We start from the raw sequence: 43,194 nt of genomic DNA on the forward strand, positions 1-43,194 counted from the left end.
GGCCCGTCGTGCGGGCACGGGCGGTGGCGCGGCGGGCGCCGGCCGGGCGGCGTGGGCGGGGTTGGCCAGGACCGGGTCGGCCGGCCCGTACTGCAGGGACAGCGTCCGCGCCGAGCTTCCGACGGCGAGCGCCTGACGGTGCACCGGCGCGGGGTCCAGGACCGGGCCCGCGCCGGCGTCGCCCACGCGCAGCAGGTCGAGGAACGCGGAGGTGTACGGGCCCGCTTCCCGCGACGGCGCGGCGGGGAGGGGGTTGACCACGCCGAAGAGCGGGATCCCCTCGGCGAGCTGTCCGCTGTTCGCGGCGGCCGTCACGTGCGGCCAGGCGGCGGCGTCCGCCTCGACGTCGGCCAGGAGCAGCAGCGGTCCGGTGTGGGCACGCAGCGTGCGCGTCAGCCAGGCCCACGGCAGGCCGGTGTAGCGGAGGGTCCCCGGGGTGCTGCCCGAGAGGGCCAGGTGCAGCTCCTTGCCCCGGCGCGAGGGCACCATCAGCCGTCCGGTCACCCACACGAGCAGGGGGCCGGGTCCGGTGGCGGCGTGCTGGAGGTAGGCCAGCACGCTCTGCGGGCCCTCGACACCGGGAAGCCGGATCACGTCCACCGACGGGGCGGCGAGGAAGCGCCGCGGATCCGCCCCGGCGAGGGCGTGCGCCGTCGGATTCGGCACCGCGCCGCGGGACCGGTCGGGGGTCCCGTCCAGTAACAGCACACAGCCCCGCAGAGGGTCAGTCACAACGCAACATCCTTCCGGCCGGTGCCACCACCCCTCCCGGGCGGCGGCAACGGCCCGCGGCCGGGGCGGAAATGGCAGAGCAAGGGCAACTGTAGAGGCCACGGCCCCGACACGGGTCCGGACGGCCCCTCTTCCCCTCTTGCCCCTGTTTCCCCCATTCGGCCGGACGGCCCGGACATGGCGTCCTGACGCGCGGCGCCGCCGCTATGCGGGCAGCCCGGCCAGGAAGTCCAGGAGCGCGGCGTTGACCTCTTCGGGCCGTTCCTGCTGGGTCCAGTGACCGCAGCCGGGGAGGGTCACGCTGTCCACCAGCCCGGGGGCCGTCGTCCGCAGGGCGGCCGTTGCCCGGTCCATGCCGGGGAAGGCCCGTACGAGGTCCCGGTCGCCCGCCATGTACAGCGCGGGGACGCCGATGCCGCGGTCGTGGAAGGGTGCGAGCAACTCCCAGTTCCGGTCGATGTTGCGGTACCAGTTCAGGCCGCCGGTGAAGGCGCGGTCGCCGTGCCCGGCGTACTCACGGACGAAGACGTCGATGTCCTCCTCCGTGAGCCAGTCGGGCAGTTCCTTCGGTGCGGGCATCGTGTCCAGGAGTCTGCGGCCCTCGGGAATGACCCAGGGGCGCGGCGGGTCGGTGTGCGGGCTGTCGCCCGAGCTGTTGGACAGGATGCTGCGGAAGGTCGCCGCGAGGTCGAGCGCCAACTCCGCGTCGGCCACGCCAGGTTCCTGGAAGTACGCCTGGTAGAAGCCCTCGCCGAGCAGCGACCGCATACTCGCGAGCGGCGGGACGAGGCCACGGGGTACGGGCGGGACGCTCAGGCCGGCCACCCCGCGGACGACGTCCGGGCGCAGCGTCGCGGTCGTCCAGGCGACCGGCGCGCCCCAGTCGTGGCCGACGACGACCGCGCCGGTCTCGCCGAGGGCGTGGATCAGTCCGATCACGTCGCCGGTGAGGTGCAGCATGCTGTAGGCGGCGATGTCCTCGGGCTGCCCGCTGCGGGCGTAGCCGCGCTGGTCCGGTGCCACGACCCGGTAGCCGGCCTCGGCCAGCGGCGCGAACTGGTGCCGCCAGGAGTACCAGCACTCCGGAAAGCCGTGCAGCAGCAGGACCAGTGGTCCCTGCCCCTGCTCGGCGATGTGCAGGGTGACGCCGTTCACCTCGACGAAGCGGTGCTCGACCGTGCTGGTCATGGGCCCTCCCGCAGCAGATGTCCTATGCGTACCGACGCGCTCCACACTACGTCAACGGCCGTCGGGCGGGTCGTGGTTGGCGGACCGACGGAACGGTGCCGGGCGTCACGCGCCGTCGGACAGCAGCCGCCGCACGACCCGCCCGAACAGCAGCCGGGCGCACCGGTCCGTCGCGGTGTCGAGCAGCCGGGGCAGCCCCGCGACACGGAGGTCCTCGCGCCAGACGGTCCGCGATCCCGGCCCGTACGGGCGGACGTCGATCTCCGCCCAGCCGGTGACCACGGTGCCCCGCTTCTCCAGGCGGCAGTGGCCCGGAGCGCCGTCCTCGGAGGGCGGTTCCCAGCGGACGATCTCCATGACGTCGTCGAAGGCGGCGCGCCCGAGGCCGGTGCGGGCCACGATCCGGGTGCCCACGCCGCTCGGGGGCGCCGGCGTCACCGTGATCCGGGTGAGCGGGACGTGTGCGGCGTGGCGCTCCCAGTCGGTGAGCCGCCGCCACGCCTCGCCGACGGGCAGGCGGGAGGGGCGTTCGAGCGTGAAGGGAGCCATGGCGGCAGCCTAATCGGGCCTGGGCGGAGGCGGGCCCCGCGCCGGGCGCCGGGCCGCCGCGGGTTAGTGTCGGCTGCCGCCCCGGCGGCGACCGGATACCGAGACAGGGAGAGAGCGGCGACATGAGCAACGCAGAGGACAACACCCGTGGCGTGGTCCAGGAGTTCCTGGTGCGACTGGGGCAGGGCGATCCGGACCGTACGGCGGCCCTGTTCGCGGAGACGGTCGACTGGCTGATCGCCGAGAACCCCGTCGTGCCGTGGATTCGGCCGCGTTCCTCACGCGCGGACGTGGCCGCGCACTTCCGTGAGCTGGCCGAGGGCATGACCCCGCTGCCGGGGGGCCAAGCCGTCGACGTGATGGTGGTGAACGGCGGCGAGGCGATGCTGTCGGGGCGCCTGGCGGGCACGGCGCGGATCACCGGCAAGACCTTCCACTCGCCCTTCGCGGCCCGGCTGACGGTCGAGGACGGGCTGATAACGCGGTATCACCTCTTCGAGGACAGTCTCGCGATCGCCGAGGCGTGCACGCCCGACGCGTAGGCCGTGTCCGGCGGATCATGTGAGAGGGCGCCGCGGGCCGTGTCGGCCGCACCACCGCTGCGCGGTGGTGTCCTCAAGCTCCCCCGGCCACCGCTGGGGGAGCTTGAGGACGCGCCCGCAGGGCGCTCGCCGCCGCAGGCGGCGAAGAGAGCCTGCAGCCGAAGTCCCGCCGGACACAGCCTAGGGAGGCCGCCCGGGAGACGTTCAGGCCCTTATCTCGTCCATGAGCATCTGGAGCGTGCCGCAGTGCTTGTCGGAGGGCAGTGCTTCCAGGGCGGCCTCGGCATGGGCCAGGCCGCCGGCCCGGTCACCCGAGCGGGTCAGCACCAGCCCCTGGTGCAGCTCCAGGTGCGCCGTGAAGCGCGGCAGATGGCCCGGCAGCTCGCGGCGGGCCTCCGCCTGGGCGCGGCTCGCGCGCTTCTCGTCGCCGAGCCGTGCCGACAGCAGGGACAGGAAGCCGTTCATGCGCCAGGCGGGGAGGGCGTAGTCGCTGAGCTGCTCCGAGGGGGTGGCGGCCGCGTCGAACACCGTACGGCCGCGGTCGGCCAGCCGCAGGGCCGCGGCCCTGTCGCCGCGCAGGGCCGCGGTGTACGCCTTCCCCATCGTGGCGTGCAGGAGCCCGGCGGACGGCCTGCCGCCGATGGCCACGGCCTGGTCGGCCAGCACGTCGGCGAGCCCGGGTGACATGCCTCCGTAGCCGAGGGTGAGCGCGGCCCGGCCGCGCACCCACACGCGTGTCCCGCGGTCCTCCGACCGGTCCGCCGCGTCGGCGGCCATCCGGAACCAGCCGATGGCCTTCGGTCCCTCCGAGCGGGGAAGCGTCGTGGCGTAGAGGGTCATGAGGCGGGCGGTCACCGACCACATGCGGGGGTCGTCGAGCTGCTGTTGCGCCACGAACAGGTCCTCGACGACGCGGCGCTGCAGGTCGGCGGCGCCGACGGACATGTAGTCGGTGCCGTAGACGGCCAGCCGGTCCTCCCAGTCGTCCACCGCCGGCCCGCCGCGCAGACGGGCGGCGAACCCGACCCTCAGGAGATCGGCGGCCACGGTGGGGGCGACGGCGGTCGCGCTGAGGCCGGTCAGCGGCTCGTCCGGCGCGCGGCCGCCCTCCAGCACGGCCAGGGGCACCTCCAGGACCGTGGCCAGGCACCGCAGGTAGAACGGGCCGGGCCTGACCTTGCCCCGTTCCCAGCCGCTCACGTACTCCCGTACGAGCGAGGTACCGAAGGTCTCGTTGATCTCCGAAGCCAGCCGCCCCTGGCTCCATCCGCGCGAGGCGCGCAATTCCCTGACGAGTTCTCCGATCGGCACGGACCCCATCTTGCCCCTAGGAATGCCACTACCGGTCATCCGGGGGCGGGGAGAGGCTGAAGGCCGAGGGATCTTCCGGTCCGGACGTGCCACGGGGGTGCGCGTCCGGGCCGGGTTCGTTCGGTGGGCCGGACCGTTGCGTCACCCCTGGGACCGGGCCCATCGCGTGGTGAGGTCGGTGAAGACCCGGGCGGCGGCGCTCCGGTAGGCGGTGTCCCGGCGGAGCAGCGTGACGGTACGCGCGGGCAGGGCGGGGACGAGCGGGACCGGGTGGAGGTCCGGGTGTTCGCGGGCGATGGCGTCGGGCAGGACGGTGGCGAGCGCGGTGCGCCGGACGATCTCGACGAGCGCGCCGACCGAGTTGGCCTCGATGTCGACGCGCGGGCGGACCCGGTGCGCGGCGCAGTACTCGTCGATGTGACGACGCGTCACGAAGTCGCTGCTGAGGAGCGCCGTCCGGCTGTCGTGGAGGTCGCCGACCGGCAGCGGGTCACGGCGCCCGGCGTGCGGGTGGGCGTCGCCGACGACCAGGCCGAGGGTCTCGGTGAACAACGTGTCGCCGGTGATCCCCGGCCGGTGCGGGCCGCTGAAGGCGATGCCGAGGTCCAGGGTGTCGTCGAGGAGCGCGGACTCCATCCGGTCCTGGGTCATCTCCCGGACCTCCAGGGTGATGCCGGGGTGCCCGGTGTGGAAGTCCGCGACGAGCGGCCCGATCAGGTAGGCGGTGAAGGTCGGGGTCGCGGCCAGCCGCAGGGTGCCGCGCGAGAGGTCCTGCACGTCGAGCACGGCGCGTTCGCCCGCCGCCAGGTCCCGCAGGGCGCGGCGGGCGTGGTGGACGTACGCCTCCCCGGCGTCCGTCAGCCGTACGGTGCGCCCCGACCGGTCGAGCAGCTGTACGCGAAGTGCCCGCTCCAGTTGTTTGACCTGCTGCGACAGGGTGGGCTGCGAGATGTGGAGGGCTTCGGCGGCCCGGGTGAAGTTGGCGTGCTCGGCCACGGCGAGCAGATAGCGGAGGTGACGCAGTTCCAGAGCCATGGAAACAACTATAGATGCGAGCAATAGCTTCTATGGTTTGTGCGCCTTGGACACTATAGGAGCAGGTCATGCATGGTGGATCTCGTCAGCCCCACGGGGCCGACAGCCACCGAAGGAGTGACCATGCGAGACCTCACCGAAGGCGTCGCGCGTTTCCGCCGCGATGTCTACCCGGCCAAGGCGGACCTCTTCGCCCACCTGGCCGCGACCCACCGGCCGACGACGCTGTTCATCAGCTGCTCCGACGCCCGGGTGGTACCGGAACTGATCACCCAGAGCGAGCCGGGCGAGCTGTTCGTCATCCGCACCGCCGGCAACCTCGTCCCCGCCCACACCCCCGGCCCGGACGGGGTGGCGGCCAGCATCGAGTACGCCGTCGCCGTACTCGGCGTGCGCGACATCGTGGTGTGCGGGCACTCCGCCTGCGGTGCGATGACCGCCCTCGCCGAGCACCACGATCTGAGCGCCGTGCCCGCGATCGCCGACTGGCTGCGCCACGCGGACGCCTCCCGGGCCCGTGCCGCCGGCGTGACCGGCGCGCGGCAGGTCGACGCCCTGGTGCGCGAGAACGTCCTCGCCCAGCTGGCGAACCTCGCCACGCACCCCTCGGTGGCCCGCGCCCTGGCCACCGGTTCGGTCGCCCTGCACGGCTGGGTCTACGACATCCCCACCGGCGCCGTCGAGGAACTCGACGACGCGGGCCGGCCGGCCGCCCTCGCGGCCTGACCCGCCCACCGGATCCCACGCCGTCCCCCTCCTGGGGGCACGGCACACCCGAAAGGAAGCCCTCTCATGGTGCACGCCCAGTTCGACCCCACCGCCCGTCAGGCCCTGGCCGCCGCCGCTGTCGACGCCAAGGTGCGCAAGGACCTGTCCTGGCAGCAGATCGCCGACGCCGCCGGTCTCTCGGTCGCCTTCGTCACCGCCGCCGTGCTCGGCCAGCACCCGCTGCCCGAGGACTCGGCCCGGGCCGTCGCCGGCCTGCTGGGCCTGGACGACGACGCCGCGATGCTGCTGCAGACCATCCCGACCCGCGGCTCCCTCCCCGGCGGCATCCCCACCGACCCGACCATCTACCGCTTCCACGAGATGCTCCAGGTCTACGGCACCACCCTCAAGGCCCTGGTCCACGAGCAGTTCGGTGACGGCATCATCAGCGCGATCAACTTCAAGCTGGACGTGAAGAAGGTCGAGGACCCCGAGGGCGGTCACCGCGCGGTGATCACGCTCGACGGCAAGTACCTGCCGACGAAGCCCTTCTGACGCCGAGGTCCGTTCCGAAGCCGGCGGCCGGGGAACCGAACCGGTTCCCCGGCCCCCTTCCCCTCCCGCACCTCCGGAAGAAGGAGCCCCCGTGGACTTCGCACAGCGCACCATCGACATCGCCCGGGCCAACGTGGCCGAGGGCGGCCGGCCGTTCGCCACGGTCATCGTCAAGGACGGCGAGATCATCGCTGAGAGTCCGAACCTGGTCGCTCGGACCGGTGACCCGACGGCGCACGCCGAGATCCTCGCCATCCGCGACGCCTGCACCCGGCTGGGCACCGAGCACCTGACCGGCTGCACGATCTACGTGCTCGCCCACCCGTGCCCGATGTGCCTGGGCTCCCTGTACTACTGCAGCCCCGACGAGGTCGTCTTCCTCACTCTGCGCGAGGACTACGAGCCGCACTACGTGGACGACCGCAAGTACTTCGAGCTGGGGACCTTCTACGCGGAGTTCGCGACCGACTGGGACAGGCGCCGGCTGCCCATGCGGTACGCGCCGCGCGACGCCGCCGTGGAGGTCTACCGGGTCTGGCAGGAGCGCAACGGCGGCGAGCGCCGGGGTGCCCGGCGTGCCCGCCGCCTGACGCGACCCCTGCCGGCCCGCGACCGCCCCGCCGCCGGGAGTCCGTGCTCCTGTCGCGGCGGGGCGTGCGGAACCGGTGGGAGCGAGCGGCCTCAGAGCCGCGTCGCCGCCGTCTGCTCGTAGAGGCTCTTCACCTCGGCGCCGAAGTAGGGCCCGAACATCGTGTTCGGCAGGAAGGTGTAGCCGAAGCTGTTCACCGACGCCTGGACGCCGGCGCCCGTGGCCTCGTCGAAGGAGGCGAACCACGGGCCGCCGCTGGAACCGCCCGTCATGTTGCAGGCGAGGCCGTGATCCTTGGTGATCAGGAAGTCCTTCGTCGTCTTCCCGCTGCAGTAGATGAGCTTCTTGCCGTCGTACGGTGCGGCGGCGGGGAAGCCGAAGGCGTACATGGACTGGTTGTAGGCGCCGTTGAACTGCAGGCCCTGGGCCCCGACGACCTCGGCGAGACGCTTGCCGTCGAGCGGGGCGACGACCGCCATGCCGACGTCGAAGTTCATGTCCTCGCTCGCGACCCACTGGGGCGTGGAGGCGGTCTTGGCCGCGGTCCACGTCCCGTAGGGCGTCTGGCCGTCCTGGTAGCCGGGGACGAACGTCCAGTTGGTGTGCCAGGCTCCCTGGTACTTGACGCAGTGGCCGGCGGTGATCACCGTGCTGCGGTTCTGGCTGGTGATCGCGTCCCCGGAGCACGACGCGTTGCGGCCCTGGAAGGTGAAGAACACCCGGCCCGAGGTCTTGACGACGGCACCGCCTCCGGACCACGCCCCGCCGGCCTGCGGGAACGACCTGGTGCCGGCGGACGGGGCGGTGGGCGCGACGACGGATGGCGCACCGGCGTGCCGCGGTGCCGGAGTGGCGGGGGCGGTGACACGGACGTCGAGCGGCGTGGCCGCGCGCATCCTCTCGGGTGTCCAGAAATCGCGGATCTTCTGCTGGGCCGCGGTCGAGGCGGCGGCGGTGTGGACGGTGTCGGAGGCGTTGGTGGTGGCGACCGGCGCCGCGTCGGCGGTGGCGGTCTGGAGCCCTGCGACCAGCAGGGTCCCGGCGGCCAGGACGACGCCGGCGGCGGTACGGCGGGGACGTCTCACGCGTACTCCTTCTGCCCAGGCCGCGCGATCCCTCGCGCGGCGGTGTGGGGGCCGGACCGCGGACAGGTGCGGTCCGGGCAGACGAGCGGTGCGGATACGAGGTGTGTGAGGGAGAGTCCCACGGACACCGTGAATTGTCAGGGGCGCATCAAATACATGGCCGGATCGGCACTGTCGCCCAGTTCCGTGACGAACCGTCATGCTCAAGCCCGAGCAGGAGGAGGCGCCCCCGTTCGGCGCATCAGAACAGGTTCTGACGGTCCGACAGCTGCCAGCCTGAGAGGGAACAGTTCGAGCCAGACGGCAATCTGGGGGACGCGTGAGAAACAGACCCGGTATCCGGCACAGGACCGCCGCACGACTCCGCAGGACTCTCTACGGTGTCGGTGCCACCTTCGTGGTGTGCGCCGGCGCGGTATGCCTGCCCGGCATGGCCGGCCAGGCCCTCGCACACGACGACGACAACGACTATGACCCGACGGCACCCTTCTGGGTGGAACCGTCGAGCCCCGCCATCCACCAGGAACGGGTGTGGCGGGAACGGGGCAGGGACGAGGACGCGACAGCGCTGCAGCGCATCTCCGAGCGCTCCACAGCCGTATGGCTGACCGGCGACGACCCGAAGGCACAGGCCGAGCAGGTCACCCGGCGTGCCGAAGCCGAAGGCCGGATCCCCGTCCTCGTCGCCTACAACATCCCGCACCGCGACTGCGGGCAGTACTCCTCCGGTGGCGCCGCCGACGCGGCCCACTACCGCACCTGGACCGCGCGGGCGGCAACCGGCATCGGCGCCCGCCAGGCGTGGATCGTCCTCGAACCCGACGCGCTCGCCCAATGGGCATCGGGGTGCGTCCCGGCGGAGCCCGCGAAGGAGCGTCTGGAGCTCCTGGCCGAGGCGGTCAAGACCTTCAAGGCCCAGCCCGGCACCTCCGTCTACCTCGACGCCGGCAACCCCGGCTGGATCTCCGACCAGGGACACCTGGCCTCGGCGCTGCGGCAGGCGGGCATCGCCGACGCCGACGGGTTCGCGCTCAACGTCTCCAACTTCCACACCAACCCCGTCACCCGGACGTACGGCGACCGCCTCTCCGCGCTGCTCGACGGCACCCACTACGTCATCGACACCAGCCGCAACGGGAACGGCCCGCTCCTCGCCGCCGCTCATGGTGAGGATCCCGGGCCCGCCCCCGGCACGAGCGACGCCGCCGCCTCCAACGACCCCGGCGACGCACCGGCGGACGACGGCAAGGGGCCGGAACCGGCGAAGGCGGAACCCTGGTGCAACCCGCCCGGCCGCGCCCTGGGTACGCCGCCCACCACGGACACCGGCGACCCGCTCGTCGACGCCTACCTGTGGATCAAGCGGCCCGGCGAGTCCGACGGCGCGTGCCGGGGAGCCCCGGCCGCGGGCCGCTGGTGGGCCGAGTACGCCCTGCGGCTCGCCAACACCGTGCCGACGGCACCCCGGGTGGTACCGCCGCCCGCACCGGCCGGGGAGAGGTAGGCGGTACGAAGCCGGGCGCGCCCCTACACCCGGTTCCGGCCCGGGGCGCGCCCTCCCCGTCGAAATCACGCGATCAAGTCAAAACAGCCGACGCCATCGGCGTTTCGGATACCCGTCCACGCCCCGTCCTGTTGTATCTCTCGCCGTATATGGCAACCGTCGAGAGAAAGATGAAAACCTACGGATGTTCACCAATCGCACAGCATCCCGGTTCGCGGCGGCTGCCGCCCTGGCCGTCGCCCTCAGCGTCGCCTCGATCCCCGGCGCGACCGCCGACGGCGCGGCCGGGCCGTACCCGGCGTCCGCCGGCAAGCGTGTCGCGGCGGAGCGGCCCGGAGACGGTGAGGGGGGATGGCAAGGGGACGGTCTGTCCCTCAATCCCGCGGACAACAAGAAAGTCGACGAGTTCGCCGCGCGCGCCAAGGAGGCCGAGGAGTCGATCAGCCCGCAGCTGAAGGCGGTGGCCCTCATCAGCCATGCCACGCTGGTCGGTTTCGATCACCGGCTGAAGTCCGCCGACTCGCTCAAGCGCAAAGTGGCCACGTCCATGAAGGAGGAGCCCGGCCAGACCGTGGACGCGGCCCTCGCCAGGATCAATGACTCCGTCCGCTACACCCTGCAGTGGACGGACGGCAGATACACCACGGGGGTCGCCACCGCGTCGGCCACTCTGTCGGGCTGGGGCAACGACAACGTCAAGTGGTCGAACACCTGGGGCCGGAAGAACGGCTACAAGGGCATCAACTCGGGCTGGCGCGGCTTCGGTTCCGGTCACCCCTTCGAGGTCCAGTTCCACACGCCGTCGAGCAAGTGGGCCCAGGAGGCGACGCACAAGCTGTACGAGGAGCAGCGCCTGCCCGGCACGCCCAAGGACCGCGTCCAGGAGCTGCAGCGTCAGCAGGACGCGATCTTCGCGTCGGTGCCGGTCCCCGAGGGTGCGGAGGGGCTGGCCGCTCCCGCGCCGCCCAAGCCGGCCGAGGCCGAGGGCGCGCCGGCCGCCGCCCATGCCCCTCCGGCCACCGTCGTCCCGGCTCCCCAGACCGGCGCGGTCCGGGCTCCTTCCGCCGCTTAGCGGCGACCTCGGCCACCGGGACCGTTCGATTTTCCGGCAGGGCCGGAATCGGCCCTTACCCGTTTCACCGGGTGCCCTCGCCTCCTCCACCGTGGAATCCGACCAGGGCGCACCGCCCACCACGAACCGGCGCCGTGTCCACGGCCCTGCCGCCCCGAACCGCAGGAGACATCGATGATCTTCATCGTCGCCAAGATGACCGTACGTCCCGAGCGCGCCAAGGACTGGCTCCAGCTCGTCGACGGCTTCACCCGGGCCACGCGCAGCGAGCCCGGCAACCTCTTCTTCGAGTGGTCCACGAGCGTCGACAACCCGAACCAGTTCGTGCTGGTCGAGGGCTTCGCCTCGCGCGAGGCGGGCGACGCCCACGTCAATTCCGCGCATTTCAAGGCCGCCATGGACACGATGGCCGACGCCATCGCGACCACGCCCCAGATCGTCAGCACCGAGGCGCCGGGCAGCGGCTGGTCGGCCATGACGGAGCTCACCCCTCGCCACCTCTCGTAGGCCGTGTCCGGCGGGCCTTCGGCTGCGGGCCGTCTTCGCCGCCTGCGGCGGCGGGTGCCCTGCGGGCGCGTCCTCAATCTCCCCCAGCTACCGCTGGGGGTGCCCCAACGGGCTTGATTGTGGCTGAGCTCAGCCACAATCAAGCCCGTCTGGGGGCACCTCCCAGCGGTAGCTGGGGGAGATTGAGGGCACCGCCGCGCAGCGGTGGGGTGGCGGAGAATCGCCGAGGGCCCGCCGCGGGGACCTCGCGAGGCATTGACAATCATGCTCGGCGCCGGAAATGTGAAGCCTCCGTAAAGGGGTGGGGATCACCGTGAGTAGAGGATCTCCACCACCTCTCGATTTCGCGGAGGAACCGTGAACAGACGCTCGTGGTTCGCTGCCCTTGCCCTGACCCTCGCGTCCTTGGCCGGAGCCACGGTGGCACCCGCCGCCCAGGCCGCGGGAACCGGGGCCGAAGTGACATCCGCGCACGCATCGGACGCGCGTCCCTCCAGGACGCATCCGGAATTGAACGGCCAGCGCCTCAAGGGCGTGAACAGCCCGGCCATCTATCTCGTCCTGGACGGCAGGCGCCGCTGGATCCCCAACCCGGCCACGTACAACAACCTGTTCCGCGACTGGAACGGCATCCAGACGGTCATCGACATCGGCAGCATCGACGACGGCGGCCAGCTGTCCGACGGCGCCTTCCTCGGCAAGGCCGCCAACGACCCCGCGGTCTATCTCATCAGCAACGGCGTCAAGCGCTGGATCACCAGCCCCGCCGCGATGGACAAGTACCACTTCGCCTGGAACAAGATCGCCAGCGTGAACCCCCTGGCGCTGTCCTCCATCCCGACCGGCGCGTCCATCTCCTGACCCCGGCCTGCCCCCGGCCCTCGGGTGGCGCGAAGGGTCCGTCCGGCACCACGGGCGGGCCCTTTCGCACGGCTGCCCCTGCAACCCTCCAGCCGCCCGCACAGTCATAGTTCATATGAGAAGACCGAAGCAGGGAACGGCCACGACAACGGCACGCCGCCTGGGCGTGCTCCTCGGCGCGGTGGGGCTCGCGGCCCCGCTCACGGTCGCGATCGGCGGCACCGCCCACGCCACGCCCGCGTGTACGACCCGGACCGGGCCGCACCAGGAGGACGTGGAGAAGTTCCTGGGCAGGCCGGCCGACGGCCGGCAGTCACCGGCGGACTGCCGGGCGATCCAGGGCTTCCAGACCCAGCACGGCATCACCCCGAACATCGGCTACGCGGGCCCGGTGACCTGGGGTGTGATGCAGCAGGAGATCACCAAGCGCGACCCCAACGCGGCGGGGAAGTGCCCGGTGAACAAGGGGCGCATAGCCTGTGTCGACCTGACGCGGCAGATCAGCTGGATCCAGGACGGCAAGTCCCTGAAGTTCGGACCGGTGCCGGTACGGACCGGGCGGGACGGCTATGAGACGCGGACGGGCGCGAAGAAGGTCTACTGGCGTTCGATCGACCACTGGTCGACCCTCTACAAGGTCCGGATGCCCTACGCCCAGTTCTTCGACGGCGGGCAGGCGTTCCACGCCATCGAGGGCAGCGTCTGGTCACCGCCCGGCTCGCACGGCTGCGTCAACATGCGGACCGGCGACGCCAAGAAGTACTGGTCCATGCTCGGCAACGGTGACGACGTCTTCGTCTACGGGCGCAAGCCCGGCACCTGACCCGGAGCCGGCCGCGCGGCCGACCCGGCCGACGACCGGGCGGGCCGCCGTCACAACGACCGGACGCATCGCGCGAGTTCCTCGGCTTCCGCCGCCCGTTACCGGGCGGCGGCGCCCATGAGAAGAGCGGAGGAATTCCCTCCATCAAAAGGGAATCGATTCTGCGAACACTCTTACGAGTGAAGGGAGTTCATTCCCCCTTCTCCCGTCGCCGAACGGTCCGGTAGAAAGGCGCCAGGTCCCCACAGATGGGTGGTCACGCATGGCGCCGGAACGCACCGCTTCCCCGCAGGATTCCGTGCGGGATCCCGTCGGAATTCCCACGCCCGAGGAAGAGTTCGTCGACCTCTCCGTACGGCTGACCGGATTCGACGCCTTCGAGCTGCACGCCACCGGACTGGCCGGCCAGTACCGCACCACGGCGCTGGAGCAGGTCGGCCGGCAGGCGTTCGACCGCTTCCTCGCCGACCTGCAAACGGCCGGGGGCGACCCGGACCTGATCGTCGACGAGATCTCGCGCGACATCGCCCGGGCGATCACTCACCTGTGGTACCTCGGCGTCTGGCCCCAGCTCGCCAGGACGGTGCATTCCGCCCTCGGCAGGGAATCGGCCAACACCGCCTTCACCGTCTCGCCCGAGGCCCATACCGAGAGCCTGGTGTGGCGGACCTTCCACGGCCATCCGCCGGGCGCCAAACCGCCGGGCTTCGGTACGTGGGCCGACCCACCGCCCGGCGCCCCACCGGCCGGCCGGACCGTGCCGACGTCCCCCAGCGTGCGAGGGGAGCCCGCGTGAGCCCCTCGCGGCGAGGTGAGGAAGCGCGGCACGGCTCGCACCGGTACGACGTGATCGTCGTGGGCGCCGGCCTGTCCGGGTCGCTGGTGGCCAAGCGACTGGGCGACCAGGGCTGGCGCGTGCTCGCCCTGGAGGCCGGCACCAGCACCCTCGACACCTGGCCCGGCCATCTCGACGCCCTCGACAGGTACTACACGGCGTCGGCGAAGGTTCCCAATTCCCCCTACCGACCGAACGCCGCCGCGCCCTCCCCCGATGTCCTCGACCTCGAAGGACTGCCGGACGGCGGCTATCGGGCGCACGGCTATTTCGTACAGAACGGCGCCCTGCCCTACGGCACCGACTATCTGCGCGCCAACGGCGGCACCGCCCTGCACTGGATGGGCCTCACCCCGCGCATGCTCCCCGAGGACTTCGCGGTCCGGCGGACCTTCGGCTACGGCCGGGACTGGCCCATCGGCTACGCCGATCTGGAGAGCCATTACCGCGCGGCCGAGCGGGAACTGGGCGTCGCGGGGGACGCCCAGGAGCAGGCCGCGGCCATCGGGCTGCCGTTCCCCGGGGACTACGTCTATCCGATGCGCCCGATTCCCCGGACCTACCTCGACGACGTCGTCGCCGCCCGGCTCGACGGGGCGACCGTCCAGGAATCGGGGGACTCCCCGGACATCCCCCTGCGGGTGGTCACCACCCCGCACGCCCGCAACAGCACCCCCGACCCGCGCTACGACCACGGCCGCGGCTACCGCCCGGCCGGTGCGGCCGGTCTGCCCAACTACGGCGAGCGCTGCGTCGGCAACGCCTCCTGCGTGCCGATCTGCCCCGTGCAGGCCAAATACACGCCGCTCAAGACTCAGGCCACCTGGAACAACCGGGTCAGGCTCCTCCCCCACGCCGTGGCCGGCCGCGTCCTGGCCGACGGGAACGGCCGGATCCTCGGCGTCGAGTACCAGACGTACGACGACCCGGCCGCCCCCGTACCCACCACCCGCACCGCCGAGGCCGACATCGTCGTCCTCGCCGCGCACGCGATCGAGAACGCCCGACTGCTCCTCGTCTCCCGGCTCGCCAACCACAGCGACCAGGTCGGCCGCAATCTCATGGACCACCCGACCCTGCTCACCTGGGGACTGATGGGCCACCCGGTGGGTCCCTTCCGCGGCCCCGGCTCGACGGCCGGGCTGGAGAGCTTCCGCTCGGGTCCGGGACGGCGGACCCGCGCCCCCTTCCGCATCGAGATCGGCAACTGGGGCTGGGGCTGGCCCGCGGGTTCACCGGCCAGTGATGTGGCCCGGCTGCTGGGCATCCCCGGCGACTCCGGGCAACCGCGCGAAAGGGGAACGTTCGGGAGCGAGCTGCGCGCCACCCTCGGCAGGGAGATCGGCCGGCAGTTCAGCCTGCAGTTCGCGATCGAGCAGGACGCCGAGGAACGCAACCGGGTGACCCTCGACCCGCGCCGGCGCGACCGGCTCGGCAATCCCCGGCCCGTCATCACCTACGACCTCTCGGACCGGGTGAAGCGCGGCATGGCGGCGGCGAAGTCGGTCTCCGACGAGATCTTCGGCCTGCTGGACGCCGACGACCGCACGGTGTACGGCCCCGGCCCGTTCACCCCCGGCTGGTTCCGCTTCGGCGACCGGGACTACGTCTTCAACGGAGCCGGCCACGGAGCCGGGACACACGTCATGGGCGACTCGCGCGACACCTCCGTCGTCGACCACTGGCAGCGCTGCTGGGACCATCCCCACCTCTACGCCGTCGGCTGCGGCAGCATGCCGTCCATCGGCACCTCCAACCCCTCGCTGACCATGGCCGCCCTCGCCCTGCGCAGCAGTGAGCGAATCCACCGCGATCTGACCGAGCTGCACCGGCCGGTGACCGTCCAGCCGGTGCCGGCCCCCGACGCCGTGCCCCCGCCCCCGCCGGACGCCGGGTCCGCTCCGGGCCGTGTCCCCGCTCCCGTCACCCACCAGGACACCCGCCGGGACACCCACCAGGAGGGACGACCGTGACGACCACCGACGCGCCGACCGCACGGACCGACCTCACCGCCGCGTTGGCCACGGTCGAGGAACCACCGTTCCGGGTGCCGCGCGACCGCGCCGACCTGCATGTCTTCCTCCAGGCCGCGCTGACGCTCGAACATCTCACCATCCCGCCCTATCTGACGGCGATGTACACCCTGCGCCCCGGCACGAACCGTCCCGCCTTCTACGCCGTCCGGGCCGTCGTCCTGGAAGAGATGCTCCATCTGACGCTCGTCGCCAATCTCCTCAACGCCGTCGGCGGCACTCCCCTGGTGGCTCACTCCGCGTTCGTCACCGGCTACCCCGCCCGGCTGCCCTACAGCCGGGACAAGATCCCCGTCGCCCTGCGCCACTTCGGCACGGAGGCGCTGGAGACGTTCCTCCACATCGAGCGTCCGGAGTACGTGGCCGAGCCGCCCGGCCATCCCTCGGTCGCGGACGACGACGGCTGGACCTCCATCGGGCAGTTCTACAACACCATCCGCCAAAGCCTGGTCCGGCTGACGGAGGAGCTGGGCGAGGCGGAGCTCTTCAGCGGCGATCCCCGGCGCCAGGTCGGCCCGGAGGACTTCTACAACTCCGGCGGCGAGGTCCTGAGGATCACGGACCTGGCGTCCGCCCTCATCGCCCTCCGGGTCGTCACCGAGCAGGGCGAGGGGGTGAGCAGGACGGTCTACGACACCGATGACGAGCTCTTCGGAGAAGCCCGGGAGCCCGCGCACTACTTCCGCTTCGACGAACTCCGCCGGCAGCGCCGCTACGGCCCGCACGACACCCCGGACTCCGGCCCCACCGGCCCCGCGATCGACATCGGCTGGGACGACGTCCATCCCATCGACCCCGAGGCCAAGGCCGCGCACTATCCCCCCGGCAGCGCGGTGCGGCGTGCCGCCGACCACTTCAACGAGGTGTACGCACGCCTGCTGTGCATCCTCGAACACGCCTTCACCGAGGACCCGGTGATGATGCGGGCGGCCGTGCCCACGATGCTGGAACTGCGCGACCTCGCCGGGCGCCTGTACCGCAACCCGCACCCCGACCCCGCCAAACGGGCCCAGGGGCTGCACGCCAGTGCCACCTACGAGATCACCGAACGGCTCCTCACCCACGCACGCGGCACTCTCGCGGACGCTCCGGGGATGACGGCGCTGCCGGACGGCGTGCGGCCGGCGGGGCCTGTCTGACGGGCCGGTCGAGCCGGGCCGCCGGAGGCCCCGGGCGCGTCACATGCCCGGGGGCCGGTACGCGTCGCGCGCGCCCGTCCAGGGGTCGATGCCCGCGTCCCAGATGCGCTGTTCCTCGCGGCAGTGGAGGAACTTCGGGGCGGCCTCGCCCCACAGCTGCGTGCCGCTCAGCGGGCACTCGTCGAACGCGGCCAGGAAGAGGCGGCCGAGGAACTCCGTCATCCCGCAGTCGTGGACCACCACCGGCGCCGTGGTGTGGCGCCCCAGGACGACGACGGGCCAGCGGTCCGGGTCGGCGTCCGCGGTCAGCCAGCACAGGATGTCGGGGCCGGAGGTGACACCCCAGGCGATCACCGGGCCCGGGCCGGGGCCCGCCCCGGCGGGCCCGGGCAGATCCGGCTCCGCCGTCAGGAGCCGACGGGCGCTGTCCGTCTCGGAGCGCATGCCGCTGTCGGGGTCCGTCCAGTACGGGGACGGCAGCGGCTGGAGCACGTAGAGGAAGTCGCCGATGGTGCCCTCGCCGTACTCCGCCATGAAGGCGACGTAATCACGGGGGAACCGCGTATCCCAGAACCGTTCGGCGACCGCCCAGTCGACGCTCTCCCCCGCGTTCTGGTGCGCCGGCATCAGACGGCGGACGGCGGTGAACCCCGCCGGTTCCGACGGTTCGACCTGTCCCTCGTGCACGGTTCCAGCAGCCATGTGGATCCCCTCCCGCCGGCGCCGGCTCGGCGCCGTGCACCGCTCCCCTCCACCATGTCACATATGTCCGCCCGAATTACCCCAAGAGTGGGCGTCTTTGTCCGAACGTCCCTCCCTTCAGGGACGCCCCGCCGGCTCACCCCGCGGTGAGACCTCCTGGCCTGGCACGGTCGCGTCCTCACCCTCCACGGCACCGCTCGGGTGCGGGGCGGTGATGACGCTCGGGGGGTACAGGACGCGGCCGACCGAGTGCGGCTCGGCGTAGGAGGCGATCAGCCGGCGGACCGTCGCGGGATCCGCGGTGACGGTCACGGGCGCCTGATAGAGGTCGTGGTCGCTGTCGTCCGCGCCCTCGTCGGGCTCGGAGAGGGTGGTCCACATGTCCTCGGCGGCGCTGATGAGCTGGTCGAGCTCGTCGCGCACGGCGCTCCAGGCGCCGTCGCGCACGGCCTGGTCGATGCGGGAGACGGTGCCGAGGACACTGGCGTAGTCCTCGGCCAGTTGATCCTCCTGGGGGGACGGTTGGAGCGTCGGGGCAACTGGCTCGGTGGTGTACACGGCACCTCCACGCAAGAAGAAACGGTTCGGGCTGGGGCCGATGCATACGAACCCCCACCCCGGCATCGTCGCGCGCCGGGACCCGGCGACCGCCGTTCGCCGTCACCGCGCGGCCATATATCACTCGCACGGGCGAGCACGCGACGCCGGGGCGGCCGCCACCGCCCCGGCGCGCACGGGCGGGAGCGGTTACATCCAGATGGTGGCGGTGGCGACGGTGAGGGCGCGCTTCGGCCGGTCCGGGTTGCCGTAGCGGACCTCCACGCGGGGGTGCGACCGCATGAAGCCGCTGTCCGCGATGACGACCCCGGCCGGGTTCCGGACGCTCCGGACCGCGATGTCCGTGTCGAGGAAGGAGCCGAACTCCCCGGTGGCGGGCGCATAGAGGAAGAACCGGCCGCCCGAGTAGTGCCGCGCGGCCACCTCGTCGGTGAGGACGAGCGCCCAGTAGCTCACCGGGCGGCCGGCCGGGTACATCACGCGGCGTTCAGCCTTGAGCCCTTGCAGGTCGATCCACTCGAAGGGGTTCTCGTCACCGGGGGCGACGGAGGGCGCGGTGGACACGGTGGCCGCCTCCGTCGCGGCCCGGGCCCGCGCCGGAGCGGCGGCCTGGGCCCCCGACACCAGGCCGGCACCGAGCGTCGCGGCCGCGACAGCCACGGTGACGGTGCGGAACACAGTACGAGAGGACATCTTTGTCTCCCTTTCCGGCGAAACGTTTCGAGTGACCATGGGGCGGACGCCGGGACGAGCGCGCCCGCGCGCGGCGGGGGCACGTCCGTTCACGTGATCCCGTCGACACGAGTGGTGATCATCCAGGCGGCCGCGGCTCCTGACAACGGCGCGGCACTCGATCCGGCCACCCCTCCGGCGCCTCTCCCATCGACCCTCCGGTCGGCCCCCGGCCGCGTGCGGGTGGCCGGGAGCGCGGTGAGACTGGGGGTGCCGCCGCGCCCGTGGCCCGAAGTGCGAGGCTCCAGACCGAAGGGGAACCGGTTCATGTCCCGCGACGTCGATCCGCCGGCCGGTCGTCCGGGCCCGAGCCGTCGGACCGTGCTGTTCGGCACGGCCGGGCTCGCCCTCGGCGCGTCCGCGTCCGCGTGCTCGTCCTCAGGGAGGCACGGGAGCGGTGGTGCGGGTTCCGCGTCGTCGGCCGCCGCGCTCCCCCGTGCCACGGTGTGGCGGCCGAACGGCTCGGACGTCCGACCCGATGTCAAACTGCGCGCCGTACAGCTCGTCGAGGCGCTCGGCACCTGGCGGCCCGGTGGCCGGGGCCCGGCGAAGGCCCGGGAGCGGACCGCCGCGCTGGGGCTGCCGCCCGGCCTCGCCGAGCAGGCGGGGCCGCTGCTGGCGGAGGCGGACGAATCCGTGGTGCAGGTCGTCGACGCGCAGTACGGCGGGATCCTGGACGACACGGCGAGCGTGCTCGTGGTCTGCCGCCGGTGGACGCGGACGGGAGACGGTCGCGTCACGCCGGGCGGTACGACCGTGGACGTACGGCTCGGCCGTGCCCGGCCGCGCTGGTCGGTCACGGCGCTCCACCCGGCCGCTCCCGGACCGGCCGCGGCCTCGCTGCCCGATCCGGCGCGGCGCGTGCTCGCCGACAGCCGCATCCGGTTGCCGCCGGCCGCCGAGGCGGACGTGCGCGGTGGCGGCGTCCACGACAGCGTGCTGCGGGCGTTGCTCGAACTCGCGGGCACCTACCGCATGGACGTCAGCGTCCTGCGCTCGGGCCACCCGATCGATGTCTTCGGCACCGACCGGCCCAGCGACCATCCGCCGGGCCGGGCTGTCGACGTCTGGCGGATCGACGACAAGGCCGTGGTGGACGGGGCGACGCCGCGCGGCCTGATCGAGTCCTTCATGCGTGACGCCGCGGCGGCCGGTGCGTACAACGTGGGCGGGCCGGTGCTGCCGGCGGGCGGGGCGCCCGGGCGCCCGTACTTCTCGGACGACACGCACCACGATCACGTGCACATCGGCTTCGACCGGTGAGCTTGCGCTGGAGCGCGCTCCAGCTCCTAGCGTCTGCCGCAGGACCTGACCGATTCGACCGGAGGGGGAACCCCCGTGCGGTACACACTGTTCGGCAAGACCGGACTGCGGGTGAGCGAGCTGAGCCTCGGCGCCATGGCCATCGGTGACGACTGGGGGTGGGGCGCCGCGAAGGACACCAGTGGCCGCATCGTCGACGCCTACGCCGAGGCGGGCGGCAATTTCATCGACACGGCCGACAACTACACCGACGGCAGCTCGGAGACGATCCTGGGCGAGCTGCTGGAGGGTCGCCGGGAGGAATTCGTCCTGGCCACGAAGTACAGCTGCGCGACGCGTAAGGGCGATGTGAACGCGGCGGGCAACCACCGCAAGAACCTCGTGCAGTCGGTGGAGGCGAGCCTCGGCCGGCTGCGGACGGACCGCGTCGACGTGCTCTGGGTGCACGCCCGGGACAACTTCACCCCGGTCGAGGAGGTCATGCGGGCTCTGGACGACCTCGTGCGGGCCGGGAAGGTGCTCTACATCGGCGTGTCCGACTGGCCGGCGTGGGAGATCGCGCAGGCGAACACGGTCGCGGAGCTGCGGGGGTGGACGTCGTTCGCGGGTTCGCAGATGCGGTACAACCTGCTGGAGCGGACCCCGGAGCGCGAACTGCTGCCGCAGGCGCGCGCCTTCGACCAGGCCGTACTGGCCTGGGCGCCGCTGGCGGCCGGCAAGCTGACGGGCAAGTACCGTCGCGGCGAGACGGGCCGGCTGGACACGGTCGGGGAGAACACGACCGGTGCCGGTGAGGAGGCGGTCGTCACCGCGGTGCTGGAGATCGCCGAGCAGGGCGGCTGGAGTCCGGCCCAAGTGGCCCTGGCGTGGCTCCGCGGCCGGCCCGGCAACGTGATCCCGATCGTCGCCGCCACGAAGGAGAGCCAGCTCGCCGACAATCTCGCGAGCGTGCGCGTCGCACTGGACGCCGACGCGGTCCGCCGGCTCGACGAGGTGAGCGCGGTGCCGCTGGGCTTCCCCCACGACTTCCTGCGCGAACCGGCCATCACGCAGAACGTCTACGGCGACCGCTGGCAGGCGATCGAGGACCGGCGCTCGACGTACCGCCGCACGACGACGGAGATCCGGTAACGGCGGGTTTCCCTCAGGGCGGGCGGAGTCTCCCGCACGCGCCCGGTGCCGCGAAACGGCTCGCGACGCGTGGGCGCCACGATGCATGATCGGACGATGACGCTCCGGCTCGTCTGCGTGCACATGATCGCGGAGTACGCGCGGCACAGCGGTCACGCCGATCTGGTGCGCGAGCGCGTCGACGGGCTCACAGGAGCGTGAGGGCGGATGGGGCCGCTGGGACGGGGCGCGGCATGATGGGGGCATGCGGACTCGACCTGTGCTCGTCTACGACGGTGACTGTGCTTTCTGCTCCACCTCGGTGGCGTTCGCCGAGCGGCGGGTGCGGCCCGATTGCGATGCCGTGCCCTGGCAGTTCGCGGATCTGGACGCACTCGGCACCACCCGGGAGCGCGCCGACCACGAGTTGTTGTGGATCACTCCGGTGGGCGCGGTGCACGGTGGTGCTCAGGCGGTCGCCAAGATGCTGCTGAGTGCCGGGCGGGGGTGGGCCGTCCTGGGGGCTTCGCTCACTCTGCCGCCGCTGCGCTGGATCGCCCACGGCGCGTACCGGCTCGTCGCCGACAACCGGGACCGCATGCCCGGCGGCACGCCGGCGTGTGCCCTGCCCGCCGAGCACCGGTCGCGTGCGCAGGGCGGCCCGCCGTCGGCCACCGCCTGATGCGCGCGGGGACGTCCGGTCGGATCGAGGCCGGGGCCGGCCTGGTGTTGCGTCGCTGGGCACCGTCGGACGCGGCCGCCGTGATGGACGCGTTCGCCGAGCCGGTCATGCGGTGGCAGGCGGCCGCGCCGGTCGACTCGGCCGGCGCGGCCGGGCGCTGGCTCGCGGCTCGCGCGGAGGAGTGGGACGCGGGTGCGGCGTTCGCGTTCGCGGTGGTCGACGGCGCCGACCGGGTGCTGGGGAACGTCGCGGTGGGCTCGGTGGAGCGCCGGCACGGCACGGGATGGGTCTCGTACTGGACGACCGCCTCGGCCCGTGGCCGCGGTGTGGCGACCGCCGGGTGCCGGGCACTGGCCGGCTGGGCCTTCGGCGATCTCGGCCTCTTCCGCCTGGAGTTGGGGCACCGGGTGGACAATCCGGCGTCGTGCCGGGTCGCGCGCGCCGCCGGGTTCGCGGCGGAGGGGCTCCAGCGGCAGAAGCTGGTGTACGACGGCGTACGCCACGACGTCGAGACGCACGCCCGGCTGGCCTGCGATCCCCTCCCCTAGCGCCCCGCGGCCGCCTCAGCTGCCCAGGGTCGTGCACATCGCCGACGGGCCGGGGAACTCCTCGGACAACGCGTCCATCAGCAGCACGTCCACCCGCTGACCGAGCCAGAAGCCGGACTTCCGCAGCCGCCCGGCCAGTTGGAAGCCCGCCTTGCCGAAGGCGGCGAGCCCCGCCCGGTTCGGTTCCAGCACCTTCAGCCAGGCCGTGCGCAGGGCCCCCAGGTTGAAGGCCCAGTCCAGTGTCAGACGCGTGGCCTCCTCCGCGTAGCGCTTGCCGCGCTGGGCCGGCGCGAGGACGATCGTGAACTCGGCCGACCGGGCGTCGGGGTCGATGCGCAGCACGGTGAGCCCGACGGGCTGCTTGTCCTTCAGGCGCACGATCTCGAACGGCGCGTGGTGGGGGTTGCCGCGCTGCCGGGCCCAGGCGGCGGCGCGTGCTTCGCCCGGTCGCGGGAACTGTTCGCCGCGGCCGAGGATCGTGGTGGGGTCGTTCTCCCACTGGTGGTACTCGGTCAGCGTCTCGTCACGGGGGACACCCAGGGCGAGCCGGTCGCCGGTGAGGAGGGGGTGCGGGCTGCTCATGTGAGGGCTTCCTTCCACGAAGCGGGCAGCGACAGGCGCCCGACCAAGCTTGGTGCCGCGCGGGCGCGGGAGCCATGGCGTCCATCGGATGATCACTCGCATGTGTGGTGGTCCGGCCGCGGTTCACCGCCGCCGGGCCTCGGCCGCTCCCCGCTGCCCCGGCCGGTCAGAGGCCGAGGTCGTCGAGTTCCTTGTGGAGGTCCGCCCGCGGGTGGCCGGCGCGTGCCGCCGGGATGTCGGCGGTCTTGGCACGGGTCGGCCGGTCGCGGAGGAGCCAGGCACCGGCGAGCCCGCCGACGAGACCGCCGAGGTGGGCGAGCCAGCTGATCCCGGCGGGCGCCCCGGGCACGGCTCCGGCGAGTGTGTAGGCGAAGGACGCCGCCATGACGATGCCGATGAGCGTGTCGATCAGGTGCCGGTCGACGAGGCCGCGGACCACGACGTGGGCGAAGTAGCCGAAGACCAGCCCGCTGGCGCCGACCGTGGCGACGTTGTCCCGCTCGAAGATCCACACCGCGAGCCCGCTCGTCACCGCGATCAGGAGGGTCAGCCCGAGGAAGCGGGCCACGCCGCGGTAGGCCGCGAGGAAGCCGAAGACGAACAGGGGGCCGGAGTTGCTCTCGATGTGTGCCCAGCTCCAGTGGAGGAGGGGCGCGGTGAGGATGGCGGGCAGGGTGGCCGGATCGCCGGAGCCGACGCCGTAGTCGTGGGAGAGGGTGTAGTCCCCGCCCCAGTTGGCCAGCTGTATCAGCCAGAGGACCGCCAGGAAACCGAACATCACGAGGAACGCCTTGCGCGCCTCCGCGAGCACTTCCTCCGCACCGGCCGCACCGATACGGGCCGGACTCCGGCTCACTGCCCCCACCACTCTTCACTCGTCATACGGTCCTCCCCGACGGCGGCCGGTGCCCCCGTCGGCTGCTCACCCTACGAAGCGTCGCCGCCGAGCAGCCAGGCGACCCGGGTGAGGCTCAGCTCGCGCAGCCGCGGCCGGTCCGTCCCCGCCGCGGCCAGCCCCCAGGCGGCGACCGTCAGGGTCCTGGCGGTGACGAGCAGGTCGAGGGCCGGGTCGTCCGGGCGCGCGCCGTAGGCCCGTACCGCCGTGTCGGCCCACTCGGCGTCGTAGCCGCCCTCTCCCGCCCCGAACACCCGCGAGCGCGCGACCAGGCATGCCAGGTCCCACAGGGCCGGGCCCGCGGTCACGTCCTCGAAGTCGGTCCAGACGACACCGCGCGGTGTGGCCATCACGTTGCCGGCGTGGGCGTCACCGTGCAGGGGCCGGCTCTCCAGCCCGAGGCCGGCCAGGGCGGTGGACGTCCGCTCGTACCGCTCGCGCAGGCGCGCGAGGGCGTCGCTCCCCAGGCCCGGGCCGGGGGCGAGCCCGTCGAGCCAGGCCCGGCTCTCTGCCAGGAGTCCCATGGCGGGAAGCGATTCGGGGAGGTCGCGCAGGTTGTCGTGGAGGCGGCGCAAGGACGTGCCGACGTCCGTCGGATCGAGGAACGCCGAGGGATCGTGGTGCTCCAGGCCGACGAGGATGAGCGCGTGCCCGTCGCGCAGGTACGGGCCCGGGGGCACCGTCGCCGGGAGGGCGACGGCGTCCCGGCCCGCGAGGTGCCGTATCGCCGCGACCTCCCGGCCCAGCCAGGCCGTGCCGCCGCCGCGCAGCTCACCCATCACCGTGGCCACGCGGGCCACGACGGGGTGGGGGGAGAGGTGGACGAGCAGATTGCTGAGTCTGCCGAGGATCTCCGGCCGGACGTCGCCCAGGCCCAGTTCGGCGGCGACGGCGACAGCGGCGGAGACGGCCGCTTCCTCGGAGGGGCGTGTCATGGGCCTGGCCTTTCGCGCGTGCTGGTGACGGGGGTTGACGATTATCGCCGCCCGCCGGCCGCGCCGGTCCCGTGGGGCGCTTCCCCGGGCCGGTCCGCGAAGCTCACCCGTACGTCGGCGGGCACGGCGCTGCCCGCCAGGCGCAGCCGGTGGCCGTGGCGCAGGACCGCGCCCAGGGGACCGTGGCCGGCGGGGGACGGGATGTGGCGCGCGTCGACGACGCGCGGGTGGACGGAGGTCAGGCGGGCCAGCCCCCGGGTCGTCAGCCAGAACGACATGGGCGGGAAGGCGAAGCCGCGGCAGCGCATCAGGCGGAGGCGGCTGAGGGCGATGGTCCACGGGGGAACCGTGTCGAAGACCAGGGTCCCGGACGGAAAGCGGTCGGCGCAGGCGCGTATGAGGGTCTCCACCTCGGAGCGGCGCAGGTAGGTGAACAGGCCCTGGGCCAGGACGAGCACCGGCCCGTCGTGCGGCCCGATGTGGTCCGCCCAGCGGAGGTCGAGTGCCGAACAGGCCACCGTGCGCTGGCGGTCGCCGTGCGGGAGCAGGGCACGCCGCAGGGCGACGACCTCCGGCAGGTCGACGGTCAGCCAGCGCAGCTGTCCGTTGTCCACACGCCAGAACTGGGTTTCCAGGCCCTCGCCGAGCGACACCACGGTGGCCCGTGGGTGCCGGACGAGGAAGCGCAGCACCTCCCGGTCGTAGAACCGGGCGCGCAGGGCCAGGTACTGGGACATCAGGGCGTTGGGCCGGCCGAACTTCCGCGCGAACGGGTAGTCGCACCGGTCGGCGGCGCTCACGGCCATCGGGTCGGGCAGCGCGCCGGGGGCCGCCCGGGCTCGTGCCGCACGGTGATGGAGAGCCCACAGCGCGGTCTCCGGCACGCCTTCCAGCGCCGGGCGTACGAGGGGGTGCCGACCCGGCGCGGGATCCTGGCGGACGGTCCTCGCTTCCGGCAGTCCGCCGGCGCCGTCCTTGTCACGAGGCATGTTCGTCCCTTTCCGCATGCGCGATGGTGAGGGTGGACCGGCGGCGGTTGTGCCGCGGCGTCCGGAGCGGGCCCTTCTCCGAGCCCGGCCACGGTGCCCCCGGTCGTGGCGACGGGATTTCCTGCCAAAGGGCTGAATGCCCAGAGGGCGTACGCGCATTCTCGGAACCGCCTCACCCACTCAGGTGAGCCGTTGTCCGTACGTCCCGGCGTCCGCGGCGTGCCTCCGGCAGGCGGAGAGCGCGAGAGGCGTGCTCGCCGGGTCCGGAATCATGTGCCGGTATACCGAAGATCCTCGCCCCACCGATGTTCAGCGGCGTCTTCGGAGGTCCACGTGACCGCCTGCGTGGCGCCTTCGTCGCCGCCCGGTCGGCTCGACGCGCCGGCGGCTGCCGCCTGACCGGAGGCGGCCCCGGACGCACCCGCGGATCCGGCGTCCAGGCACCGGAATTGACCCATCGTTCCGGCGCGGGAATGCACCATACCTCAGACCTATTCCGCTCCTAGAGTTCTCTGCATGACAGCGATTGAGATTCCCCAGCGCATGAACTTCGGCACCGTTGCCCCCAAGGTCTTCAAGGCCGTACTCGCCCTCGACGCCGCCGCCCGTGACGGCCTCGACCCCGTTCTCCTCGAACTCGTCCAGATCCGCGCCTCGCAGGTCAACCGTTGTGCGTACTGCATCGACTACCACACCGGTGACGCCCGCAAGGCCGGCGAGACCGAGGAGCGGATCTACCAGCTCAGCGCCTGGGAGGAGTCCAGCCTCTTCACCGCGAAGGAGCGGGCCGCGCTCGCGCTGACCGAGGCGGTCACGCGGCTGCCCGAGGGCGTTTCGGACGCCGTTTACGACGAGGCCGCCCAGCACTTCGAGGAGAAGGAACTGGCGCAGCTCATCGCGCTCATCTTCACCGTGAACGCCTGGAACCGGATGAACGTCACGACCCGCAAGACCCCCGGCACCGAGTAGGAATCGACCGCCCGGGATTCTTTGTGACACCTCCTGGTGACCGGCGTTCCGACGCCGGTCACCGAAGCCGTCCGTCGCGGTCGCGCCGGCCGCCGTGTGCGCTCCTCGCTGCGCCCGGGCCCTCCGTCGATCCGGCCGACCAGGTGAAGGGCGGCAACCCCGTCGCCCCGGTACTCGTTGAAGTGCCGTCATGAGGTTCCCGCTGCCGCTCCGTCACCGGCGCGCCGCCGCCCGTACGGCCCGGCCGCGTGCGCTCCGCCTGGTGGTGCCCTGCCTCGCCGCGCTCTGCGGATTCCTGCCTCCCGCACCGCCGCCCGCCGCGGGTCAGCCGCCGCGTGTCGTCTCCGTACGGCCTCTCACGGCGCTCGACGACGCGTTCAGGGCGTACGCCGAGCGTGTCCGGGCGCCGGATCACTGGACCGGCGGCGACAGTACGTACTCCGTGCCGATGGCCGACGGACGGCTGTGGGTCTTCTCCGACACCTTCCTCGGTACGGTACGGCCCGACGGCTCCCGCTCCCCCGTCGTCGAGGACGGTGGGACCACGCCGTTCGTCCACAACAGCTTCGTGCTGTGGAACCGCCGCGGGCCGCGCACCGTCACCGGACGGGACCGGTCCGGCCGTGCGGTGTCCCTCGTGGCGGGTGCCGGCCGCGACGAGTGGTGCTGGGCGCGGGCCGGGGTCCCCGACGGCCGGGGCGTCGCCGTCGTCTACGCCCGCTACGCGCGCACCGGGAGCGATCCCCTGGACGTGGCCTGGCGTGGCAATGTGCTGGCCCGCTTCCGCCCCGAGCGGCTCTCCCGGCCGCTGTCGCTCACGCCCCTGCCGTCGTCGGCGGGGGTTTCCTGGGGCGCCTGGCTGGAACGGCAGGGCGGCCACACCTACGTCTACGGCACCGAGCCGGCGGCCGGTGGTGGCAGCCACCTGCGCCTGGCCCGCGTTCCCGGCTCCGACCTGCGGGGTCCCTGGCGCTATCGGGCCGCCGACGGCACCTGGTCCGCGCGCGAGTCGCGTGCCGCCCGGCTGTCCGGGCCGGGCGGGGCCGCGCTGCGCGTCTCCGACGAGCTCAGCGTCGTCCGGCACGGCTCCTGGTACGCGCTGGTGACGCAGCGGGCGGACCGACCGTTCAGTCCGGACATCCAGCTGGCGTGGTCGCGCGCGCCCGGCGGTCCGTTCGGCCGGCCGCGCACGGTGTACCGGGCGCCGGAGGCCGGCCCGCTGGGTACGTACCGCGACCCGGACGTCTTCGCGTACAACCCGCACGAGCACCCCGGACTCGGGCGCCGGGGCGAACTCGTCCTCTCGTACAACGTCAACAGCCTCGTCCCCGACGACGTCATCCGCCGCGCGGGCATCTACCGGCCGCGTTTCCTGCGGGTCGGGCTGTCACCCGCCGTCCGGCCCGGTGAACGAAGCCCGCACCGATCCTGAACCGTGGGCGCCCCGGTCGCGTCTTGCAGGCTGTCCCCGGTTCGTGCCCCGGCCGGGGGCCCTCCCGGGCCGGTCGGCGGCCCGCGCGAGGCCGTGGGGGCAGGCCGGGTGGAGCAAGGGGCGGTAGTGAGCGAGATATGCGGGCCGGGGCCGGTGCTGCGGCCGCGCGGACTGGTGGATCTGCGGGGGCCGGGCGGGGCGCCCGGTGTCCTGTCGTATCCGGCGGGCGCCGTGGTGGTCGTCTCCGGCCTGCCGGGCAGCGGCAAGAGCACGTTGCTGCGGCGCTGGTCCGAGGCGGCGCCGGCGGTGGACCCCCGGGACGTCCACGTCGCGTGCGAGGCCGTGATGCCGGACCGGCTGCCGTACGCCGTGTACCGGCCCTGGGCGCGCTGGGAGCACTTCCGGTGGCTGCGGGCGGCGGTGCGCGAGGGCGGGGCTTTCCTGGTGCACGACTGCGGGAGCCGGGCCTGGATGCGGCGGTGGCTGGCGCGGACCGCGGGGCATCAGGGGCGCGAGCTGCATCTGGTGTTGCTGGACGTCGGGGCGGCCGAGGCCCTGGCGGGTCAGGAGGCGCGTGGCCGGTGGGCCCCCGAGCGCGTCTTCGCCCGGCACCGGCGGGGGCTCGACCGGCTGCTGCGGGAGCTGTCCGCGCATGCCGCGGCCGCCGGGGACGAGGCGCCGGTGTGCCCGGTTCCGAACGTCGTGGCGGAGGCGGCGTCGGTGGTGCTTCTCGGCCGGACCTCGCGGGAGCGGGTGGCGGCGGTGGAGTTCGGCCCGGACCGCGCCTGCCCGGCGGCTCCGCCGCAGGAGCCGTCCGGGGTGGCCGTTCCCTGAACCGCTCCGGCGTCCGGCCCGCTGTCAGCCGCCCGCGTTCGGCGGCCGGTTGTCCGGCGCGCCGTCGCCCACCGGCGGCAGGTCACCGCGCTCGGTCGGCCCGCTGCCGCCGCGCTCGCGCAACGGCGGCAGGAGGGCGTCCAGTTCCCGCTCGTCGCCGAGGTGGACGGAACGGGCGGCCGCGCGAAGGGTGTCGCGGTTCACGGTCTTCGCGTCGGAGCCGAGGCGTACGACGCGGCCGTCCTTGGCGAGGGCGTACTCATGGCCTTGGGCACCGGCGGCGGTGCGATACCAGCTGTCGCCGTCCCGCTCGCACATCACCTTTCCCTCCACGGCTCCCTGGAGCGACGCCGTGGGGCAGTTGGTCTCGTTCAGCGTGCCCCGGTCGACGGTGAGCGTGATGATGCCGCCGCTCTTGGAAACGTACGCGCTGGAGAACCCGTCGTCGCCGTGGACGCCGACGGACTGGCGGGCGGCCTCGAAGCCGGGCGCCTTGATCACGTAGATCATGTCCGTGGTGGTCTCGATGGCTCGCGCACGGGCCGCGAGGTCGGCCCGGTCCACGGTGGCCTTCCCGTGGGCGGGCCGCGCGTCCGGCGTACCGGAGCGTTCCGTACCGCATGCTGTCAGCGTCAGGGGCAGCAGCAGCGCGGCGGTGCCCAGTGATACGGACGAGGCTCGTCTCATACGAACATTGTGCCGCCCACGGGGACTCGGCCCACGGCCCGGGCTGCGGCGGTCCTGGTGGGGACGCGTCGCCGAGCCCGGGCCGAGGGGTTCACGCGTGGATGAGGATCTGCGATATCAGGGTTATCCACCACCCGAGGGGGATGAGGGCGACCAGGGCGACCGGCCGGGACGTGACCGGCTTCCCCGGCTGGAGTTGCGGCCCGGGCTGGCCGGGGACGGGCTCCGGCAGCTTGTTCAGCTTCGCGCGGGCGACGAGGTTGATGACGATGGTGATCGGGTTGATCAGCACCAGGGAGAACGGGCTCCACCAGCCCTGCCACAGGGTGCGGGTGGTCATGTCACGGAAGACCGAGGTGCCGCACGTACGGCAGAAGGGGCCCTCCAGGCGGGTGAAGCGCATCAGCAGGACGAGGCCCTGGTGGCTGCGGATCGTCGTGCTGACGGCGGGGAAGGCTCCGCAGAACCGGCAGAGGGTCTGCTGCGGTCCGCCCGCATGTGCGGGCGCGGGCGCGGCCGGCTGACCGTAACCCTGCGGCACATGCGGCACATGCGGCGAGGGCTGAGCCGGCGTCTGCCGGTAGGGGTTCTGCGGGTAGCCGGTGTGGGGGGTCTGGGGTTGTCCGTAGGCCGTGGCGGGCTGCCCGGGGTGGTTGCCGGGAGCGGGAGGGGTGGGTGTCGTCACGGGGTTCCTTGTTACGAGAGTGGCGGCTGTGGGGGGGGTGAGTGGGAAAGGTACCTGGTGGGGAGGGGGTACTCATGGGGCGGGGGAATGCCGTGGGTGGAACTGGATACTCGATGAACACTCGATGGGCACTCGATGGTTCGGATGCATCGCCTGTGTCGGATGTACCGGATGTCTCTATGCCGCAGGAGACCTCGGCGGCCGCCTCGCGCGGTCGGCGAGGTGAAGCCGGGACGGGAGGTGAGTACGGGGCGATGACGGTCGACGACGACCAGCTGCCGGTGCTCCGTAGTCTCGACGCCCTGGCCGGCCTGGTCGAGCAGAAGGACAACCTGTACGTGCGCTGGTCCCGCGGCCCCCGGCGCGATCTCGGCGAGGCGTCCAGCACCGACGAACTGACCGGGATCAGTCTGCCGGGACTCTCCGTGAACGCCCTCGACGTCGAGCCGTGGTGGCAGGGGCGGCCGGTCCGGCTCTGGGTGGCCCGGCGCCTGTACGACTACTGCCACCTTCGCGAACACAAAGGCCCCGAGGTGCGCCCCTGGGTCCTGCGTGCGCGGGCGATCGGCCGTGGCCCCGACAACGAACCGCTCGTACGCGACGTGACGCCGATCGCCTGGATCGACGGCCGCGTGATCGCCGAGGCGGAGGACGAGATCGCCCTTCAGCGGGGGCCGTGGGGGCCGTTGGACCGAAGCGCCGGCAGTGGTGGCGGTGGTGGAACCCGAGCTCGCTGAGTGCACCGTTGTTCCGCCCGGCCCGGAGGTCACCCGTTCGGCAGGCATGCTGTGGCTGCCGTAAGCGATCCGGACCACCGTGGAGAGGTCGTAGCGGCTCGGCGTGTGCCGTCTCCTGAGAGGTGCCCGTGGATCTCGATGCCGTCGCCGACGAGCTGTACGGGCTGCCCCCGGCGGAGTTCACGGCGTCCCGCGACCGACGCGCGGCCGAGGCGGGACGGTCCGGCGACCGCGCACTCGCCAAGAGCATCCGCGCTCTGCGACGCCCCACGCTGGCCGCCTGGGCCTGCAATCTCCTGGCCCGACAACGGCCCGAGGAAGTCGAGTTGCTGACCGCCCTCGGTGAGGGCCTGCGGCAGGCCCATCGGGAACTGGACGGCGCGCGGCTGCGCGAGCTGAGCCGCCGGCAGCGCGTCCTCGTCGACACGCTCGCCCGCCAGGCCGGGCAGCTGGCGGCCGAGGCGGGACAGCGGATCGGTGACAGCCCGCAGCGTGAGGTCGCGGCGACCCTGCACGCGGTCCTCGCCGACCCGCAGGCAGCCGAGGAATGGGCCGGAGGCCGGCTGGTCACCGCCCTGGCCTCGCCTGCCGGCTTCCCCGCCGTGGACAGCGGGACCGTGCGCCGCCTGCCGTCCGCACCGGATCGTGAGCGTGCCCCGGGCCGGGAAGCGACGGTGAGCGAACTGGACGCCGCCCGGGACCGGCGCCGGCAGCGCGAGGCGGAGGAGCGGGCCACGCGCGCCCGGCACGAAGCGCGGAAGGCGGAGCAGGAGCTCCATGCCCGCGAAGGGGAGCTGGACCGACGACGCGACGAGGCCGACGAGGCGCGACAGGCCCTGGCCGAAACCGAGCGCGGACTCGAAGACCTCGAACACCGGCTCAAGGACGCCCGGGCCCGGCACCGCGCTGCGGCCGAAAGGGCCCGGCAGACCGACCGAAGCCTCGAACAAGCGGAACAGGCGGCACGCGAGGCCCGACGTCGAACGGGCACGTCCACACCCGACGACGGCTCCTGAACCTGCCGAGCAGGGCGCCGGGGACTGGCGCGGTGGCTGACACCCCGTTTGGGTTCACCGGCGGCAAGAAGCCCGGAGACATCCAGGGCCAGGGCGAACAGGGCCTCTGGTTCGCCGTCGACGGCCAGGGCAAGAAGGTCACCACCCCGGTGGGCTGAGGGGCGGTGTCCCGGGAGGTGGGGCCTCCTGGGAGACCCCGCCTCCCGGGCGCGGCTCAGGCCGGGAGGTCGTCGACCGTCGGCGTGACCGTACCGAAGAGATCGGTGATCGTCGTCAGGGCGCCGGCCTTGAGGGCGGCCGCGTGGACGACGGTGCCGTCCGGGGCGGCGAGGGAGCGGGTGGCCGTGGCCTCGGCGACGACCGTGGGCCGGTAGCCGAGGTTGAAGGCGCCCTCGGCGGTGAACGTGACGCACATGTGTGTCATGAAGCCGACCAGGACGAGGTCGTCGCCCGCGCCGACGCCGAGCTCCGTCAGCGTCTTGGCCAGCTCCGTGTCGTGGAAGGAGTTCGGGAAATGCTTGACGACGATGGCCTCGCCGTCCACCGGGGCGACCTCGTCGCTGATGCGGCCGATCTCGGCGCGGATGTCGTACGGGGTGCCCTCGCCGCCGTCGTGGAGGATGTGGACGACCGGCGTCCCCGCGGCCCGGGCCCGCGCCAGCAGCCGGGCACCGGCGGCCAGGGCGGCCTCGGCGCCGTCGAGGGCCATGACGCCGGAGCGGTAGGTGTTCTGGAAGTCGATCATGATCAGTGTCGACTCGCTCAGCCGGGGCGGCTTGTTGTCCATGCCGGACACGTCGCGGAGCGTGGTGGAGGGGGCGATGGAGGTCATGAGAGGTCCTTTCCAGGTGGTGCGGTACATGAGGAAAAAGAGGAGAGACAGTCGGTCGGAAGGGAGCGGGCGCCGGGAATCCGGGCACGGCGAAGCCGCACGGCCGGCCGGTGTCCGCGTGGACGCGGCGGCCTGCGTTCAAGGCGTAGGGGATCGGGGCGGTACGGGCCGGAGGGATCAGGCGGTCGTCGTACGGAAGCGGCGGCGGTAGGCGGCAGGCGTGGTGGCGAGCTGCCGGCGGAACGCCCGGTGCAAGGTCTCCACCGAGCCGAGCCCGGCGGTGGCGGCGACCCGGTCGAGCGGGTGGTCGGTGCCCTCCAGCAGGCGGCGCGCCGCCTCGACCCGGGCGGCTTCGACGTAGGCGGCCGGGCTGGTGCCGGTCTCCTGGGTGAAGATCCGCGCGAAGTGCCGTTCGCTCAGGCACATCCGGAGCGCCAGGGCTCCCGCCGAGAGGTCCTCGCCGAGGTGGTCCGCGATCCACAGGCGCAGTTCGTCGATGTCCCGCCGGGAGGTGGCCGGGCCGGCCAGCGGCACGGAGAACTGGCTCTGCCCGCCCTGCCGTTTGAGGTACATCACCAGCTGCCGGGCCACCGCGAGCGCCACCTCCTCGCCGTGGTCCTCGGCCACCAGGGCCAGCGAGAGGTCCAGGCAGGCGCTGATCCCCGCCCCGGTCCAGAGCCGGCCCCGGTCCGCGCGGACGAAGATCGGGTCCGGGTCGACCGTGACGGCGGGGTGGTCGGCGGCCAGCTGGGCGGCGGTCGACCAGTGCGTGGTCGCCGTCCTCCCGTCCAGCAGACCGGCCGCCGCCAGCACATGGGCGCCCACGCACACCGACGCCACCCGCCGGGCGTGCGGCGCGGTGGCCCGTACCCACTCCACGACCTCCGGGTCGACGCGGGCCACCGGGCCGGAACCGCCTCGATCGACCGCGCCCGGCACCAGCAAGGTGTCCACCCGCGCGCCGACCTCCGCGAACGACAGATCGGCGCACAGCCGCACCCCCGCCGACGTCCGGACCTCGCCGGCTTGTGGCGCGGCGAGCCGGACGTCATAGCGGGCGCGGCCCTCGGTCTGCCGGTCGGCGAGGGCGAACACCTCGGCGGGGCCGGTGACGTCGAGGAGATCGACATCGGGGAAGACCGCGATGACGACACGGTGCGTAGTGGGCATGCGTCCATCGTCAGGGGATGAAGGCCATGGCCGCAATGACGGTTTCCTGTCACATCCGGACACGGGTTCCGGGCGGGCGGAGCGCCACCCCTGTCACCGCGCCCCCGTCGATGCCCATGTCACCGAGGCGCCGGCGTCGGACCCGCGGCAGGAGCACCAGCCGCGACCATGGCCGAGCGCGCGTTGACTGCCTGCCTCGATTCCGCGAGGCTCAGCCGGCGGCCCTCGACGCCGCACCCTTGAGCGCCACGGCCCTGACGTGGCAGTAGACCTCGGCCGGGTCGCTGTAGTAGCGCCACGGAAGGGCCCCCACATAGCCGTCCACCAGCCGGAACTGTTCCAAGGCGGCCTCATGGCGGCCCTGCTTGGTCAGGCAGTAGGCCAGCAGATGCCGGACCTCCGCGACCCTGGGGTGGCCCGGCCGCGCCACGGCGACATCCGCCAGGGCGGCCTCGGTCAGCGCCTTCATCTCCGGCCAGCCGTAGGCCTCGTCCGGCGCCTCGTCATCGTTGTGCTCGTACCAGCTGACCAGCGGGAACATCGTCAGCAAGCTGCCGCGCGGAGCCGCCGCCGCGGCCTGCGCGGCGAAGTCGCGGGCGAGTTCCATGGAGCCGCACCACTTCGCGCTCCAGTACTGGAGCGCGTACCAGTGTGCCTCGTAGTGGTACGGGGCGCGGGCGGTGACCTCGGCCCACAGCTGGCGCAGCGCCTCGTGCGGGGCGCTCAGGCCCTTGTACAGCGGGATCTGCAGGAGGTATGGGGTGGGGTCGCCGGGCTGGGCCAGGGACGCGGCCCGGGCGAAGTCCTCCCTGGCCTCCCGCAGCACCCGGTGGAAGCCGGCGAACCGCTCGGCGGAGGTGTCCTTGGCCCAGCCCCCGCCACGGATCTTCCAGGCCAGCGACACCTTCGCGTCCGCGTGGACCACGGCCGCGTCCGGGTCGTCGGGGCGCGCGGCCTGCCAGGCCCGCAGCCAGGTGTCGTCCTCGGCCGCCCGCGCCGCGACAACCCCGACGAGGTAGGAACGGCGTTCCCAGTCGGTGCCCGCCGCGGCGAGCGCCTGGGCGGCGGGCTGCCACTCGCCCCGGGAAAGGGCCGCCAGCACGGCTTCCGCTTCGGGGTCCGGGTACGCCCGGTCCGTGCTCTGGCGCTCCGGCGGCAGCAGGCTCGCACCGATTTCGGCGGCGAGTCCCTCCGCGCGCTTGGCGCGCTGCCTGGACCGCAGCCAGAAGAAGAGCATGACTGCGATGACGATGAGCGGGAGGATCCCGGACATGGGCTTCTACGGTCCGATCAGTCGTGAGTTCATGGATTCGTGGATTTACGGATTTACAGAGTGTGGATCCGTGGATCCGTGGATTCGTGGATTCGTGGATTCGTGGATTCGTGGATTCGTGGATTCGTGGATTCGTGGATTCGTGGATTCGTGGGTTCAGCGAGCGAGGAGCGTGCGCAGCGGCGCGGTGTCCGTGGCGTCCGCGGTGGCTGCCCGTACCGCAGCCGCCAGCGCCTCCTCCGTCTCACCGGAGTGCGCGGCCCCCGGCAGCCGCAGCCGCACCCGCTCGGACCAGGAGAGCTCCCAGTACGCCCCGGCCTTCTCCACCAGGGCCAGCTCCGCCAGTCCGTACGTCCCGGCCTCCAGCGCCGGCCGCAGGAATTCCCGCGCCGCCCGACCTGTCGCCTCTGCCGCCTCCGGCGACTTGGGCAGGTGCCCCGCGACCAGCCACAGCCGTCCCGCGTCGGCGGAGTCCAGCAGGGCCGTGAGGTCGCCCGAGGCGCTGCCCGAGGCGACCCCCGCCGTGGCCAGTGCCGTTCGCAGCGGCCCGGCGGCCTCCCTCGCCAGCGCGTGCATCCCCCTGTGCGCCAGTTCGGGCCATTCCGCCCGCTCCATGGCCAGTGCCTCCGGTGTGAGGAGGACGTCCTCCAGCTCCGCCAGCACCCGCCCGGCATCGCGCAGCAGCACCAGCGCGGGCCGCGCCGGGTCCGCCCCACGGCCGTCGTCGGGCTGCGCCTCGATCAGCCGCACCCGCTCGGCCACCGGAGGGTGCGAGTCGTACGGGGACTCCTCGTCGGCCGGCAGTTCGCCGCGCAACTCCGCCAGGGCGGACCGGCGCCGGGGGTCGGCGAGCAGGTGGCGCAGACCGCCGAAGACCTCACCGCGCGGGGGAAGGAGGCCCGCCTCGACGCCCAGCAGGGCGTACCGGCTCTGGTAGAAGTCGTGGGCGGCGTCGAGCACCGCGATCTCCCGCAGCGCCGAGGCCGTGGCGTCCCGGCCCGCGACCCGGACCGCCATCCGGTCGGCGGCGAGCTCCTGCTGCCGGCCGACGCCGCTGGTGACCCGCAGGTAGAACCGCGCGTACGCCTGGAAAGGCTTGGCCATCAGGCGGTACCGGAACCCGACGCCTCGGGTGTCCACGCCCTTTGCCTTCTTGCCCCTGCGCAGCCGCCTGGCGGCCGCTTTCTCCTGCCGGGACCGCTCCTTGCCGATCCGCTTCCCCTCCTGCTCCTGGAAGGCCGCCACAGTCCGTAGCACGCAGTCGCGGCCTCGCCAGGTGATGCCCGCGAGGCGGGTGTCCGCGTTGCCGTAGTGGCCCAGCTCATGGGCGATCACCGAGTGCAGCTGCGACTCGCTCAGGCCGGTCAGCAGCGGCACGCCGAGGTACAGGCGGCGCCGTCCGGGCAACAGGCCCAGCAGCCGGGCGTCCTCGGAGACCGCCGCGTTCACCTCCCCGGTGAGGAGGATCCCGTCAGGCGCACGGGTCCCGGAGCGCTCGGCCAACGCCCGCACCGTCCCCCACAGTTCGGGCTGATCGAGCTCGGTGACCGGCAGCGCTTCCTGCTCGTCCCCGGTGCCCGCGCCCAGCGTGAAGACGCCCCGCAGGACCGGGTAACCCAGCAAGGCGGAGATGACGGTCACCTTGATCGCGACCGGGGGCGGCGCCCAGATCCAGACCGCGATGTCGGCCCCGACGAGTACGCCGAGCACGACGAGAGCGACCAGGTAGAAGCCGGCCAGCAAGACCAACGCGCGCACCGCGCGCGGAGAGGTGCCCACAGAACAGAGTCCCCCGCATGAAGAAGAATAAGAGCGAGGTGATCATATGTGCGAATCGCGCACGGATCGGATCATTTTCGCCGGATGCCGAACGGCCCCTGGCCTGGAGCAGGGCGATGATCGGGCGCTTCCCCCCGGGCGGCGGGGGCGCATGCTCGTCCGGCGGGACGGAGCGCCGGTCGCCGCCCGCAGCGCGCGTCCGTCCGTCAGCCGCGCCAGCTGGACGAGGCCGACGCCGACCACGATGACGCGCGACGCGGTGGTCGAGAGCCTGCGGCCCACGCGGGCGCCGATCCGTCCGCCGGCCGTCGCCCCGGTCGCGAGCGGCAGCACCGCGGTCCACTCGACGTGAGCCGTGCAGGAGAGAGGAGCGCCGAGACAGTGTCGTCGCCATCTCCCCGGAAGCTGTGAACGGTGAGGCGCCCGCTGACGTCTCGCCGGTCCGGCGGTGTCAGCCCGTGGACAGGGAGCCGGCCGTCTCCTTGAGGGCGTCGAGGACGGGACGGATGAGGGGGTGGTCCTCGGCGCCCCGGCGGACCGCGGCGAAGACGCGGCGGGTGGCGGTCCGGCCCTCGACGGGGCGGACGACGGTGTCCTTGAGCTCGATGCCGCGCAGGGCCGAGCGGGGTACGAGAGCCACTCCGGCGCCCGCGCCGGCCAGGGCGACCACGGCGCGGAAGTCGTCGGAGGAGTGCGCCAGGCGCGGCTGGAACCCGGCGAGTTCGCAGGCCAGGACCATGACGTCATGGCAGGGGTTGCCGGGGTAAGGGCCGACCCAGTCGCTGTCGGCGAGGGCCTCGAGGCGGATGTGGGGTTCCTGCGCGAGGGGGTGGGAGGCGCGCAGGACGGCGTCGAAGGGTTCGGCGTAGAGGGGGACCCGGGCCAGGCGTTGGTCGTCCTCCCGGGGCGCCCCACGGTATTCGACGGCGAGGGCGACGTCGGCACCGCCGTCGAGGACCAGGAGCAGGCTCTCGTCGCCTTCGGCGTCGCGCACGCGCAAGCGGATGCCGGGGTGGCGGTCGGCGAGGAGGGTGACGACGGGGGCGAGGACTTCGGCGATACCGGTGGCGAAGGCCGCGACGGTGAGCTCGCCCGCGGTGCCGCCGGCGTACGCGGCCAGTTCCGCTTCGGCGCGTTCCAGCTGCGCGAGGACCTCGTGGGCGTGGGTGAGGAGGATCTCGCCGGGTGCGGTCAGGCGTACGCCGCGGCCGCTGCGGGTGAGCAGGGCGTGGCCGGTCTCCTGTTCCAGCGCTGCGAGCTGCTGGGAGACGGCCGAGGGGGTCAGGTACAGGGCCGCAGCCGCGGCGGTCACCGTGCGGTGGTCCGCCACGGCGCGCAGGATGCGCAGCCGCCGGGGGTCGATCACCCGGCTATTTTGCCAGGGATCGCGCGGGTCCCGGCCCAGGGCGCGGCCGCGCCGCAGGGTGTACGGGTGGGCGCGGCCGGGCGCGTATCCGGGCCGGTGGCCGGGGTCGGATCAGGGTCCGGTCCCGGGGTCCTGTGCGGGTGGGCCCGGGAGCGGCCCGTGCGTGGGGCCGCTCCCGGGGGCCGCCGGCGTCAGCCCTTGAGGGCTTCGCGGGCGTCGACGAACGCGGCCACGGCCCGCTCGACGTCGGCCGTGGAGTGGGCCGCGGAGAGCTGGACGCGGATGCGGGCGGCGCCCATGGGGACGACGGGGTAGGAGAAGCCGATGACGTACACCCCGCGCTCCAGAAGGAGTTCGGCCAGACGGGCGGCCTCGGCGGCGTCGCCGATCATGACGGGGGCGATGGCGTGGTCGCCCGGCAGGATCTCGAAGCCGGCCTCGGTCATCTTGGTGCGGAAGAGCGCGGTGTTGGCGTTCAGGCGCTCGCGCAGGTCTCCGGCGGACTCCAGGAGGTCGAGGACCTTCAGGGAGGCGGCCGCGATGACGGGGGCGAGGGAGTTGGAGAAGAGGTACGGGCGCGAGCGCTGGCGCAGCAGGGCGACGATCTCGGCGCGGGCGGCGACGTAGCCGCCCGAGGCGCCGCCGAGGGCCTTGCCGAGGGTGCCGGTGATGATGTCGACGCGGTCCATGACGCCGTGGAGCTCGGGGGTGCCGCGGCCGCCGGGGCCGACGAAGCCGACGGCGTGGGAGTCGTCGACCATGACCATGGCGTCGTACCGGTCGGCGAGGTCGCAGATCTCGCGCAGAGGGGCGACGTAGCCGTCCATGGAGAAGACGCCGTCGGTGACGATGAGGCGGCGGCGGGCGTCCTGGGTGTCCTTGAGCTGCTGCTCCAGGTCGGCGAGGTCGCGGTTGGCGTAGCGGTGGCGGCGGGCCTTGGACAGGCGGATGCCGTCGATGATGCTGGCGTGGTTGAGGGCGTCGGAGATGACGGCGTCCTCGGGGCCGAGGATGGTCTCGAAGACGCCGCCGTTGGCGTCGAAGCAGGAGGAGTAGAGGATCGTGTCCTCCTGGCCGAGGAAGGCCGACAGGCGTGCTTCGAGTTCCTTGTGGACGTCCTGGGTGCCGCAGATGAAGCGGACGGAGGCCAGGCCGTAGCCCCAGCGGTCGAGAGCGTCCTTGGCGGCGCCGATGATCTCGGGGTGGTCGGCGAGGCCGAGGTAGTTGTTGGCGCAGAAGTTCAGGACCTCGCCCGGGGCGCCACCGGCCGTGACGTGGACGGAGGCGCTCTGCGGGGTGCCGATGACGCGCTCGGGCTTGAAGAGGCCGGCCTCGCGGATCTCGTCGAGGGTGGCGCGGAGGTCGTCACGGACGGACTTGTACATGCGGGGGCTCCTTGGAGAGGGAGGAAGAAGGGGGGCGGCGGTGCCGCCGACCGGACGGATGACGGGCTGCCGGACGGTGTTCCGGCGACCGGGCGGCCTTTGATGCCTGCCGGCGCCGCCGGTCAGGCGGTCGGCGGTCAGGCGGTCAGGCGGTCAGGCGGTCAGGCGGTCAGGCGGTCAGGCGGTCCAGTCGAGGATGATCTTGCCGCTGCGGGCGGTGGCGGCCTCGTCGAAGGCCGCGTCGAAGTCCTTGTAGGAGTACTTGCCGGTGATCACGGGGCTGAGGTCCAGGCCGCTTTCGAGGAGGACGGTCATCGCGTACCACGTCTCGTACATCTCGCGGCCGTAGATGCCCTTGACGGTGATCATCGAGGTGACGATCTTGGCCCAGTCGACGGGGAACTCCTGGGCGGGCAGGCCCAGCATGGCGATCCGGCCGCCGTGCGTCATGTTGTCGATCATGTCGCGCATGGCCTCGGGGCGACCGGACATCTCCAGGCCGATGTCGAAGCCCTCGCGCAGGCCCAGTTGGCGCTGGGCATCGGCGATCTTGGCCTCGGCGACGTTGAGGGCGAGGGTCGCACCGGCCTTGCGTGCCAGCTCCAGGCGGGGCTCGCTGACGTCGGTGATGACGACGTTGCGGGCACCGGCGTGGCGGGCCACGGCCACCGCCATGATGCCGATCGGGCCCGCGCCCGTGATCAGGACGTCCTCGCCCACCAGAGGGAAGGAGAGGGCCGTGTGGACGGCGTTGCCGAACGGGTCGAAGATCGCGGCGACGTCGAGGTCGACGGGCGTGCGGTGCACCCAGACGTTGGAGGCGGGCAGGGCGACGTACTCGGCGAACGCACCGTCGCGGCCCACGCCGAGGCCGACCGTGCTGCGGCACACGTGGCGGCGGCCGGCCAGACAGTTGCGGCACTTCCCGCACACCAGGTGGCCCTCACCGCTGACCATGTCGCCGACCGCGATGTCACGGACGTCCGCGCCGACGGTCGCGACCTCGCCGACGAACTCGTGACCGAGGACCCGGGGAGTGCTGACCGCTCCCTGGGCCCAGCCGTCCCAGGAACGGATGTGCAGGTCGGTGCCGCAGATACCGGTGCGCAGCACCTTGATCAGGACGTCATCAGAGCCGACCTCGGGCTCGGGAACGTCCATGAGCCACAGCCCGGGCTCGGCCTTGTGCTTGACGAGTGCCTTCATGAAATGCCGCTCCAGGCGTGGTGGGGTGCTGACCGAGCGCTGACGGGCCGACGGGCTGCCGCCGGGGCGGGCCGCTGCGGCAATCCTTTGCGCGCACCAATGTGCCGATTCGCGGCCGCCAAGTCCATCGAGGTTTTCTTAAGCGCGGCAACAGCGGAGCTTCACGCGGGGAGCGGTCCGTCGGGAAGCCAACCTGCAGAGCGAGAAGCCACCGCGTTCACGGGGAGGAGGAGTCACATGTTCGTCACTGCGGCCACGCTGGCGAGCGGGCCTGTCGGCCGTCGCGCCGGATTCCCGGGAGGCCGAGGCGACTGAGCGGCACGGCTCCCACCGGGCTGTCCGCCAAGCGGACACTCATGGGTGCGGCACCCGGCAAGCTGTGACATGCGCGGGGCGGCAGCCGGCGGGCGGCGCTCCGGCCCACCACACAGGCAGGTGCGGTACATGACGAGGCGGAGGTGGGTGCGGCCGGGTGCCGGCAGGTCAGGCCGGCAAGTCGCCCCTCCGATGGCCGAGCCGAGCAGGTCGGGCCAGGAGGCCGCCCCATTGAACGTGATCGTCACCGCGGTGAGCATCCGCGCGATGTGACGCAGCAGCGGGAAGGGGAAGTCGACCTAGTGTCCTGAGTCGGAGATTCGTCGGCAGTAAGCGGCGACTTTGTCGAGGATCTCGTCGGCGGTCTTCGTCCAGACGAACGGCCTGGGGTGTTGGTTCCAGTCGGTGAGCCAGGCCCGGATGTCGCGTTCAAGGGCCTGGACCGAGCGGTGGACCCCGCGCCGGAGCTTCTTCGTGGTGAGCTTGGCGAACCACCGCTCCACCAGGTTCAGCCAGGACGAACCGGTTGGGGTGAAGTGCAGGTGGAACCGAGGATGTGCCGCCAGCCACTGCTTGACCGCCGGGACCTTGTGCGTGACGTAGTTGTCCAGGATCAGATGGACCTCAAGGCCGGCCGGGACCTCCTTGTCGAGCTTGGCGAGGAACTTTTTGAACTCCAGCGCGCGGTGGCGGCGGTGGAGTGAGCCGATGACCTTGCCGGTCGCGGTGTCCAGGGCGGCGAACAAGGTCGTGGTGCCCGCGCGCACGTAGTCGTGACTGCGGTGTTCGGGCACCCCGGGCATCATCGGCAGCACTGGCTGGGACCGGTCCAGTGCCTGGATCTGTGACTTCTCATCCACACACAGCACCAGAGCCCGCTCCGGAGGATCCATATACAGCCCGACCACGTCGCGGACCTTGTCGATGAACAGCGGGTCCCTGGACAGCTTGAACGTCTCGGCCCGGTGCGGCTGGAGAGCGAACGCCCGCCAGATCCGCGAAATCGCCGACTGGGACATCCCGGTCGCCGCGGCCATCGACCGCGTCGACCAATGCGTGGCGTCCTTCGGCGTCTCCTCCAGCGTCTTCACGATCACGCGTTCCACGTCGGCATCGGTGATCTTGCGCGGGACACCCGGACGTGGCTCGTCGCACAGACCGTCAAGCCGGCGTTCCAGGAAGCGACGGCGCCAGGCCCGAACGGTGTCCGTAGTGACGCCCAGCCGCCGGGCGACCTCGGCGATCGCACGACCGTCCGCGCTCTCCAGAACGATCCGCGACCGTAACACCAACGACTGGGCACTCGAACGACGACGCACCCACGACTGCAACATCACCCGCTCGGCATCACTCAGCACCACCGGCGGGATCTTCGGTCCAGGACGACTCACACCAAACCAACGACGAATCTCCGACTCAGGACACTAAATGATGTCCCGTAAGC

At 72.6% G+C, this 43,194-nt stretch carries 44 protein-coding genes and 2 pseudogenes; 23 read left to right on the forward strand and 23 right to left on the reverse strand.

The features are described from left to right. From J7E86_RS00820 to J7E86_RS00830, 3 genes and pseudogenes are all read right to left on the reverse strand, one after another. A pseudogene (locus tag J7E86_RS00820) lies at positions 1–732 on the reverse strand (hypothetical protein); the annotation flags it as partial. Between the two features lie 204 nt (positions 733–936). Then, entirely contained in the window at positions 937–1,920 is a 984-nt protein-coding gene (locus tag J7E86_RS00825; RefSeq protein WP_215078658.1) for an alpha/beta fold hydrolase, read from the reverse strand. Positions 1,921–2,025: 105 nt separating this feature from the next. Beyond that, on the reverse strand, positions 2,026–2,469 hold the full coding sequence (locus tag J7E86_RS00830; protein WP_215078660.1) for an SRPBCC family protein: 444 nt from the start codon (positions 2,467–2,469) through the stop codon (positions 2,026–2,028). A 122-nt stretch (positions 2,470–2,591) separates the two neighbouring features. Between J7E86_RS00830 and J7E86_RS00835 the strand changes: the two genes are divergently transcribed. Then, a complete protein-coding gene (locus J7E86_RS00835; RefSeq protein WP_215078662.1) occupies positions 2,592–3,011 on the forward strand; it encodes a nuclear transport factor 2 family protein in 420 nt (139 codons plus the stop codon). Between the two features lie 204 nt (positions 3,012–3,215). On the opposite strand, the gene J7E86_RS00840 is transcribed toward J7E86_RS00835, so the two are convergent. Together J7E86_RS00840 and cynR are read right to left on the reverse strand one after the other, a co-directional pair. Beyond that, a complete protein-coding gene (locus J7E86_RS00840; RefSeq protein WP_308312422.1) occupies positions 3,216–4,322 on the reverse strand; it encodes a helix-turn-helix transcriptional regulator in 1,107 nt (368 codons plus the stop codon). 141 nt (positions 4,323–4,463) lie between these two features. Beyond that, positions 4,464–5,357, reverse strand: coding sequence for a transcriptional regulator CynR (cynR, locus tag J7E86_RS00845; RefSeq protein ID WP_215078666.1), 894 nt, complete (start codon positions 5,355–5,357; stop codon positions 4,464–4,466). 123 nt (positions 5,358–5,480) lie between these two features. On the opposite strand from cynR, the gene J7E86_RS00850 reads away from it, so the two are divergent. From J7E86_RS00850 to J7E86_RS00860, 3 genes are all read left to right on the forward strand, one after another. Beyond that, positions 5,481–6,083, forward strand: a complete 603-nt coding sequence (locus J7E86_RS00850; protein ID WP_215078668.1) for a carbonic anhydrase — start codon at positions 5,481–5,483, stop codon at positions 6,081–6,083. Between the two features lie 66 nt (positions 6,084–6,149). After that, positions 6,150–6,620, forward strand: coding sequence for a cyanase (gene cynS / locus J7E86_RS00855; protein ID WP_215078670.1), 471 nt, complete (start codon positions 6,150–6,152; stop codon positions 6,618–6,620). Positions 6,621–6,711: 91 nt separating this feature from the next. Next, on the forward strand, positions 6,712–7,332 hold the full coding sequence (locus J7E86_RS00860; RefSeq protein ID WP_215078672.1) for a nucleoside deaminase: 621 nt from the start codon (positions 6,712–6,714) through the stop codon (positions 7,330–7,332). Here J7E86_RS00860 and J7E86_RS00865 read toward each other — a convergent pair. Next, positions 7,302–8,294: a serine protease gene (locus tag J7E86_RS00865; RefSeq protein ID WP_215078674.1), complete on the reverse strand. Its 993-nt coding sequence runs from the start codon at positions 8,292–8,294 to the stop codon at positions 7,302–7,304. The two genes, J7E86_RS00860 and J7E86_RS00865, sit on opposite strands and share 31 nt — an antisense overlap. Positions 8,295–8,724: 430 nt before the next feature. Here J7E86_RS00865 and J7E86_RS00870 point away from each other — a divergent pair, with 430 nt between their 5' ends. From J7E86_RS00870 to J7E86_RS00905, 8 genes are all read left to right on the forward strand, one after another. Further along, positions 8,725–9,798, forward strand: a complete 1,074-nt coding sequence (locus tag J7E86_RS00870; protein ID WP_215078745.1) for a glycoside hydrolase family 6 protein — start codon at positions 8,725–8,727, stop codon at positions 9,796–9,798. A gap of 184 nt (positions 9,799–9,982) precedes the next feature. Beyond that, positions 9,983–10,870: an ATP nucleotide 3'-pyrophosphokinase gene (locus tag J7E86_RS00875; protein ID WP_215078676.1), complete on the forward strand. Its 888-nt coding sequence runs from the start codon at positions 9,983–9,985 to the stop codon at positions 10,868–10,870. Between the two features lie 174 nt (positions 10,871–11,044). Continuing rightward, positions 11,045–11,377 (forward strand): putative quinol monooxygenase, encoded by a 333-nt coding sequence (locus tag J7E86_RS00880; RefSeq protein ID WP_215078678.1) that lies wholly within the window; start codon positions 11,045–11,047, stop codon positions 11,375–11,377. A 510-nt stretch (positions 11,378–11,887) separates the two neighbouring features. After that, positions 11,888–12,238, forward strand: coding sequence for a hypothetical protein (locus J7E86_RS00885; protein WP_215078680.1), 351 nt, complete (start codon positions 11,888–11,890; stop codon positions 12,236–12,238). Positions 12,239–12,353: 115 nt separating this feature from the next. Next, positions 12,354–13,061, forward strand: coding sequence for a L,D-transpeptidase (locus J7E86_RS00890; RefSeq protein WP_215078682.1), 708 nt, complete (start codon positions 12,354–12,356; stop codon positions 13,059–13,061). 298 nt (positions 13,062–13,359) lie between these two features. After that, the gene (locus J7E86_RS00895) at positions 13,360–13,857 is read left to right on the forward strand and encodes a hypothetical protein (protein WP_215078684.1); all 498 of its coding nucleotides are present in this window, start codon (positions 13,360–13,362) and stop codon (positions 13,855–13,857) included. Beyond that, complete coding sequence (locus J7E86_RS00900; RefSeq protein WP_215078686.1) at positions 13,854–15,869, forward strand: GMC oxidoreductase; 2,016 nt, start codon at positions 13,854–13,856, stop codon at positions 15,867–15,869. The genes J7E86_RS00895 and J7E86_RS00900 overlap by 4 nt, the downstream gene beginning before the upstream one ends. Then, entirely contained in the window at positions 15,866–17,068 is a 1,203-nt protein-coding gene (locus J7E86_RS00905; RefSeq protein ID WP_308312423.1) for a ferritin-like protein, read from the forward strand. Before J7E86_RS00900 ends, J7E86_RS00905 begins: the two co-directional genes overlap by 4 nt. A gap of 39 nt (positions 17,069–17,107) precedes the next feature. Here the strand turns inward: J7E86_RS00905 and J7E86_RS00910 are convergent, their stop codons facing one another. From J7E86_RS00910 to J7E86_RS00920, 3 genes are all read right to left on the reverse strand, one after another. Beyond that, positions 17,108–17,770 carry an SMI1/KNR4 family protein gene (locus tag J7E86_RS00910; protein ID WP_251018488.1) on the reverse strand — a complete coding sequence of 221 codons (663 nt, stop codon included), beginning with the start codon at positions 17,768–17,770 and terminating at the stop codon, positions 17,108–17,110. 117 nt (positions 17,771–17,887) lie between these two features. Beyond that, a complete protein-coding gene (locus tag J7E86_RS00915; RefSeq protein ID WP_215078687.1) occupies positions 17,888–18,328 on the reverse strand; it encodes a hypothetical protein in 441 nt (146 codons plus the stop codon). Positions 18,329–18,517: 189 nt separating this feature from the next. Beyond that, on the reverse strand, positions 18,518–19,021 hold the full coding sequence (locus tag J7E86_RS00920; RefSeq protein ID WP_215078689.1) for a hypothetical protein: 504 nt from the start codon (positions 19,019–19,021) through the stop codon (positions 18,518–18,520). A 306-nt stretch (positions 19,022–19,327) separates the two neighbouring features. Here J7E86_RS00920 and J7E86_RS00925 point away from each other — a divergent pair, with 306 nt between their 5' ends. The 5 genes and pseudogenes from J7E86_RS00925 to J7E86_RS00945 all read left to right on the forward strand — a co-directional run bounded on the left by J7E86_RS00925 (position 19,328) and on the right by J7E86_RS00945 (position 22,663). Further along, positions 19,328–20,323 (forward strand): hypothetical protein, encoded by a 996-nt coding sequence (locus J7E86_RS00925; protein ID WP_215078690.1) that lies wholly within the window; start codon positions 19,328–19,330, stop codon positions 20,321–20,323. A 75-nt stretch (positions 20,324–20,398) separates the two neighbouring features. Further along, positions 20,399–21,454: an aldo/keto reductase gene (locus J7E86_RS00930; RefSeq protein ID WP_215078706.1), complete on the forward strand. Its 1,056-nt coding sequence runs from the start codon at positions 20,399–20,401 to the stop codon at positions 21,452–21,454. Between the two features lie 87 nt (positions 21,455–21,541). After that, positions 21,542–21,655: pseudogene (locus tag J7E86_RS00935) on the forward strand (DUF664 domain-containing protein); the annotation flags it as partial. Positions 21,656–21,698: 43 nt separating this feature from the next. Beyond that, positions 21,699–22,115, forward strand: a complete 417-nt coding sequence (locus J7E86_RS00940; RefSeq protein ID WP_215078708.1) for a thiol-disulfide oxidoreductase DCC family protein — start codon at positions 21,699–21,701, stop codon at positions 22,113–22,115. Continuing rightward, on the forward strand, positions 22,115–22,663 hold the full coding sequence (locus J7E86_RS00945) for a GNAT family N-acetyltransferase (protein ID WP_215078710.1): 549 nt from the start codon (positions 22,115–22,117) through the stop codon (positions 22,661–22,663). Before J7E86_RS00940 ends, J7E86_RS00945 begins: the two co-directional genes overlap by 1 nt. A 15-nt stretch (positions 22,664–22,678) precedes the next feature. Here the strand turns inward: J7E86_RS00945 and J7E86_RS00950 are convergent, their stop codons facing one another. The 4 genes from J7E86_RS00950 to J7E86_RS00965 form a co-directional block, all read right to left on the reverse strand. After that, positions 22,679–23,245, reverse strand: a complete 567-nt coding sequence (locus J7E86_RS00950; RefSeq protein WP_215078712.1) for a GNAT family N-acetyltransferase — start codon at positions 23,243–23,245, stop codon at positions 22,679–22,681. Positions 23,246–23,411: 166 nt separating this feature from the next. Beyond that, positions 23,412–24,101 carry a rhomboid family intramembrane serine protease gene (locus J7E86_RS00955; RefSeq protein WP_308312424.1) on the reverse strand — a complete coding sequence of 230 codons (690 nt, stop codon included), beginning with the start codon at positions 24,099–24,101 and terminating at the stop codon, positions 23,412–23,414. Between the two features lie 71 nt (positions 24,102–24,172). Further along, on the reverse strand, positions 24,173–25,075 hold the full coding sequence (locus tag J7E86_RS00960; RefSeq protein ID WP_215078714.1) for a phosphotransferase family protein: 903 nt from the start codon (positions 25,073–25,075) through the stop codon (positions 24,173–24,175). Between the two features lie 41 nt (positions 25,076–25,116). Beyond that, positions 25,117–26,064 carry a class I SAM-dependent methyltransferase gene (locus tag J7E86_RS00965; protein ID WP_215078716.1) on the reverse strand — a complete coding sequence of 316 codons (948 nt, stop codon included), beginning with the start codon at positions 26,062–26,064 and terminating at the stop codon, positions 25,117–25,119. A gap of 543 nt (positions 26,065–26,607) precedes the next feature. Between J7E86_RS00965 and J7E86_RS00970 the strand changes: the two genes are divergently transcribed. The 3 genes from J7E86_RS00970 to J7E86_RS00980 all read left to right on the forward strand — a co-directional run bounded on the left by J7E86_RS00970 (position 26,608) and on the right by J7E86_RS00980 (position 29,299). After that, positions 26,608–27,033 (forward strand): carboxymuconolactone decarboxylase family protein, encoded by a 426-nt coding sequence (locus J7E86_RS00970; RefSeq protein ID WP_215078753.1) that lies wholly within the window; start codon positions 26,608–26,610, stop codon positions 27,031–27,033. Positions 27,034–27,223: 190 nt separating this feature from the next. Then, positions 27,224–28,465, forward strand: a complete 1,242-nt coding sequence (locus J7E86_RS00975; protein ID WP_215078718.1) for a hypothetical protein — start codon at positions 27,224–27,226, stop codon at positions 28,463–28,465. A 126-nt stretch (positions 28,466–28,591) separates the two neighbouring features. Then, complete coding sequence (locus J7E86_RS00980) at positions 28,592–29,299, forward strand: AAA family ATPase (RefSeq protein ID WP_308312425.1); 708 nt, start codon at positions 28,592–28,594, stop codon at positions 29,297–29,299. Between the two features lie 24 nt (positions 29,300–29,323). Here the strand turns inward: J7E86_RS00980 and J7E86_RS00985 are convergent, their stop codons facing one another. Continuing rightward, complete coding sequence (locus tag J7E86_RS00985) at positions 29,324–29,986, reverse strand: hypothetical protein (protein WP_215078720.1); 663 nt, start codon at positions 29,984–29,986, stop codon at positions 29,324–29,326. 91 nt (positions 29,987–30,077) lie between these two features. Then, positions 30,078–30,671, reverse strand: a complete 594-nt coding sequence (locus tag J7E86_RS30625; protein ID WP_251018490.1) for a hypothetical protein — start codon at positions 30,669–30,671, stop codon at positions 30,078–30,080. Between the two features lie 254 nt (positions 30,672–30,925). Between J7E86_RS30625 and J7E86_RS00995 the strand changes: the two genes are divergently transcribed. The 3 genes from J7E86_RS00995 (at position 30,926) to J7E86_RS31505 (ending at position 32,582) form a co-directional block, all read left to right on the forward strand. Further along, positions 30,926–31,408, forward strand: coding sequence for a DUF6098 family protein (locus tag J7E86_RS00995; RefSeq protein WP_215078722.1), 483 nt, complete (start codon positions 30,926–30,928; stop codon positions 31,406–31,408). Between the two features lie 128 nt (positions 31,409–31,536). Next, positions 31,537–32,424, forward strand: coding sequence for a hypothetical protein (locus tag J7E86_RS01000; RefSeq protein ID WP_215078725.1), 888 nt, complete (start codon positions 31,537–31,539; stop codon positions 32,422–32,424). A 32-nt stretch (positions 32,425–32,456) separates the two neighbouring features. After that, entirely contained in the window at positions 32,457–32,582 is a 126-nt protein-coding gene (locus J7E86_RS31505) for a hypothetical protein (protein WP_285439618.1), read from the forward strand. A 56-nt stretch (positions 32,583–32,638) separates the two neighbouring features. Here the strand turns inward: J7E86_RS31505 and J7E86_RS01005 are convergent, their stop codons facing one another. The 8 genes from J7E86_RS01005 to J7E86_RS01040 all read right to left on the reverse strand — a co-directional run bounded on the left by J7E86_RS01005 (position 32,639) and on the right by J7E86_RS01040 (position 43,084). Beyond that, positions 32,639–33,256, reverse strand: coding sequence for an isochorismatase family protein (locus tag J7E86_RS01005; protein ID WP_215078727.1), 618 nt, complete (start codon positions 33,254–33,256; stop codon positions 32,639–32,641). Positions 33,257–33,433: 177 nt separating this feature from the next. After that, on the reverse strand, positions 33,434–34,426 hold the full coding sequence (locus tag J7E86_RS01010; protein WP_215078728.1) for a GlxA family transcriptional regulator: 993 nt from the start codon (positions 34,424–34,426) through the stop codon (positions 33,434–33,436). Positions 34,427–34,637: 211 nt separating this feature from the next. After that, positions 34,638–35,699, reverse strand: a complete 1,062-nt coding sequence (locus tag J7E86_RS01015) for a DUF4034 domain-containing protein (protein ID WP_215078730.1) — start codon at positions 35,697–35,699, stop codon at positions 34,638–34,640. A gap of 156 nt (positions 35,700–35,855) precedes the next feature. After that, positions 35,856–37,457, reverse strand: coding sequence for a M48 family metalloprotease (locus tag J7E86_RS01020; protein ID WP_308312426.1), 1,602 nt, complete (start codon positions 37,455–37,457; stop codon positions 35,856–35,858). A 472-nt stretch (positions 37,458–37,929) separates the two neighbouring features. Next, a complete protein-coding gene (locus J7E86_RS01025) occupies positions 37,930–38,844 on the reverse strand; it encodes a LysR family transcriptional regulator (RefSeq protein ID WP_215078740.1) in 915 nt (304 codons plus the stop codon). 191 nt (positions 38,845–39,035) lie between these two features. Continuing rightward, positions 39,036–40,229 (reverse strand): glycine C-acetyltransferase, encoded by a 1,194-nt coding sequence (locus tag J7E86_RS01030; RefSeq protein WP_215078742.1) that lies wholly within the window; start codon positions 40,227–40,229, stop codon positions 39,036–39,038. A gap of 177 nt (positions 40,230–40,406) precedes the next feature. After that, positions 40,407–41,435, reverse strand: coding sequence for an L-threonine 3-dehydrogenase (tdh, locus tag J7E86_RS01035; protein ID WP_215078743.1), 1,029 nt, complete (start codon positions 41,433–41,435; stop codon positions 40,407–40,409). Between the two features lie 614 nt (positions 41,436–42,049). Continuing rightward, positions 42,050–43,084, reverse strand: a complete 1,035-nt coding sequence (locus tag J7E86_RS01040) for an IS630 family transposase (RefSeq protein ID WP_215078758.1) — start codon at positions 43,082–43,084, stop codon at positions 42,050–42,052. Positions 43,085–43,194 lie beyond the last annotated feature (110 nt).

Source organism: Streptomyces sp. ISL-11 (genome assembly GCF_018614525.1).
In the GTDB taxonomy this organism is placed as follows: domain Bacteria; phylum Actinomycetota; class Actinomycetes; order Streptomycetales; family Streptomycetaceae; genus Streptomyces.

Coding starts and splice junctions, on each gene's coding strand:
- J7E86_RS00825 (WP_215078658.1), bottom strand. CDS start 1,920: ATGACCAGCACGGTCGAGCACCGCTTCGTCGAGGTGAACGGCGTCACC.
- J7E86_RS00830 (WP_215078660.1), bottom strand. CDS start 2,469: ATGGCTCCCTTCACGCTCGAACGCCCCTCCCGCCTGCCCGTCGGCGAG.
- J7E86_RS00835 (WP_215078662.1), top strand. CDS start 2,592: ATGAGCAACGCAGAGGACAACACCCGTGGCGTGGTCCAGGAGTTCCTG.
- cynR (WP_215078666.1), bottom strand. CDS start 5,357: ATGGCTCTGGAACTGCGTCACCTCCGCTATCTGCTCGCCGTGGCCGAG.
- J7E86_RS00850 (WP_215078668.1), top strand. CDS start 5,481: ATGCGAGACCTCACCGAAGGCGTCGCGCGTTTCCGCCGCGATGTCTAC.
- cynS (WP_215078670.1), top strand. CDS start 6,150: ATGGTGCACGCCCAGTTCGACCCCACCGCCCGTCAGGCCCTGGCCGCC.
- J7E86_RS00870 (WP_215078745.1), top strand. CDS start 8,725: ATGGCCGGCCAGGCCCTCGCACACGACGACGACAACGACTATGACCCG.
- J7E86_RS00875 (WP_215078676.1), top strand. CDS start 9,983: ATGTTCACCAATCGCACAGCATCCCGGTTCGCGGCGGCTGCCGCCCTG.
- J7E86_RS00880 (WP_215078678.1), top strand. CDS start 11,045: ATGATCTTCATCGTCGCCAAGATGACCGTACGTCCCGAGCGCGCCAAG.
- J7E86_RS00890 (WP_215078682.1), top strand. CDS start 12,354: ATGAGAAGACCGAAGCAGGGAACGGCCACGACAACGGCACGCCGCCTG.
- J7E86_RS00910 (WP_251018488.1), bottom strand. CDS start 17,770: ATGGCTGCTGGAACCGTGCACGAGGGACAGGTCGAACCGTCGGAACCG.
- J7E86_RS00920 (WP_215078689.1), bottom strand. CDS start 19,021: ATGTCCTCTCGTACTGTGTTCCGCACCGTCACCGTGGCTGTCGCGGCC.
- J7E86_RS00925 (WP_215078690.1), top strand. CDS start 19,328: ATGTCCCGCGACGTCGATCCGCCGGCCGGTCGTCCGGGCCCGAGCCGT.
- J7E86_RS00940 (WP_215078708.1), top strand. CDS start 21,699: ATGCGGACTCGACCTGTGCTCGTCTACGACGGTGACTGTGCTTTCTGC.
- J7E86_RS00945 (WP_215078710.1), top strand. CDS start 22,115: ATGCGCGCGGGGACGTCCGGTCGGATCGAGGCCGGGGCCGGCCTGGTG.
- J7E86_RS00950 (WP_215078712.1), bottom strand. CDS start 23,245: ATGAGCAGCCCGCACCCCCTCCTCACCGGCGACCGGCTCGCCCTGGGT.
- J7E86_RS00960 (WP_215078714.1), bottom strand. CDS start 25,075: ATGACACGCCCCTCCGAGGAAGCGGCCGTCTCCGCCGCTGTCGCCGTC.
- J7E86_RS00965 (WP_215078716.1), bottom strand. CDS start 26,064: ATGCCTCGTGACAAGGACGGCGCCGGCGGACTGCCGGAAGCGAGGACC.
- J7E86_RS00970 (WP_215078753.1), top strand. CDS start 26,608: ATGAACTTCGGCACCGTTGCCCCCAAGGTCTTCAAGGCCGTACTCGCC.
- J7E86_RS00975 (WP_215078718.1), top strand. CDS start 27,224: ATGAGGTTCCCGCTGCCGCTCCGTCACCGGCGCGCCGCCGCCCGTACG.
- J7E86_RS00985 (WP_215078720.1), bottom strand. CDS start 29,986: ATGAGACGAGCCTCGTCCGTATCACTGGGCACCGCCGCGCTGCTGCTG.
- J7E86_RS00995 (WP_215078722.1), top strand. CDS start 30,926: ATGACGGTCGACGACGACCAGCTGCCGGTGCTCCGTAGTCTCGACGCC.
- J7E86_RS01005 (WP_215078727.1), bottom strand. CDS start 33,256: ATGACCTCCATCGCCCCCTCCACCACGCTCCGCGACGTGTCCGGCATG.
- J7E86_RS01010 (WP_215078728.1), bottom strand. CDS start 34,426: ATGCCCACTACGCACCGTGTCGTCATCGCGGTCTTCCCCGATGTCGAT.
- J7E86_RS01015 (WP_215078730.1), bottom strand. CDS start 35,699: ATGTCCGGGATCCTCCCGCTCATCGTCATCGCAGTCATGCTCTTCTTC.
- J7E86_RS01030 (WP_215078742.1), bottom strand. CDS start 40,229: ATGTACAAGTCCGTCCGTGACGACCTCCGCGCCACCCTCGACGAGATC.
- tdh (WP_215078743.1), bottom strand. CDS start 41,435: ATGAAGGCACTCGTCAAGCACAAGGCCGAGCCCGGGCTGTGGCTCATG.
- J7E86_RS01040 (WP_215078758.1), bottom strand. CDS start 43,084: ATGTTGCAGTCGTGGGTGCGTCGTCGTTCGAGTGCCCAGTCGTTGGTG.